Annotated in this window: 51 protein-coding genes and 3 tRNA genes (2 of these 54 cut by a window edge); 25 read left to right on the top strand and 29 right to left on the bottom strand. The window is 66.8% G+C overall.

Going from position 1 to position 57,671, the window contains the following annotated elements:
* The 4 genes from AB0H42_RS22680 to AB0H42_RS22665 form a co-directional block, all read left to right on the top strand.
* Positions 1-454, top strand: the 3' portion of a protein-coding gene (locus AB0H42_RS22680) for a hypothetical protein (RefSeq protein WP_357058735.1). Its footprint begins 404 nt before the window's first position; 454 of the gene's 858 nt are visible here — the last part of the coding sequence; its start codon lies beyond the left edge, outside the window; it ends in the stop codon at positions 452-454.
* A 147-nt stretch (positions 455-601) separates the two neighbouring features.
* Positions 602-1,591: a thioredoxin-disulfide reductase gene (gene trxB / locus AB0H42_RS22675; protein WP_357058733.1), complete on the top strand. Its 990-nt coding sequence runs from the start codon at positions 602-604 to the stop codon at positions 1,589-1,591.
* Positions 1,592-1,632: 41 nt separating this feature from the next.
* Positions 1,633-1,965, top strand: a complete 333-nt coding sequence (gene trxA / locus AB0H42_RS22670) for a thioredoxin (protein WP_030524460.1) — start codon at positions 1,633-1,635, stop codon at positions 1,963-1,965.
* Between the two features lie 175 nt (positions 1,966-2,140).
* Complete coding sequence (locus AB0H42_RS22665; RefSeq protein WP_357058731.1) at positions 2,141-3,334, top strand: N-acetylmuramoyl-L-alanine amidase; 1,194 nt, start codon at positions 2,141-2,143, stop codon at positions 3,332-3,334.
* A 21-nt stretch (positions 3,335-3,355) separates the two neighbouring features.
* On the opposite strand, the gene AB0H42_RS22660 is transcribed toward AB0H42_RS22665, so the two are convergent.
* A complete protein-coding gene (locus tag AB0H42_RS22660) occupies positions 3,356-4,081 on the bottom strand; it encodes a GNAT family N-acetyltransferase (RefSeq protein ID WP_357058768.1) in 726 nt (241 codons plus the stop codon).
* Between AB0H42_RS22660 and AB0H42_RS22655 the strand changes: the two genes are divergently transcribed.
* On the top strand, positions 4,065-4,205 hold the full coding sequence (locus tag AB0H42_RS22655) for a hypothetical protein (RefSeq protein ID WP_162183810.1): 141 nt from the start codon (positions 4,065-4,067) through the stop codon (positions 4,203-4,205). The two genes, AB0H42_RS22660 and AB0H42_RS22655, sit on opposite strands and share 17 nt — an antisense overlap.
* Positions 4,206-4,298: 93 nt before the next feature.
* On the opposite strand, the gene AB0H42_RS22650 is transcribed toward AB0H42_RS22655, so the two are convergent.
* The 8 genes from AB0H42_RS22650 to rpmH all read right to left on the bottom strand — a co-directional run bounded on the left by AB0H42_RS22650 (position 4,299) and on the right by rpmH (position 12,853).
* Positions 4,299-5,315, bottom strand: a complete 1,017-nt coding sequence (locus AB0H42_RS22650; protein ID WP_357058728.1) for a ParB/RepB/Spo0J family partition protein — start codon at positions 5,313-5,315, stop codon at positions 4,299-4,301.
* Positions 5,316-5,372: 57 nt separating this feature from the next.
* Positions 5,373-6,380, bottom strand: a complete 1,008-nt coding sequence (locus tag AB0H42_RS22645) for a ParA family protein (protein ID WP_357058725.1) — start codon at positions 6,378-6,380, stop codon at positions 5,373-5,375.
* A gap of 2,830 nt (positions 6,381-9,210) precedes the next feature.
* Positions 9,211-9,948 (bottom strand): 16S rRNA (guanine(527)-N(7))-methyltransferase RsmG, encoded by a 738-nt coding sequence (gene rsmG / locus AB0H42_RS22640; protein ID WP_357058722.1) that lies wholly within the window; start codon positions 9,946-9,948, stop codon positions 9,211-9,213.
* A 182-nt stretch (positions 9,949-10,130) separates the two neighbouring features.
* Positions 10,131-10,676, bottom strand: a complete 546-nt coding sequence (locus AB0H42_RS22635) for a protein jag (protein ID WP_357058719.1) — start codon at positions 10,674-10,676, stop codon at positions 10,131-10,133.
* Between the two features lie 77 nt (positions 10,677-10,753).
* On the bottom strand, positions 10,754-11,854 hold the full coding sequence (gene yidC, locus AB0H42_RS22630; RefSeq protein WP_357058716.1) for a membrane protein insertase YidC: 1,101 nt from the start codon (positions 11,852-11,854) through the stop codon (positions 10,754-10,756).
* Between the two features lie 4 nt (positions 11,855-11,858).
* On the bottom strand, positions 11,859-12,206 hold the full coding sequence (yidD, locus tag AB0H42_RS22625) for a membrane protein insertion efficiency factor YidD (RefSeq protein WP_357058713.1): 348 nt from the start codon (positions 12,204-12,206) through the stop codon (positions 11,859-11,861).
* Positions 12,203-12,604, bottom strand: coding sequence for a ribonuclease P protein component (rnpA, locus tag AB0H42_RS22620; RefSeq protein ID WP_357058712.1), 402 nt, complete (start codon positions 12,602-12,604; stop codon positions 12,203-12,205). Before rnpA ends, yidD begins: the two co-directional genes overlap by 4 nt.
* 105 nt (positions 12,605-12,709) lie before the next feature.
* Positions 12,710-12,853: a 50S ribosomal protein L34 gene (gene rpmH / locus AB0H42_RS22615; protein ID WP_327148977.1), complete on the bottom strand. Its 144-nt coding sequence runs from the start codon at positions 12,851-12,853 to the stop codon at positions 12,710-12,712.
* A 573-nt stretch (positions 12,854-13,426) separates the two neighbouring features.
* On the opposite strand from rpmH, the gene dnaA reads away from it, so the two are divergent.
* The 9 genes from dnaA (at position 13,427) to AB0H42_RS22570 (ending at position 27,896) form a co-directional block, all read left to right on the top strand.
* Positions 13,427-15,652 (top strand): chromosomal replication initiator protein DnaA, encoded by a 2,226-nt coding sequence (gene dnaA, locus AB0H42_RS22610; RefSeq protein ID WP_357058707.1) that lies wholly within the window; start codon positions 13,427-13,429, stop codon positions 15,650-15,652.
* Between the two features lie 220 nt (positions 15,653-15,872).
* Positions 15,873-16,457, top strand: coding sequence for a putative glycolipid-binding domain-containing protein (locus tag AB0H42_RS22605; protein WP_357058704.1), 585 nt, complete (start codon positions 15,873-15,875; stop codon positions 16,455-16,457).
* Positions 16,458-18,033: 1,576 nt separating this feature from the next.
* Positions 18,034-19,209 carry a DNA polymerase III subunit beta gene (gene dnaN / locus AB0H42_RS22600; protein WP_357058702.1) on the top strand — a complete coding sequence of 392 codons (1,176 nt, stop codon included), beginning with the start codon at positions 18,034-18,036 and terminating at the stop codon, positions 19,207-19,209.
* Positions 19,210-19,393: 184 nt separating this feature from the next.
* On the top strand, positions 19,394-20,608 hold the full coding sequence (gene recF / locus AB0H42_RS22595; RefSeq protein ID WP_357058700.1) for a DNA replication/repair protein RecF: 1,215 nt from the start codon (positions 19,394-19,396) through the stop codon (positions 20,606-20,608).
* A 348-nt stretch (positions 20,609-20,956) separates the two neighbouring features.
* Positions 20,957-21,523, top strand: coding sequence for a DUF721 family protein (locus AB0H42_RS22590; protein ID WP_357058697.1), 567 nt, complete (start codon positions 20,957-20,959; stop codon positions 21,521-21,523).
* Between the two features lie 308 nt (positions 21,524-21,831).
* Positions 21,832-23,877: a DNA topoisomerase (ATP-hydrolyzing) subunit B gene (gene gyrB / locus AB0H42_RS22585; RefSeq protein WP_357058695.1), complete on the top strand. Its 2,046-nt coding sequence runs from the start codon at positions 21,832-21,834 to the stop codon at positions 23,875-23,877.
* Between the two features lie 67 nt (positions 23,878-23,944).
* Positions 23,945-26,446 carry a DNA gyrase subunit A gene (gene gyrA, locus AB0H42_RS22580; protein ID WP_357058693.1) on the top strand — a complete coding sequence of 834 codons (2,502 nt, stop codon included), beginning with the start codon at positions 23,945-23,947 and terminating at the stop codon, positions 26,444-26,446.
* A gap of 39 nt (positions 26,447-26,485) precedes the next feature.
* Complete coding sequence (locus tag AB0H42_RS22575) at positions 26,486-27,640, top strand: DUF3566 domain-containing protein (RefSeq protein WP_357058691.1); 1,155 nt, start codon at positions 26,486-26,488, stop codon at positions 27,638-27,640.
* Positions 27,641-27,822: 182 nt separating this feature from the next.
* Positions 27,823-27,896, top strand: a tRNA-Ile gene (locus tag AB0H42_RS22570).
* Positions 27,897-28,196: 300 nt separating this feature from the next.
* On the opposite strand, the gene AB0H42_RS22565 is transcribed toward AB0H42_RS22570, so the two are convergent.
* Positions 28,197-28,847, bottom strand: coding sequence for a TetR/AcrR family transcriptional regulator (locus tag AB0H42_RS22565; protein ID WP_357058689.1), 651 nt, complete (start codon positions 28,845-28,847; stop codon positions 28,197-28,199).
* A gap of 256 nt (positions 28,848-29,103) precedes the next feature.
* Here AB0H42_RS22565 and AB0H42_RS22560 point away from each other — a divergent pair, with 256 nt between their 5' ends.
* Positions 29,104-30,381, top strand: a complete 1,278-nt coding sequence (locus AB0H42_RS22560; protein ID WP_357058687.1) for an oxygenase MpaB family protein — start codon at positions 29,104-29,106, stop codon at positions 30,379-30,381.
* A gap of 91 nt (positions 30,382-30,472) precedes the next feature.
* Positions 30,473-30,545: transfer RNA gene (locus AB0H42_RS22555), tRNA-Ala, on the top strand.
* 9 nt (positions 30,546-30,554) lie between these two features.
* Here the strand turns inward: AB0H42_RS22555 and AB0H42_RS22550 are convergent.
* Positions 30,555-30,860: a helix-turn-helix domain-containing protein gene (locus AB0H42_RS22550; RefSeq protein ID WP_157119916.1), complete on the bottom strand. Its 306-nt coding sequence runs from the start codon at positions 30,858-30,860 to the stop codon at positions 30,555-30,557.
* Positions 30,861-30,925: 65 nt separating this feature from the next.
* Between AB0H42_RS22550 and AB0H42_RS22545 the strand changes: the two genes are divergently transcribed.
* Positions 30,926-31,918: an NAD(P)-binding domain-containing protein gene (locus AB0H42_RS22545; protein ID WP_357058764.1), complete on the top strand. Its 993-nt coding sequence runs from the start codon at positions 30,926-30,928 to the stop codon at positions 31,916-31,918.
* Between the two features lie 27 nt (positions 31,919-31,945).
* On the opposite strand, the gene AB0H42_RS22540 is transcribed toward AB0H42_RS22545, so the two are convergent.
* Both AB0H42_RS22540 and AB0H42_RS22535 read right to left on the bottom strand, forming a co-directional pair.
* Complete coding sequence (locus AB0H42_RS22540; protein ID WP_357058685.1) at positions 31,946-32,479, bottom strand: helix-turn-helix transcriptional regulator; 534 nt, start codon at positions 32,477-32,479, stop codon at positions 31,946-31,948.
* 156 nt (positions 32,480-32,635) lie between these two features.
* Positions 32,636-33,277 (bottom strand): class I SAM-dependent methyltransferase, encoded by a 642-nt coding sequence (locus tag AB0H42_RS22535; RefSeq protein WP_357058683.1) that lies wholly within the window; start codon positions 33,275-33,277, stop codon positions 32,636-32,638.
* 112 nt (positions 33,278-33,389) lie between these two features.
* Between AB0H42_RS22535 and AB0H42_RS22530 the strand changes: the two genes are divergently transcribed.
* Complete coding sequence (locus AB0H42_RS22530) at positions 33,390-33,689, top strand: cold shock domain-containing protein (RefSeq protein ID WP_357058681.1); 300 nt, start codon at positions 33,390-33,392, stop codon at positions 33,687-33,689.
* On the opposite strand, the gene AB0H42_RS22525 is transcribed toward AB0H42_RS22530, so the two are convergent.
* Both AB0H42_RS22525 and AB0H42_RS22520 read right to left on the bottom strand, forming a co-directional pair.
* Entirely contained in the window at positions 33,686-34,195 is a 510-nt protein-coding gene (locus AB0H42_RS22525; RefSeq protein WP_357058679.1) for a thioesterase family protein, read from the bottom strand. The genes AB0H42_RS22530 and AB0H42_RS22525 overlap by 4 nt on opposite strands.
* A gap of 87 nt (positions 34,196-34,282) precedes the next feature.
* A complete protein-coding gene (locus tag AB0H42_RS22520) occupies positions 34,283-35,188 on the bottom strand; it encodes an oxygenase MpaB family protein (protein ID WP_357058678.1) in 906 nt (301 codons plus the stop codon).
* An 875-nt stretch (positions 35,189-36,063) separates the two neighbouring features.
* Between AB0H42_RS22520 and AB0H42_RS22515 the strand changes: the two genes are divergently transcribed.
* Both AB0H42_RS22515 and AB0H42_RS22510 read left to right on the top strand, forming a co-directional pair.
* Positions 36,064-37,158 carry an ATP-binding cassette domain-containing protein gene (locus tag AB0H42_RS22515; protein WP_357058676.1) on the top strand — a complete coding sequence of 365 codons (1,095 nt, stop codon included), beginning with the start codon at positions 36,064-36,066 and terminating at the stop codon, positions 37,156-37,158.
* 59 nt (positions 37,159-37,217) lie between these two features.
* A complete protein-coding gene (locus tag AB0H42_RS22510; RefSeq protein ID WP_357058763.1) occupies positions 37,218-38,012 on the top strand; it encodes an ABC transporter permease in 795 nt (264 codons plus the stop codon).
* Between the two features lie 7 nt (positions 38,013-38,019).
* Here AB0H42_RS22510 and AB0H42_RS22505 read toward each other — a convergent pair whose 3' ends face one another.
* Entirely contained in the window at positions 38,020-38,226 is a 207-nt protein-coding gene (locus tag AB0H42_RS22505; protein ID WP_357058674.1) for a hypothetical protein, read from the bottom strand.
* A gap of 187 nt (positions 38,227-38,413) precedes the next feature.
* Here AB0H42_RS22505 and AB0H42_RS22500 point away from each other — a divergent pair, with 187 nt between their 5' ends.
* Entirely contained in the window at positions 38,414-39,295 is an 882-nt protein-coding gene (locus AB0H42_RS22500) for a rhomboid family intramembrane serine protease (RefSeq protein WP_357058760.1), read from the top strand.
* A 115-nt stretch (positions 39,296-39,410) separates the two neighbouring features.
* On the opposite strand, the gene AB0H42_RS22495 is transcribed toward AB0H42_RS22500, so the two are convergent.
* Positions 39,411-39,872: a PH domain-containing protein gene (locus tag AB0H42_RS22495; RefSeq protein WP_357058673.1), complete on the bottom strand. Its 462-nt coding sequence runs from the start codon at positions 39,870-39,872 to the stop codon at positions 39,411-39,413.
* A 94-nt stretch (positions 39,873-39,966) separates the two neighbouring features.
* A complete protein-coding gene (crgA, locus tag AB0H42_RS22490) occupies positions 39,967-40,233 on the bottom strand; it encodes a cell division protein CrgA (protein ID WP_030524428.1) in 267 nt (88 codons plus the stop codon).
* 153 nt (positions 40,234-40,386) lie between these two features.
* On the opposite strand from crgA, the gene AB0H42_RS22485 reads away from it, so the two are divergent.
* Positions 40,387-41,028, top strand: coding sequence for an aminodeoxychorismate/anthranilate synthase component II (locus tag AB0H42_RS22485; protein WP_357058671.1), 642 nt, complete (start codon positions 40,387-40,389; stop codon positions 41,026-41,028).
* Between the two features lie 80 nt (positions 41,029-41,108).
* Here AB0H42_RS22485 and pknB read toward each other — a convergent pair whose 3' ends face one another.
* The 7 genes from pknB to AB0H42_RS22450 all read right to left on the bottom strand — a co-directional run bounded on the left by pknB (position 41,109) and on the right by AB0H42_RS22450 (position 51,018).
* On the bottom strand, positions 41,109-43,019 hold the full coding sequence (gene pknB, locus AB0H42_RS22480) for a Stk1 family PASTA domain-containing Ser/Thr kinase (protein WP_357058668.1): 1,911 nt from the start codon (positions 43,017-43,019) through the stop codon (positions 41,109-41,111).
* Positions 43,016-44,509, bottom strand: coding sequence for a serine/threonine-protein kinase (locus AB0H42_RS22475; protein WP_357058665.1), 1,494 nt, complete (start codon positions 44,507-44,509; stop codon positions 43,016-43,018). The genes pknB and AB0H42_RS22475 overlap by 4 nt, the downstream gene beginning before the upstream one ends.
* Positions 44,510-44,546: 37 nt before the next feature.
* Positions 44,547-46,013 (bottom strand): penicillin-binding protein 2, encoded by a 1,467-nt coding sequence (locus tag AB0H42_RS22470; protein ID WP_357058663.1) that lies wholly within the window; start codon positions 46,011-46,013, stop codon positions 44,547-44,549.
* The gene (locus tag AB0H42_RS22465) at positions 46,010-47,488 is read right to left on the bottom strand and encodes an FtsW/RodA/SpoVE family cell cycle protein (protein ID WP_357058661.1); all 1,479 of its coding nucleotides are present in this window, start codon (positions 47,486-47,488) and stop codon (positions 46,010-46,012) included. Before AB0H42_RS22465 ends, AB0H42_RS22470 begins: the two co-directional genes overlap by 4 nt.
* The gene (locus AB0H42_RS22460; RefSeq protein WP_357058660.1) at positions 47,488-48,990 is read right to left on the bottom strand and encodes a PP2C family serine/threonine-protein phosphatase; all 1,503 of its coding nucleotides are present in this window, start codon (positions 48,988-48,990) and stop codon (positions 47,488-47,490) included. Before AB0H42_RS22460 ends, AB0H42_RS22465 begins: the two co-directional genes overlap by 1 nt.
* Positions 48,987-49,454 (bottom strand): FHA domain-containing protein, encoded by a 468-nt coding sequence (locus AB0H42_RS22455; RefSeq protein WP_030524421.1) that lies wholly within the window; start codon positions 49,452-49,454, stop codon positions 48,987-48,989. Before AB0H42_RS22455 ends, AB0H42_RS22460 begins: the two co-directional genes overlap by 4 nt.
* Before the next feature lie 202 nt (positions 49,455-49,656).
* Complete coding sequence (locus AB0H42_RS22450) at positions 49,657-51,018, bottom strand: FhaA domain-containing protein (protein WP_357058657.1); 1,362 nt, start codon at positions 51,016-51,018, stop codon at positions 49,657-49,659.
* Between the two features lie 249 nt (positions 51,019-51,267).
* Here AB0H42_RS22450 and AB0H42_RS22445 point away from each other — a divergent pair.
* Both AB0H42_RS22445 and AB0H42_RS22440 read left to right on the top strand, forming a co-directional pair.
* A tRNA-Leu gene (locus tag AB0H42_RS22445) sits at positions 51,268-51,350 on the top strand.
* 219 nt (positions 51,351-51,569) lie between these two features.
* A complete protein-coding gene (locus AB0H42_RS22440) occupies positions 51,570-52,337 on the top strand; it encodes an SDR family NAD(P)-dependent oxidoreductase (protein ID WP_357058655.1) in 768 nt (255 codons plus the stop codon).
* 837 nt (positions 52,338-53,174) lie between these two features.
* Here the strand turns inward: AB0H42_RS22440 and AB0H42_RS22435 are convergent.
* Positions 53,175-54,164 carry a stage II sporulation protein M gene (locus AB0H42_RS22435; protein ID WP_357058652.1) on the bottom strand — a complete coding sequence of 330 codons (990 nt, stop codon included), beginning with the start codon at positions 54,162-54,164 and terminating at the stop codon, positions 53,175-53,177.
* Between the two features lie 174 nt (positions 54,165-54,338).
* Between AB0H42_RS22435 and AB0H42_RS22430 the strand changes: the two genes are divergently transcribed.
* Positions 54,339-55,139 carry an RDD family protein gene (locus tag AB0H42_RS22430; RefSeq protein ID WP_357058650.1) on the top strand — a complete coding sequence of 267 codons (801 nt, stop codon included), beginning with the start codon at positions 54,339-54,341 and terminating at the stop codon, positions 55,137-55,139.
* Positions 55,140-55,162: 23 nt separating this feature from the next.
* Here AB0H42_RS22430 and AB0H42_RS22425 read toward each other — a convergent pair whose 3' ends face one another.
* The 3 genes in view from AB0H42_RS22425 to AB0H42_RS22415 are tightly spaced (at most 3 nt apart) and all read right to left on the bottom strand, a layout consistent with a single transcriptional unit that may run on beyond the window.
* A complete protein-coding gene (locus AB0H42_RS22425; protein WP_357058647.1) occupies positions 55,163-56,458 on the bottom strand; it encodes a DUF58 domain-containing protein in 1,296 nt (431 codons plus the stop codon).
* A 3-nt stretch (positions 56,459-56,461) separates the two neighbouring features.
* A complete protein-coding gene (locus AB0H42_RS22420; protein WP_357058645.1) occupies positions 56,462-57,466 on the bottom strand; it encodes a MoxR family ATPase in 1,005 nt (334 codons plus the stop codon).
* A protein-coding gene (locus AB0H42_RS22415) for a DUF4129 domain-containing protein (protein WP_357058643.1) crosses the window boundary here: on the bottom strand, positions 57,463-57,671 show its final stretch. Its footprint extends 826 nt past the window's final position; only the last 209 of its 1,035 coding nucleotides appear in the window; the start codon falls outside the window, past its right edge; its stop codon occupies positions 57,463-57,465. Before AB0H42_RS22415 ends, AB0H42_RS22420 begins: the two co-directional genes overlap by 4 nt.

The following is a 57,671-nucleotide window of genomic DNA, read 5'->3' as shown; positions in this document are numbered from 1 at the left end:
CGCGGGTATCGCCGCGCCCATCTCCCTGGACGCCCGGCGCAGGCGGCGTCGACTCGTGGCGGGGCTCGCCGCCGCGGCCGTGCTCGTGGTCGCCATCGGGGCCACGTTCTTCGCCGTCGGAGGTTCCGAGAGGGCCACCACCCCCACGGCGGCCCCACCGCCCTCCGCGAGTACCGAACCGGGCCCAGGGCTCGATACGGCGGTGGCGCTGCGCGCGCTCGGCCGCAACGACGTCGGCGGTCGCCTCGCCGAACCCGCCGCACTCGCCGCCTGCGTAGCGGCCAACGGAATAGATCGCCCGGTGCTGGGGTCGGCCGATATGGATTTCCGCGGCCGCGAAGCGGTCCTCATCCTGGTCGGGGGCCGCAACGGAGCGCAGATCACCGCCCTGGTGGTCGGTCCCGGCTGTGGCCCCGGTAACCCCGATGTCCTCGCCACCACCGATATCGGCTAGGCATCTCCCCGGCCTGCGCTGCGGCGCCCGGGACCGGCGGTCGGCCCGCGTCCGACAAGCACCCGCCGGGCGCGGAGGACCGGGAACAAAGCGCGTCTACCCTGTTGTTGACCGAATCGTCCCCGCTAGCTTTTCTGGAAGGGTCCCATGAGCACGCCAGTTCGCGACCTGATCATCGTCGGCTCCGGACCGGCCGGTTACACCGCCGCCGTGTACGCCGCCCGCGCCGAACTCCAGCCGCTGGTGTTCGAGGGCACCCAATTCGGCGGCGCGCTGATGACCACTACCGAGGTGGAGAACTTCCCCGGTTTCCGCGACGGCATCATGGGCCCCGACCTTATGGAACAGATGCGTGAGCAGGCCAAACGCTTCGGTGCCGATATCCGCACCGAAGATGTGGACGCGATCGACCTGAGCGGCCCGGTGAAGAAGATCACCGTGGGCGGCGATGTGTACGAAGCGCACGCGGTGATCCTCGCCATGGGTTCGGCCGCCCGCTACCTCGATGTCCCCGGCGAGCAGGATCTGCTCGGCCGCGGCGTGAGCGCATGCGCCACCTGTGACGGCTTCTTCTTCAAGGGCCAGGACATCGTAGTGGTCGGCGGCGGCGACTCGGCGATGGAAGAGGCGATCTTCCTCACCAAATTCGCCGCCAGTGTCACCGTGGTGCACCGGCGCGAAGAGTTCCGCGCCTCCCGCATCATGCTCGAACGCGCCAAGGCCAACGAGAAGATTCGCTTCCACCTCAACGCCGAAGTCGTGCGGGTTCACGGCGAGACCAGCGTCACCTCACTGACCCTGCGCGACACCCGCACCGGCGAGACTTCCGAACTCGCCGCCACCGGCCTGTTCGTGGCCATCGGCCATGATCCGCGCAGCGAACTCGTCCGCGGCCAGGTCGAGCTGAACGCCGAGGGATACGTGCAGGTGCGTGAGCCGGGCACCCAGACCACCGTCGAGGGCGTCTTCGCCGCCGGTGACCTGGTCGACCACACCTATATGCAGGCGATCACCGCCGCCGGCACAGGCTGTCGCGCCGCCATCGACGCCGAACGCTGGCTCGCCGAACGCGGCGATATCACCAGCAATACGCTGCGGCACGCCGACCGGCCGGTCGACGTCGCTGTAGCGAACTGACCCGCGGGCGCGTCGCGCCCGGGAGATCAAGGAGAACACCCATGTCCGAAAGCACCAACACGGTCACCGTCACCGACAAGTCGTTCGCCGACGACGTGCTGTTGAGCGAGAAGCCGGTGCTGGTCGATTTCTGGGCCACCTGGTGCGGGCCGTGCAAGATGGTCGCCCCGGTGCTGGAGGAGATCGCGGGTTCGCACGGCGAGAAACTCACGGTGGCCAAACTGGACATCGACGCCAATCCCGAGACCGCCCGTGATTATCAGGTGATGAGCATCCCGACTATGATCCTTTTTGCCGGTGGTAAGCCGGTGAAACAGATCGTCGGAGCCAAGGGCAAGGCTGCTCTCCTGCGGGAACTCGAAGACGTGATCTGACGTCTCGAATACGCCAACAAGCGGCCGTGACGCGGCGACGCGCCGTAGTATGCCCTGACCGAGATTGTCGAATTCCGGTCGGGGTCTGACAGAATCGACCACGCTCCGTCGTGCGAGGGTGTAGGCCGTCGCATGAGTGGGTACCCGGGATTGACGGAAGGAAGGGCCCTCACGCATGCACCGACTTCGTCACGGCGACATCGGTCCAGCCGTAGCAGAGGTTCGGAGCACCCTGGCAAGTCTGGGGTTCCTGCACGCGCACAACAGCGTGGACACCGATAGCGCGGGCGAATACTGGAAAGACACCGAAGCCACCTTCGATTACCAGCTCGATTCCGCGGTGCGTGCATTCCAGCAGCACCGCGGACTGTTGGTCGACGGCGTCGTCGGCCCGGCCACCTACCGCGCGTTGAAAGAGGCGTCGTATCGGCTGGGCGCCCGCACCCTCATCTACCAGCTCTCCGCCCCGCTCTACGGCGACGATGTGGCGACGCTGCAGCGCCGGCTGCAGGATCTCGGGTTCTATGTGCACCGGGTGGATGGGTTCTTCGGTCCGCACACCCACGAGGGGTTGACCTCGTTCCAGCGCGAGATCGGTCTGTCGGCAGACGGTATCTGCGGTCCGGATACGCTCCGTTCGCTGGAATTGCTCGGCGCCCGGGTTACCGGGGGCAATCCGCACCGGATCGCCGAAGAAGAAGTGGTGCACCGGGCCGGGCCGCAGCTCACCGGTAAACGTATCGTCATCGATCCGGGTTTGGGTGGAGACGACCGCGGCCGGGCCGTACCCACCGAATTGGGAGACGTGTACGAATCGGAGGTTTTGTGGGATCTGGCCAGCCGGCTGGAGGGCCGGATGGCGGCCACCGGGATGGAAACCTTTCTGTCCCGCCCGTGGGGGAGCAATCCGACCGATGTGGAGCGCGCGGAAACCTCCAACGCCTTCGACGCGGATTTGATGATCTCGCTGCGATGCGCGTCCAATTCCAGCCCCATGGCCAACGGCGTCGCCGGGTTCTACTTCGGTAATTCGCACGGGTCGGTCTCCATGATCGGCCAGGTCCTGGCCGGGTTCATCCAGCGCGAGGTGGTGGCTCGTACCTCGCTGCAGGATTGCCGTACCCATCCGCGTACCTGGGATCTGCTGCGCCTGACCAAGATGCCGACCGTTCAGGTCGATCTCGGCTATGTCACCAATCAGTACGATGCCTCGGTGCTGGCCAACCCCCGGATGCGCGATGTCATCGCGGAAGCGATTCTGATCTCGGTGAAGCGCCTCTACCTGCTCGGGCAGGACGATCAGCCCACCGGCACATACACTTTCGCCGAACTGCTGGCCGAAGAACTCGCCGCCGCCGACAGCGGATAGCGAGCTCCCCGGCCGGGGGTTCTACAACGTGAGGACCCGGGTCGGCACGGTCATCGACGCAGCGGCCAGCAGCTGGTCGAGAGCGTGCTCGACATCTTCTTTCCAGCCGTGGTCGGAGTCGAGTTCGAGCCGCAACCGTGGGAAGCGATGGTGCGGCGCCACCACTTCGAATCCGACCTCCTCCAGGAAGTCGGATTCGATCATGCAGTTCTGCGGACTGCAGTCCAGGCTGGATCCGCGCGTACCGCGATCGGGTGCGCCGATCCGTTCCATCAGGCGCATGGTCCCGGTGGGCCGGTCGGACAGGGCAGTGCTCGCCGGGGTCCCGCGGATACCGAAGGCTTCCAGTGCGCGCACACCTCGCCGGACCAGGTCGGTGACCACGCCCTGCACCAGACGGTAGGCGATATCGCCGTCCAGGTCGGGATACTCCGTACCGAGGGTGGTGAGCAGTACCGCATCGGGGCTCACGGGGGAGGTGGGGAAGAGTCCGGAACGCGAAACGACCCGGGGCGGCGCGTAGAGGGCACAACCGACAGTTTTGTCGTCGACGGTCGCCAATTGGCCGCAGGAACCCCATTCGAGCATGACCGTCGAGATCCAGGCTTCCTTCTCGAACACCGGATCGCTGAATCCGCACGAGTCCGCGGCCACCGCGGGATCCATTTCCCAGAAAACACAGCGGCGGGCATGAGCCGGTAGCCGGCTGATGCTCTCCAGGGTTAGTCCTGTGACGCTGGTCGACACCGCTCTGCTCAGCCTCCAGCTATCCGATTCGTCTACGCTCACGCCGCATCATAGTTTTCTCGACAGCCAGAATATGCGATCAAGCGAACCCGCCTCATTTCGCGTCACCGTGATCTTCGATTGATTTCCGTAGCCGCGCTCTGACCCCACGACCAGCCACTGTCACAGTGACGTTTCAGCTCCGGGGGGCAGGTTGCGCGGGCGACACGGCGATTTTTCAGTTTTCGAGTGCCGATTGCATCATCAGCTCGACAATCCGTTCCAGATCGTCCACCGATCCGAACTCGACGACGATCTTGCCCTTCCGTTTACCGAGGTTCACCGAAACCTTGGTGTCGAACGATGTCGACAGGCGGTCGGCCACATCCTGTAGTCCAGGGGAGTGGATAGGCGGCCGCTTCGGCACCGGAGGTTTGGGCGGCTCCTCCTCCCGGTTCGCCAGCTTTACCGCTTCCTCGGTGGAACGCACCGAGAGCCCCTCGGCGACGATCCGAGCCGCAAGCACTTCCTGGGCGTCGGCGCCACCCTCGAGACCGAGCAACGCGCGCGCATGCCCGGCGGAAAGCACGCCGGCCGCGACCCGGCGCTGCACCGGGATCGGTAGTTTCAGCAGCCGGATCATATTGGTCACCACCGGCCGGGACCGGCCCAGCCGGGTTGCCAGTTCCTCCTGGGTGACCCCGAACTCTTCGAGCAGCTGCTGATAGGCCGCTGCCTCTTCGAGCGGGTTCAGTTGAACGCGGTGGATATTTTCCAGCAGCGCGTCCCGGAGCATGGCATCGTCGTTGGTTTCACGAACGATGGCCGGGATGGTTTCCAGACCGGCCTGCTGGCACGCCCGCCAGCGCCGCTCGCCCATGATGAGCTGATAGCGGCCACTGCCCGATTCGATTTCCCGCACCACGATCGGCTGCATGAGCCCGAATTCCCGGACCGAGTGGACGAGTTCCGAGAGGGCCTCGTCGTCGAAATACTGACGCGGCTGCTTGGGGTTCGCCTCGATTTTGTCCGGCGCTATCTCTCGATACACCGCGTCACCGGCCGAAGCCAGCTCCGGAACCTCCACAGGTTCCGGCACCTGATGAAGATAGGTGGATGCTGGGCGGGGCCCGGGATCCAGTCCGATCACCGCATTGGCCGCCTCGGTCCCCAGACCCGCCGCGACCGGCGCCGGTCCCGTCGGGATCAATGCCGCCAGACCGCGTCCCAGCCCACCCTTTTTCGACTGACTCACCGGCCTACCCTTTCCCTTGCCCGCGTCCACAACCACGCCCGATCACACTCGATCCATTCACTCCGCGCCATCCGCCGCCGCGGCGTACTTCACCGCACCGCGTGCGGCGAGCTCCCGGCCGGCATCCAGATAGCTCAAGGCACCGCGGGAGCCCGGATCATAATCCAGAACCGTCATCCCGTACCCGGGCGCCTCGGAGACCTTGACACTGCGCGGAATCACCGAGCGCAGCACCACATCGCCGAAGTGGCTGCGCACCTCCTCGGCGACCTGGTCCGCCAGCTTGGTGCGCCCGTCGTACATCGTGAGCACCACAGTCGATACATGAAGGTCGGGGTTGAGATGCGACTGCACCAGGCCGATATTCCGAATCAACTGACCCACACCTTCCAGCGCGTAGTACTCGCACTGGATCGGGATCAGGACCTCGCGCGCCGCGACCATCGCATTGATGGTGAGCAGCCCGAGCGAAGGTGGGCAATCGATCATGACGTAGTCGATGTCGTAGCCGGCGATATTGGCTTCCTGAATGGCCCCCTTGAGCCGAGCTTCACGAGCCACCATGGAGACCAGTTCGATCTCGGCCCCGGCCAGATCGATCGTCGCGGGAATGCAGAGGAGATTATCGCTGTGCGGGCTCTGCTGGATCGCATCCTGAACCTTGATCTCACCGATCAGCAGTTCGTATGTGGACGGGATACCCGAATGATGCTCGACCCCCAGCGCGGTACTGGCGTTGCCCTGCGGATCGAGATCTATTACGAGCACCTTCATCCCATGGTGCGCCAGAGCTGCGGCCAGATTCACCGTCGTCGTGGTCTTACCCACCCCGCCCTTCTGGTTGGCCACGGTGATGATGCGTTGCTCATGCGGTTTCGGCACTGTCACCTTTCCTGGGTGCATTAGCTGGCTCGCGCGGTGCGCTTCGGCAGCAATCGGCGTCTCGGTGGGGGAGATGTGCCCGTACGGCGTACTCCCGAAGGCTTCCGGGCCGATATTGCTGTTATCCAGCATTCCCGGTACGCGTGATGTTTCCCGTGAAACATTCGCTGAACCGTTCGACATAGACCGCTCCTAACGCGAGAACTGCAAGTCACGTGGCCTGACGGACGCCGGCGCCGTGTCGTCGAAACAAGCCGTACTGGTTCGAATCATGCTCCACGACGACAACCTCGGCATCTGCGTGAGGACCGGACAGCTTCGCTGCGATGCCTGATCACGCGAAGCTACCTCCTCCGACGCTGACGCTCAGTCGCCAGTCGACCGAGCGGAGCTTTCGCCGCTGCAACACCAAGATTCCTACGTGGCACCGACGCTCACGCCCGACGCTCATAGCTTGCCAGCCGCAGGCGCGATAAGAAAGCTGAATCGCGGCGACGCGCCCACAACACGCCTAACTTTCCGCATTCCGAGGCAGAACTACCGTCGCCGACGAGTTGGATGGCGATGTTTCACGGGAAACATCGACCACGGACACATCGGCCTCTGGAAGCTCTGCGGGAACCGGGTTCCCGAGAACAGCCACCGCCGCCTTTCATCAACCGCTCACGCCGCCTTCTACATCACCCGCCTCCGGACCTTGCGGGGGCGATCAAGAAGCTACGAACGACCCGTCTCGGCGGTCAGCGCGTCGAGTTAAATCTCTACTGCGAGCCTCGGCAGTGAACCGGGTTGTCACAGTGACGGTTCGGTGGGTAGGGGAGCCCACACCCATGGCCAGTCCACCGAGTGCGCACCTGCGCTCTCTGTGCCCCCTGATCCTCGGCAACCAGGTGTCGGGCGTAGCTCGACCACCGACCCTCCACCACCGAGCCCGCCCCGCCCCGCCTTGCCCGCCCGCCTTGCCCGCCCGCTTTGCCCGCCCGGCATGCCCCGCCCGGCATGGCTCGACCGACGCAGCCGGACCGGCTTATCCCGTCTGGCATCACTCACCAGGTCGGTCCGTCCGGCGTCTCCTCGACCACCGGCACTCGCCAAGGCAGCGTTCGTCGACTCGGCCCGGCGCCTCGCGTGGATGCGGCCTCAGCGTTACCCGCATTCGCGGAGGTACCTGCCGCACCCTGCGCGGATCACTTGCGGCCGGCCGTACTTCGCCAGTGACCCGCTCCGCCCACGACGAACCGCCGCCCATCGGAAACCCGCCCCGGGTCGATAGCGAAGGGAAGTCTCGGGCTGTCACCGGGTTGGCGGCTCACTGAACCGGCGCATCGTCTCGACAAGATCTACAGCCGACACCACACGCTTCGTCGTGGCGCAAATGGCGACCCCGTCACCCCGGTGCACCCGTATAGCGAAATCATTCCGGACCTATCCAAATCACTCCGGACCTATCCGAACGAAGCACCGCACTGAACGGCCGCGTCCACCACCGGGCAGGCATTACGTACCCGGCGTTACGGCTGGACAGGAACTCGGCCGCCGTCGACTCCGCTCTACGAATGGCCGCACAGGCGCACTGTCCGATTCGGTGTACGGCCGACCCGCACAGCACCATCGGCCTGGAGAAACCACCCGCTCGTTTCAGATCACGAAGTCATTTGATCGGGAGATACCGCGCCGACAGCCTGTATCACGACCTATCCCCAATGATCCGCGGCGATATCTCACCCGCACCGAGCACTCACCCCAAGCGTGGCGGCTCGGATCGCCGATCGCGGAGCGCCGGATTCCGGCAGGGCATCCGCGCGACCATTGGATGCCCTGTAGGCGCCGTTCGGCTCCACACCGATCCAACGGTTGAGCATGTTCCCCGCAGCATCCGTAATGGATCGGAGACACTCAGCCGATGCTCCCCGTTCAACCACGGGACCGGCCCACCCCGGCCGCTTCCATCGAACCGCAACCGAACCGGACTGCACGCGTTCCGAGGGTGCATCGCACCGGTCTCGATCTGCTGCGGTTCCTGCGCAATGTGACGCGGATTTCACCGGCGCCCCCAGCGAACCGACCAGCGGCAGCGAACCGACCGCATCCAACGTGTTGACGCCAAGCGGCCCAGTTCGATGCCGACGCATCACCCCACGCCAGCTCGCGAGGCCGAGCCGAACGAAGGGATGCACAAGCCGGACGCGGCAGCAGTGCGCGAGCCGAACGCAGTAGCAGTGCGACCAGAACGGGGGGACAGTCGGCCGCGCGCACTGAAGCGGCCGGGGATCACCCATGGGCTGGACTGCCTGGCGGCGCAGCCGGAGCGAGGCCTGCCGACCCCACTCACCCGACCTTCATATCGCGCGCGGAGAAGCAGAGTCATAACTCGTAAGGTTCGACACGACGATCCCGCAGGTTCGTGTGCATAGAAATCCGCGCATCACCGGACGGAACTCGTCGAATTCCGGTACCGACTCTCTGAGCGGACGAGTCCGCGGGACGAGGAAGTCACCCAAGTGCCGAACCAGCCGAGCCGGCACATCGATCCGTTTCACGTGAAACCCGGCCCCTGCGTTCGCCTATGCCCGGGCAACCCGGCTGCTCGACCGACGGAAGATCCCGGCCGCCCGCCCCACCTCGAGCGATCACATAATCTGGGCCCCACAGCACACAGCCCGGCTTCAGCCGCTGGTCGAGCACCGAACCTCGAGGAAGCCGAAGCGGGCCAATGCGGGCCGCGGGCGAGACGGTCTGCAAAATCTTTCGGTCCCGGCCCGGCAGTTCTCCGTATTAGGCTGCCGGGCGAGCCGGGCCGCGGGTCGACGATCAAACCCACAACAACCCAACCGGGATCAGCGAGCGCGACCGGCAGGACTCATCAAGTGCATCGAAAATACTCCGGGACTCCGGGACTCCGGGACTCCGGGACTCCGGGACTCCGGGACAGAGGATGGCCCATCCCACGGCTGGCGGCAGGCGCATGTTTCCCGTGAAACATTCGCCCGCCAAGACCGCGGCGATTCCGCTCCTACTTTCGGCCGACCCGGCGCTCCGCCCGCACAGCGCGCTTGATCGATTTCTTCGGTGCGCGCTCCGAGCGGCGCAGCCGTTCCGCCGACAGGACCATGGTGGGGGTGGCGACTATCCCGGCGCCGCACTCCAGAACGGAGAAATTCCCGGCACCGGATCGCTCTACCGCGGCCCGGTCGCGCTCCAGCTCCTCGGCCACACTGGATCCTTTGAGGGCGAGCATATGACCGTGCTCCCGGAGCAGCGGAATCGACCATTCGGCCAGCCGTGCCAGGGGAGCGACCGCCCGGGAGGTGACAACATCCGCGCCGCCCGCCTCTCGGATGACACCGGGCTGTTCGGCCCGGCCGCGCACCACGGTGATCGCGAGGTCGGCTGCGTCTATGAATTCCTTCAAGAAGACGGTGCGGCGGAGTAGCGGTTCCACGAGGACGATGCGTAGGTCGGGCCGGGCCAACGCGAGCGGGATTCCGGGTAGGCCCGCGCCGCTGCCGATATCGACCACGGAGGCGCCCTCGCCGATGAGTTCGCCGACGACTGCACAGTTGAGGATGTGTCGCTCCCATAGGCGCGGCACCTCCCGCGGTCCGATCAGTCCGCGCTCCACTCCGGCGGTAGCGAGTGCGGTCCAGTAGTCACGTGCCAACTCCAACCGAGCGCCGAAGACGATCTCCGCTTCGGTCGGCGGCAGCGATTCCGGTGTTCCGGCCTCCGAATCGCCGAGATCTGGTTTCACGTGAAACACCCTTCCGTGTGATCGTGTCGACTCGCCTGTCATGAATATTCTCTTCCGGCCCTCAACCGTAGTTGTCGCGACGCAGCGACGAGGGAGATACATCGGAGACAGGTGAGGCCCGGGTCCACGGACCCGGGCCTCACCCGACCACTCGGCACCCGGCTACCGCACGGGCCGCGGTCTCACTCCGGTACGACAACCACTCGACGGTTCGGCTCGACGCCTTCGCTTTCGCTTGCGACACCCTCGATCGAGGAGACCGCGTCGTGCACGATCTTGCGCTCGAACGGAGTCATTGGGGCGAGTTCCTCGGGAGCGCCGGTCTGCAGAACACGCTGCGCTGCCGCGGCGCCGAGCGCACTCAGGTCGGTACGACGCTTCGCACGCCAGCCCGCCACATCGAGCATGAGCCGACTGCGGATACCGGTCGACTGCTGCACCGCGAGCCGGGTGAGCTCTTGGAGCGCATCGAGCACCTCGCCACTGTGGCCGACCAGTTTCGTCAGATCTTTGCCACCGTCGATACTCACCACCGCGCGGTCGCCTTCGACGTCGAGATCGATATCGCCGTCGAAGTCGAGCACGTCGAGCAGCTGCTCGAGGTAGTCGGCGGCGATCTCACCCTCTTCGATGAGCGCCTCCTCGGCCTCGCTCACCGCGTCGTCGGACTCGGTCTCCACGACGGTCGTGGATACGGTGGCATCTCCACCTTCGGTCTCGAGAGTCATGTGTTTCCTTTATCTGCTCGCCGGACCCCGGCCTGCCCCGGCCGGGATCACGATCACAAGGGGACTGGGGGAATAGCTCAGCGCCGGCGCTTCTGATTCGCCCGGCCGCGGTTACCCGGTCGCTTCTGACCGCTCGACCGCCGCTGGCCCGACTGCTTACCGCCCGACTTGGCGGTCGGCTTCGCCGCTGCCGAACCGTTCGCTTCCGCCTTGCCGGCCTCCGCCGAATCGGAATCCGTCTCGCTGTCGGCTTTCACCGGCTTCTTTCTGGTGTCGACGGGTTTCGCGCCGGGCTTGGGCGCGTTCTCGGCCTGTTTCGCTGCCTTGGCCTGACGCTTGTCTTCTTCTTCTTTGGCCATCCGGCCGAAGACGAGGTGTTGCTGGCCATAGGTCCAGATGTTGTTGGAGACCCAGTAGAGCAGGATGGCGATCGGCAGGAAGGGACCACCGACGAGCACACCGAACGGGAACACCCACAGCGCCAGTTTGTTCATCAGCGCGGCCTGCGGGTTGGCCGCGGCCTCCGCGCTCTGGCGGGCCACCGAGGCCCGCGCATTGAAGTGGGTGGCGATCGCGGCGATGATCATCAGCGGGATGGCGACCGCGGCGATGCTGACCTTGCTCGGGATGCCGCCGTAGTCGGCGAAGGCCAGCAGCTCGTCGGCCGGCGCGGTGATGAACGCCGAGATCGGCGCGCCGAAGATACGGGCGCTCAGGAAGGACTGCACATCGTCGGCGTTGAAGACATAGTTCGGCGTGTGGGCGTTGGTGTACGGGTCCATCCCGAGCTGACCGAATCCGTGACCGGTCCGGTTGAACGAGCGCAGCACATGGAACAGACCGAGGAACACCGGCACCTGGGCCAGGATCGGCAGGCAGCCCATGAGCGGGTTGAAGCCGTGGTCCTTCTGGAGCTTCTGCATCTCCAGCGCCATCTTCTGGCGGTCGTTCTTGTATTTCTTCTGCAGCTCTTTGATCTGCGGCTGCAGTTCCTGCATCTGCTTGGTGGTACGAACCTGTCTCACGAACGGCCTATAGAGCACCAAACGCAGCGTGAAGACGAGGAACACCACGGACAGAGCCCAGGAAAGGCCGTTGTCCGCCCCGAAGGCGAAGCCGAAGACCCGGTGCCAGAACCAGAGGATCCAGGACACCGGATAGTAGATGAAATCGAGCACGGCTCTATGCACTCCCGTCGGTAGTGTCACCGATCACCGCATGCGGTGATCCCTTACAAGCTTCGGTCCGCGGATCGTCGTGGCCGACGTTGCGCCGCCGCTCCGGTACGGGATCCCACCCACCAGGGTGCCAGGGGGCGCATTTGGCCAGTCGCACGGCCGTCAGTCCGACGCCGATCACCAGCCCCCGGGTCCGGAGTGCGGTCACCGCGTACTCACTACAGGTGGGGGTGAAGCGGCACACCGGCATGCGAGTGGGGGAGACGTAGGTCCGGTACAGCTCGATCGAGAAGATCAGAATATTCGCGGGCCACCGGCGGACGGTCGCCGCGTACGCACCCAGCGCGCTCATCGCGACGTACCCCGGCCGGCTGTCACGGCCGATAAGACACCGAGCTTGCGCAACCCGCTACGCAGCTGTCGGCTCAGCTCGCCGCTGTCGGCGGTCGCGGCGCCGGGAAGTGCGCGGATCACGATATCCACCTCGGCGGGGATGTCGGCGGTCAGTTCTGCACAGATATGACGCAGGCGGCGGGCCGTGCGGTGTCGTACGACCGCGTTGCCCACCGCCTTGCTGACGATCAGCCCGAATCGCGGACCGCCGGAACGAACCGGCGCGTCGCGCAATACCGGGTCCCCCTGATCGGCCAGCGCATGGACGACCAGATCGCGATTTCCCGTACGCCTGCCACGCCGTACCGTTCGGGAGAAATCGGCACGGTTGTGCAGCCGGTGCGGCTCAGGAAGCACCCGGAGGCCCGAGGCTCGTCGAAGCCGCCGCTGCGGCGTAGCTACCGGCGGCGTTGGTTACGGGGTTCGGCGGACCCGGCATCGGACACCGAATTCGACGGGGAATCAGGCGGTGAGAGTGCCGCGGCCCTTACGGCGGCGCGCGGTAACGATGGCGCGGCCCGCACGGGTCCGCATCCGGAGACGGAAACCGTGGACGCGCGCCCGACGACGGTTGTTCGGCTGGAACGTCCGCTTGCCCTTGGCCACGGTCAACACTCCTCGAATTGGTGGGCGCCCTGCGGCACCCGAAGCTTTTCGGTGATTCTGGCGATGTCTACCCGGCGCCGCGGTCCTGGCGAACGGTCAGCACAGAACGATCACCACGCCGGGGGGTGACTGTACGAGGGTACTTATCCAGTTCTACCGGGTCAAACTCGCCCCCCATCGTGGCGCTCCACGCGGGCACCCGGCGATCCGCCACCCGGCCCGCGGTGGCGATGATCACCATGCGATCGTGGGGGCGCACAGGGGTGCAGGTGGGGCGCTCATCGCCGACCCGCGCACGGCGCGGGACCGCGGTGGTGGTCCGCCGAGATTCTCCCCATCTGTGGATAATTGTGTGGAAATACCCTGTGAATGGCATATTCGTAGGGCCGAGGGTGCCACGCCGCAGCCGGAAGATCGGGGATTCCGGGCAGCGTCCCCGGGCACCGTATCCACGGGATACGGCAGATCGGTGGTGCGGACGTATGCGGTGTCACTGGGACGAACCAGTACAGTGGACGCACCGCGAGCCCCGGACGTCTGCGCCGAGCAACCGACTCCCGGGGAGGACACTGGATGGACGACGAGCAGAACGTACTGGCCACCGTGTGGCCGGAGGTGGTCGGGGAGTTGACCACCGGTTCGCCCGACGGCGCCATCGGCGCGGTGACCCGAGCTCAGCAGGCGTGGCTGAAACTGGTCAAACCGTTGATGGTCGTCCAGGGCTTCGCGCTGCTCTCGGTCCCCTCCTCGCTCGCTCAGGAAGCCATCGAACGTGACCTGCGCGAACCCATTCTCCGGTCGCTCGGCCGCCGGCTCGGACCGCAGGTGGAAGGTCTCGGGGTCCGAATAGCCGCGCCCCTGCCCACCGGAACCGACAACGGTCCCGCCCGGCACGCCCGGATGACCAGTCGGCCGGAGCCGGCCGCCCGGTCCGACCATTTCGGCAACGGCCGTTCCCGGCCGGCCCCGTCCGCTTTTCCCGCGACCGGCCCGGCCGAGACCTCATGGCCGGCCGAAACCCCGCGCGACACCGAGGGCGGTGAGTACCCGGGCCGCGGATACCAGCCGGAACCCGTATTCCCGCGCCCCGCGGAGGTCCCCGGTGAGCCGCGTTTTCCCGGCCGGGGCTTCTCCCACGAGGCCGAACTGCCGCTGACCGGCGAACTGCCCCGCAATCCCCCACTGCCGCGCACCACCGATCCACTGCCGGGGGAGGCGCCGCGCCGGCCCACCCTGCCCGAGCTACCGCACGGGGGAAGCTTTCCTTCCGGTCCGGCGCGACCCCGCGACACCGAGGACCCGATACGGGATTCCTACCCGGCACCACGGTCCTACCCGCGCGAATACACACCGCCCGCGGACTATCCGCGGGACACCGGATACGAGCGGGATCGGGAATATCCGCCCGCGGAGTATCTCGACCCTTACGCGGGCAGCCGCGGCGATATCGCCGACCCGGTGACCAGCGGCCGGGAGCGTGGTGCGCCATCGGTCCGGGACGGCGGGTCCGACTTGGATCCGATGCTGCCACGACGCGCCGCCCGCCCCGCTCAGGAAACCCTGTTCCCGCCCGACCTCGCTCCCGGTGATCTCGCGCCGCGGGACGGGGTGCGCGATACCGATCGCGACAGTTTGCGCGAGAGTGTCCGCGACCCGGGGGTCGATCCGGAACCCGACGTGCACCTCGAGGACGAGAAGGTGGTGAACGTCCGGGACTCCTGGCCCACCTTCTTCGCGAAATCCTCGGGCGCCGGGGATACGGCGAAACCGTCGGCCAGCCTGAACGCGAAGTACACCTTCGAAACGTTCGTCATCGGCGCGTCCAATCGCTTCGCGCACGCCGCGGCCGTCGCCATCGCCGAAGCTCCGGCCCGCGCCTACAACCCGCTGTTCGTCTGGGGTGCCTCGGGGCTCGGCAAAACTCATCTGCTGCATGCCGCCGGCCACTACGCCCAGCGGCTCTTCCCTGGGATGCGGGTCAAATACGTCTCCACCGAGGAATTCACCAACGACTTCATCAACAGCCTGCGGGACGACCGGAAAGTGGCGTTCAAGCGCCGCTACCGCGAGACCGACATCCTGCTGGTCGACGATATCCAGTTCATCGAGGGTAAAGAGGGGATTCAGGAGGAGTTCTTCCACACCTTCAATACCCTGCACAACGCGAACAAGCAGATCGTGGTGTCCTCGGACCGGCCGCCCAAGCAGCTGGCCACGCTGGAGGAGCGGCTGCGCACCCGCTTCGAGTGGGGCTTGATCACCGATGTGCAGCCGCCCGAACTGGAAACGCGTATCGCCATTCTGCGCAAGAAGGCGCGCATGGACCGCCTCGATGTGCCCCACGATGTCCTGGAACTCATCGCCAGCCGGGTGGAACGCAATATCCGCGAGCTCGAGGGCGCACTGATCCGGGTGACCGCTTTCGCGTCGTTGAATGGGCAGCCGCTGGATCAATCGGTGGCCGAGGTGGTGCTGCGCGATCTCATGCCCGAATCACAAGATGTGGAGATCACCGCGTCCACGATCATGGGCGTCACGGCCGAGTACTTCAATACCTCGATGGACGAGCTGACCGGCCCGGGTAAGGCCCGGCCACTCGCCCAGGCCCGGCAGATCGCGATGTATCTCTGCCGGGAACTCACCGATCTGTCGCTGCCCAAGATCGGTCAGGCGTTCGGGCGCGACCATACGACGGTCATGTACGCCGAGAAGAAAGTCCGCAAGGAGATGTCGGAGCGCCGCCGGGTGTACGACCAGGTCCAGGAACTCACCGCGCGGATCAAACAGCGCTCCCGCTGACCGTCGCGTACACGCCGTCGCCGGCAGCGGTTCTCACGGGGGATCGAGGCGATATCTTCGTCCGGCCAGGTTCGGGTGGTGACCTGTTCGCGCGGCCGGCGGTGCCGTGCGTATCGGCAATCGGCCGCACCGGGTGCCGATGAGGAGAGCCGGGACGACCCGGAACTCCGAGCGTGGAGCCGAACCGGCGGGCGGCCGACGGTTCGGGAGAGGGGCAGGGATGTCGTCGTTCGCCGAGCTACCGGCAACCGCGGCGTGGTCGCATCGGGACGCCCGGTCGGGTTTCGAGGTCGTTCACCTGCGGCAGGATGACGACGGTCATCACATGGACGGCTGCACCACCGCCGTCGAGGACGATCAGGCCTGGTTCGTGCGCTACGAGATCGCGGTGGATTCGGGCTGGGTGACCCGCGCCGCGCGCATCACCGGCCGGTCGCCGACCGGGTGGCATACCGTGCTGATCCAGTCGGACGGTGCCGGGCGGTGGCTGATCGACGGTACAGCGGCGCCGAATCTGGACGGCTGCCTCGACGTGGACCTGGAGTCCTCGGCGATGACCAATATGCTGCCCGTCCACCGCCTCGGGCTACCCGTGGGTGGCCGCGCCGCGGCGCCCGCGGTCTACGTCCGCACGACCGATCTCTCCGTGAACCGCTTGGAGCAGGAGTATCGGCGCACCGCCGACGACGGCAGCCGGCAAAGCTACGAGTACTTCGCGCCCGCATTCGATTTCGCCTGCCGGTTGGTCTACGACGCATCGGGCCTGGTGCTGAGCTATCCGGGAATCGCTACCCGCGTCGCCTGATCAGCCGTTACCGCTCCGGGGTGGGCGCCCTGGCCACGTTGCGCGCGACTTTCGGTTATCGCCGCTTTCGGATCGAGAACGCCCACATCGGGAACATTCGTTTCCGGTCCGTGGGGCCCATGTGCGAGCCGTGACACCCGTGCGGCGGGACTGTCGACTACCCCGTAGGTCCGTGCGAGCGAGCCGGTAATCGGGACCGTCCGGCCATCCGCCGATCTGGTCGCGAACGCCGGGCGGACGACCCATCACGCCCTTGCGGCGGGCCACTCGCCGAGGCCGTGACTTCCGGCTCGCGGGCCGGAACCGGAAGTTGTTCCGCCGCAATCCGCTTGGCGGACCGGACGAATCACCCGTTTTCCCGCTGCCCGGGCCGGAGCCGACGGACGTCGGCGTGTCGGAAGCATCCACAGGTGTGTTGCTAACAGCCGGTGGAGGCTCTGAACTGGGAATTTGTGCTATCCACACCTGTGGATTCCCCAGGTTGTCCACCGGTCCATCCACAGGATCGGAAGGGTGTTGGGGGCAACTTGTCCACATGCTGTTTATCCACAGTTTCCACAGGCGATTTCGTCCACAGCTACTGAACAGCGATGTTCCGGTCAGAGGGCTGGGGACAACCTGTGGATTCCTCGAGGAATCCTCGAGGAATCCACAGGTTGTCCACGGATTCATGCACAGTGTGCACAACTGGCCGGAATCTGGGGACCAAGTTGGGGACGAGCTGTGGACGCGGTGTGGACAACAAAACCTGTCCACAGCCGCCCTCGATTCATCCTCGAGTTATCCCCTGGCCATCCACAAGCGGACACGCAGTGTGACCTGGGGAAACCAGCGGAATCCACAGTTTCCACAGGGCCTATTACTACTCCTGTTCTTCATCTAGAAAATTTCTCTTCAAAACAGGCTGTGTGGACAAGTCTCGAGCGGACCGCGCCACCGCACAGAGCCGGAAGCAGACAGGGACAGCGAGGGAGACGCACGGGAGCGGAGCGATCGCATCCAGGAGCGGCTACCCACTGCCGGACAGATCCTCCGATCTGTGCGAGCCGGAATCGCTCCTTGCCCACTGCGGCGCTCGCATCCCTGTACTCCGGCGTTCGCGCAACGGTCCGGCCCGCACCGCATGCCCCGTCCGAAGATCCGGAACCCCGCAACCGGATGCGGAGTTGTCCACACCGCTACCGTGGGACAACTGTGGATACGGCCACACCCACGGGTGCGCGCGAAGATCGGCCACCCGGCGCCCGGACGTTCCGCAGCGGCCGCATCCGCCGGTTCATCCACAGCTGTACACAGCTGATCGGCCCAGGCGGCGGCGATACGACTCGATCCGCCCGCCCGGCCTGGCCGGGGCACCGCCGGACGACGTATCCTGCACTCGGAGGGGCAGCCGACCGCGTAGCTCGAAACGGGGTACGGTCTGATGTCGGCCGCTTGTGCCAGACTCCTGGGGCGGCCGGTCCGGATTTCCGGCCGCCGCATCGACCGCCGCGCCGGTGGCGGAGTCGGCACAGCGGGATACACGGGGGCAGCACAGCCGTCGATCCACACTGAACGGGAGAGGACACCTCGGGCGATGGACCTTGCAGGCATGAAGTTTCGGGTCGCGCGCGAGGATTTCGCGGAGTCGGTCGCCTGGGTGGCGCGCAGTCTGCCGTCTCGCCCGCCGGTCCCGGTACTCGGCGGAGTCCTGCTGGTCGCGGACGAGGACGGCCTGACCGTCTCCGGGTTCGATTACGAGGTCTCCGCGCAGATGCGGGTCGCCGCCGAGGTCGCCGGTCCCGGGCGCGTCCTGGTCTCGGGCAAATTGCTGGCCGATATCACCAAGGCGCTGTCCAACAAGCCGGTGGACGTTTCCGTGGACGGCACCCGCGTGCTGATCCAGTGCGGGAGCGCCAAGTTCTCGCTGCCGACCATGCCGGTGGAGGACTATCCGCAACTGCCGGAGGTGCCACAGTCGAGCGGGGAACTGGCGGTCGAGGTGTTCGGTGAGGCAGTCGGCCAGGTGGCCGTCGCGGCCGGCCGCGACGACACGCTGCCCATGCTGACCGGTATCCGGGTCGAGATCGAGGGGCCACAGGTGGTCTTGGCGGCGACCGACAGGTTCCGGCTCGCGGTGCGGCACATCCAGTGGCAGCCCGCACGCACCGATATCGAGACCGCGGTGCTCATTCCCGCCCGCACCCTGTCCGATGCCGCCAAGACGCTGGGTGCCTCCGATCGGCCGGTGCAATTGTCGCTGGGGTCCGGAGCGGGCGCCGACGGGCTGCTGGGCATAGTCAACGGTGGTCGGCGGACCACCACCCGGCTGCTGGATGCCGAATTCCCCAAGTTCCGCCAGTTGCTCCCCAAGGAGCACACCTCGATCGCGACGTTGGAGGTCGCCTCGCTCACCGAGGCGATCAAGCGTGTCGCGCTCGTGGCCGAGCGCGGTGCCCAGGTGCGGCTGGAATTCTCCGGTGAAGGCCTGCTGTTGTCGGCGGGCGGTGACGACGCCGGCCGGGCCGAGGAATGGCTCACGGCCGATTTCCGGGGCGAACCGCTGACCATCGCCTTCAACCCCGGCTACCTGATCGATGGTTTGTCCGCGCTGCGTTCCGAGCGGGTCACCTTCGGGTTCACCACGCCCAGCCGCCCGGCTGTGCTGCTGCCCGCCCGCGAGGAGGAACCGGAGCCGCTCGATTCCGGTGCGTATCCGGCGCTGGAGAGCGACTACATCTACCTGTTGATGCCGGTCCGGCTCCCGGGCTGAGCGGGCGTGGGTTCGGTAACGACGAACCGGCGCACCTCCACCCGGTACCGCCGGTGTCGGTGTACCGTGCCTGCGGTGGCGGTCGGTAGCGATACCTCCGCAAACCAGCGCCGCGACCTGCGCTCTCCCCAGTTATCCACAGCTGTGGATAACTGGGCTGTCATTCCCCGGATGGTGTGAGCAGGTGCATATCCGTGCTCTGACCTTGCGTGACTTCCGATCCTGGGAGCACGCTGAGATCGAGTTATCCACAGGCCCTACGGTTTTCCTGGGGGCGAACGGTAACGGTAAGACCAACCTGCTCGAAGCGCTGGGCTACCTGTCCACATTGGGGTCGCACCGGGTCTCCACCGACGCACCACTCGTCCGGGCCGGCGCCGAACGTGCCCGGATCGGCGCGAACGTGGTGCATCTGGGCCGCGAATTGCGGATCGATGTCGAACTCAACCGCGGCGCGGCCAACCGGGCACAGATCAACCGGTCCCCGGTGCGCCGGCCGCGGGAGATCCTGGGCATTCTGCACACCGTGTTGTTCGCTCCCGAGGATCTGGCCCTGGTCCGGGGCGACCCGGGGGAGCGTCGTCGTTTCCTGGACGAGTTGTGCACTGCGCGGCGCCCCGGTCTGGCCGGTGTACGCGCCGATTACGACCGGGTGCTGCGGCAGCGTTCGGCCCTGTTGAAAACGGCGGGCCGGTCCGCGCGGGCAGATCTGGGCACGCTGGATGTCTGGGACGGGCACCTGGCGGCTCATGCGTCGGTCCTGCTTGCGGAGCGGTTGAGCCTGGTCCACGAACTCCATCCACATCTGGCCCGCGCATACGCGGCTCTCGCGCCGGAGTCACGGCCGGCGGCGATCGGGTACCGTAGCGGCGCGCTGCCGGCCGAGCTGCTCGATCCCGGCCGGCCGCCCGAGCCCGGGGACCCGGCCCTGCTGGAGGAGATCCTGCTGCGTGAACTCGTTACGGCGCGGGCGAAGGAGCTCGAGCGAGGTGTCTGCCTGGTCGGTCCGCATCGGGACGAGCTGGAGTTGATGCTCGGCGAAACCCCGGCCAAAGGTTTCGCCAGTCACGGGGAGTCCTGGTCGTTCGCGCTGGCGCTGCGGCTCGCGGCGTTCGAACTGCTCCGAGCGGACGGGGCCGAACCGGTCCTCTTGCTCGACGATGTTTTCGCCGAACTCGACCGGCGTCGCCGCACCGCACTGGCCACCGTGGCGGCGGCCGCCGAGCAGGTGCTGATCACCGCGGCCGTCCCCGAGGACGTGCCCGCCGAGCTGATCGGCACGATGTTGCGGGTGACGACCTCCGGTGATCCGGAGCATCGGATATCCGGTTTCGCGACGGACCGCCCGGTCGCCGATGGTGACCCGCCCGCGGCGGTGGCCGGTGGTTCGCCGGGATGAGGGACACGCGCCCGTCGCCGTCTTGCATGCGCGCCGGGCCGTTCGTAGAGTGAGCCGGTACGCCGGGCCGTTATCCCCCGTCCGGTATTGGAATCCAGTTATCCACAGCCTGTGGATAACTCATTCGACCAGGTCGTCGCCCCGTACCCCGGACGGCTGCCCGGTCCATTCGGTGACAACCGGCACCGGCACCCGAAATACCAGCTCTGAGCTGCGGATTTTCCCGATGGAGCGGCCTTTGTGGCGATCCTGGCGGTGCGGTGTCGAGCGGAAGTTCCCGGATGTGCACAGCCTGAGGAAAAACCGGTCGAACCTGGGGATAACTCGCACCGGTGAGTGGGAGCAGCGATGACCGACCAGCCGGGAACGCCTGGTGCCGCAACGCCCCCGACCGAACCGGAGTTGCGCGGGGTCGACCTGGCCCGCCGGGCGCTGGAGGAGGCTCGGGCGGCGGCGCGCGCCAGCGGTAAATCCGTCGGCCAGGGACGCTCTTCCCCGCGCCGCGGTCTCCGTTCCGGTGCCCGCCGCCGCAGCGGGTGGTCCGGTCCCCGTCCCGACGACCGCGATCCGCAGCCGCTGTCCAAGCTCGCCACCTCGATCGCGCGCAGTCGCGGCTGGTCCACCAAAGTCGCCGAGGGCACAGTGTTCGGGCACTGGTCGGGTGTGGTCGGGGAGGACATCGCCGCCCATGCGAAACCGGTCTCTCTCGAGAACGGGGTATTGAGTGTCGCGGCCGAGTCCACGGCCTGGGCCACACAGTTACGTCTGCTACAGGCGCAGTTGCTCGCGAAGATCAACGCGGCGGTGGGGCCCGGGGTGGTGCGTTCACTGCGGATCTCCGGGCCGACGGCGCCGAGCTGGCGCAAAGGACAACGTCATATCAGGGGCCGCGGACCCCGCGATACCTACGGTTAGAACCCGGTTTCAGGTGGAACGCGACCTCGGGTTCACCGCCCCCGCGCCTCAGTGAACTCTCAGGCCGAATCTGATGCTTCGAAACGCTCGCATCGCGAGGGGACCCGTGCCGGTCCGATTTCTCGCACCCAGGAAGCCGTCAGGGGTGTCGCAGGTGCACTGTAAGTTGGGCCGCGAAGTAGGATGGAACTGTAAATCAGCGGCGATACCTTCGGCGCGTTACGTGCAGCCCTCTGATCGGTCCCGGGCCCACGTGCGCTGTCCCACCGCCGTCCCGGGGATCAGCAAGTAAGGAGAGCTACCGACCAGTGGCTGCCAAAGACTCCAAAGCATCAGGCTCGAGCGCATCGGAAAAGCAGGACTACGGTGCCTCCTCCATCAAGGTCCTGGAAGGCCTCGAGGCGGTGCGGATGCGCCCGGGCATGTACATCGGCTCCACGGGTGAGCGCGGTTTGCACCACCTGATCTGGGAGGTCGTGGACAACTCCGTCGACGAGGCGATGGCCGGCCACGCCACCAGGGTCGAGGTCACTCTCCTGGCCGACGGCGGTGTCCAGGTCGTCGACGACGGCCGTGGTATTCCCGTCGCCATGCACGCCCAGGGCATCCCGACCATCGAGGTCGTCATGACCCAGCTGCACGCCGGCGGCAAGTTCGACTCCGATTCCTATGCCGTGTCCGGCGGTCTGCACGGTGTCGGTATCTCTGTGGTCAACGCGCTGTCCAGCCGGCTCGAAGCCGAGGTGGACACCGACGGTTACCACTGGAGCCAGACCTACAAGGACGCGGTCCCGGGGCAGTTGATCCAGGGCGAGCCGACCAAGGCCACCGGAACCACCATCCGGTTCTGGGCCGATCCCGCGGTCTTCGAGACCACCACCTACAACTTCGAGACCGTATCGCGGCGCCTGCAGGAGATGGCCTTCCTGAACAAGGGCCTGACCATCGTCCTGACCGACGAGCGCGTCAGCGATATCGAGATCACCGACGAGGTGGTCAGCGACACCGCCGAAGCGCCCAAGCACGACGACAACGGCGAGAAGCCCGCGGCCGAGCCCAAGGTGAAGACCCGCACATACCACTACCCGGGCGGTCTGGAAGATTTCGTCCGGCACATCAACCGGACCAAGCAGCCGATCCACAACTCGGTCGTCTCGTTCAACGGCAAGGGTCCCGGGCATGAGCTCGAGATCGCGATGCAGTGGAATTCCGGCTACTCCGAGTCGGTGCACACCTTCGCCAACACCATCAACACCCATGAGGGCGGCACCCACGAAGAGGGCTTCCGCGCGGCGCTGACCACCGTCGTCAACCGGTATGCCAAGGAAAAGAAGCTCCTCAAGGAGAAGGACGGCAACCTCACCGGTGACGATATCCGCGAGGGCCTGGCCGCCATCGTCAGCGTCAAGGTGAGCGAGCCCCAGTTCGAGGGCCAGACCAAGACCAAACTCGGCAACACCGAGGTGAAGTCGTTCGTACAGCGGTCGTGCAATGAGCATCTAGCGCACTGGTTCGAGGCCAACCCGGCGGATGCCAAGACCATCGTCAACAAGGCGGTGTCCTCGGCACAGGCCCGGGTCGCGGCACGGAAGGCCCGTGAGCTGGTCCGGCGCAAGAGCGCGACCGATATCGGTGGCCTTCCGGGCAAGCTGGCCGACTGCCGGTCCAAGGACCCGAGCAAATCCGAGATCTACATCGTCGAGGGCGACTCCGCCGGCGGCTCGGCCAAATCCGGCCGGGACTCCATGTACCAGGCGATCCTGCCGCTGCGCGGAAAGATCATCAACGTCGAGAAGGCGCGTATCGACAAGGTCCTCAAGAACGCCGAGGTCCAGTCGATCATCACCGCTTTCGGCACCGGCATCCACGACGAGTTCGATATCGCCAAACTGCGGTACCACAAGATCGTGCTGATGGCCGACGCCGATGTCGACGGCCAGCACATCTCGACGCTGCTGCTGACGCTGCTGTTCCGCTTCATGCGGCCGCTCATCGAGCACGGTCACGTGTTCCTGGCGCAGCCGCCCCTGTACAAGCTGAAATGGCATCGGATCGAGCCCGAGTTCGCCTACTCCGATCGGGAGCGCGACGGGCTGCTCGAAGCCGGTCTGGCGGCCGGTAAGAAGATCAACAAGGACGACGGTATCCAGCGGTACAAAGGTCTCGGCGAGATGAACCCCAAGGAACTGTGGGAGACCACCATGGACCCCTCGGTCCGGGTGCTCCGTCAAGTGACGCTGGACGACGCGGCCGCCGCGGACGAACTGTTCAGTGTCCTGATGGGCGAGGATGTGGCGGCTCGCCGCAGCTTCATCACCCGTAATGCCAAGGACGTCCGCTTCCTCGACGTATAGGGCGGTCCGCCCGCAGCGCCCACGCGCGCGGTGACCCGCCGTATTCCGTCAGTACCTAGGAGATTGCATGACCGACACCACCCTGCCGCCGGAGAGCGCGGGTGACCGGATCGAGCCGGTCGATATCCAGCAGGAGATGCAGAACAGCTACATCGATTACGCGATGAGCGTGATCGTGGGCCGTGCGCTGCCCGAGGTCCGTGACGGCCTCAAGCCGGTGCACCGCCGGATCCTGTACGCGATGCACGACAACGGCTACCGGCCCGACCGCAGCTACGTGAAGTCCGCCCGGCCGGTCGCCGACACCATGGGCAATTACCACCCGCACGGCGACTCGGCCATCTACGACACCCTGGTCCGCATGGCTCAGCCGTGGGCGATGCGGTACCCGCTGGTCGACGGCCAGGGCAACTTCGGCAGCCGGGGCAACGACGGCGCCGCCGCCATGCGGTACACCGAATGCCGGCTCACCCCGCTGGCCATGGAGTTGTTGCGGGAAATCGACCACGACACGGTCGATTTCATCCCCAACTACGACGGTAAGACCCAGGAACCGGTAGTTCTGCCCAGCCGGGTGCCGAACATGCTGATGAACGGCAGCAACGGCATCGCGGTCGGGATGGCGACCAATATCCCGCCGCACAATCTGAACGAGCTGGCCGCGGCGATCTACTGGATTCTCGACAACCACGAGGCCGACGAGGAAGCCGCCCTCGCCGCCTGTATGGAACGGGTGAAGGGCCCCGACTTCCCGACCTCCGGTCTGATCGTCGGTTCTCAGGGCATCCACGACGCCTACACCACCGGTCGCGGTTCCATCCGGATGCGCGGTGTGGTGGAAATCGAAGAAGATGTCCGCGGGCGCACCACGATCGTCATCACCGAACTGCCCTACCAGGTCAACACCGACAACTTCATCAACGCGATCGCCGAACAGGTCAAGGACGGCCGGATCGCGGGCGTCGCCGATATCCACGACGAATCTTCGGACCGCGTGGGTATGCGCATCGTCGTCACGGTCAAACGCGACGCAATCGCCAAGGTCGTACTGAACAACCTGTACAAGCACACCCAGCTGCAGACCAGCTTCGGTGCGAATATGCTCTCCATCGTCGAGGGCGTACCCCGCACCCTGCGGCTGGATCAGATGCTCCGGCTGTATGTGAACCATCAGCTGGAAGTCATCGTCCGGCGTACCCGCTACCTGCTCCGCAAGGCCGAAGAGCGGGCCCATATCCTGCGCGGTCTGGTCAAGGCGCTGGATCAGCTGGACGAGGTCATCGCGTTGATCCGCCGGTCGGCCAATACCGAGACCGCGCGCACCGGCCTGATGGGACTGCTCGATATCGACGAGATCCAGGCCACCGCGATCCTGGATATGCAGTTGCGGCGCCTCTCGGCGCTGGAGCGGCAGAAGATCGTCGACGAACTGGCCAAGCTCGAGGCCGAGATCGCCGATCTGAAGGACATTCTGGAGAAGCCGGAACGGCAGCGCGCGATCGTCAAGGACGAACTCGCCGAGATCGTGGAGCGCTACGGCGACGAGCGGCGGACCCAGATCATCTCCGCCGACGGCGATGTGGCCGACGAGGATCTGATCGCCCGCGAGGACGTGGTGGTCACCATCACCGAGACCGGGTACGCCAAGCGCACCAAGACCGATCTGTACCGCAGCCAGAAGCGCGGCGGCAAGGGTGTGCAGGGCGCGGGCCTGAAGCAGGACGATATCGTCCGGCACTTCTTCGTGACCTCGACCCACGACTGGTTGTTGTTCTTCACCAACAAGGGCCGCGTGTATCGGGCCAAGGCATACGAATTGCCGGAGGCCAACCGCACCGCGCGCGGGCAGCACGTGGCGAATCTGCTGGCCTTCCAGCCGGACGAGAAGATCGCTCAGGTCATCCGGATCAAGTCCTACGAGGACGCCGCCTACCTGGTGCTGGCCACGCAGAAGGGCCTGGTCAAAAAGTCGCGCCTGGTCGACTTCGACTCCAACCGCAGCGGCGGGATCGTGGCGGTGAACCTGCGCGACAACGACGAATTGGTCGGCGCCGTACTGTGTTCGGCCGAGGACGACCTGCTGCTGGTCTCGGCGCAGGGGCAGTCGATCCGCTTCTCGGCGACCGACGAGGCGCTGCGCCCGATGGGACGCGCCACCTCCGGAGTGCAGGGTATGCGGTTCAATGCCGAGGATGCCCTACTGTCGCTGAATGTGGTCCGCGACGGGACATACCTGCTGGTAGCGACCTCGGGCGGCTACGCCAAGCGAACCGCTATCGAGGAATACACCGCGCAGGGACGTGGCGGAAAAGGCGTATTGACGATCCAGTACGACATCCGGCGTGGCACCCTGGTGGGAGCGCTCATCGTCGATGACGACGACGAGTTGTATGCCATCACCTCCAGTGGAGGCGTTATCCGTACTGCCGCCCGGCAGGTGCGCAAGGCCGGTAGGCAGACCAAGGGCGTGCGATTGATGAACCTCGCCGAGGGCGATACCTTGCTTGCGATCGCACGTAACGCCGACGAGCCCGAGCAGATCGACGGCGGCGGTTCTCCCGAGCAGTAATCCCATATCGGCGGCAAAGAACGGATCCGAGGATTCCCATTGACCACTCCGAAACAGCCGAGCGACGAGCGGCAGCAGACGAACGGCGTGACCGAGCGGGTCGCCCCGTCCCCGATTTCGCCGCGCCCGACTCAACGGCCGGGCGAGGCCGCGGACCACGAACAAGCAGGTGGGCAGCCGGGCGGTAACCCGTCCGGCGGTTCGCCCGCTGCCGGCCCGCAGCCCGAAAAGCAGGAGCAGCAAGGCGAATTCGCGTCCGACTCGCGCAACGCCCCGGCGGACCGGAATTCCGGCCCGCAGGCCGGTGGCGGGCCGGGCGATCAGCAGGGCGGCGCGGGGAATCAGCAGGCCGGCAAGGGCCCCGAGGCGAACCGGTACCAGGAGGGCTGGTCGCAGCTGCCCCAGCGGGAACCGCAGTCGAACCTCTCACGGCCCGGCCATATGCCGGTGGGCGGCGCCCAGCGGTCGGTCGGCCTCCAGGGCGGCGGCCTGCAGGGCGGCGGCCTGCAGGGCGGCGGCCTGCAGGGCGGCGGCGGCCTGCAGGGCGGCGGGGGCCTGCAGGGCGGGGTCACCAATGCCCGCACCACCAGTGACCTGGCGGCCAAGGCGGCACGTAAGGAAGCGGCCATGGCCAAATCCGTTGGCTTGGACGGGCCGACGCGCAGTATCGCGCGTCCGGAGCTGGTGAAGGATATGCCGGATCTTTCCGAGATCCGGCATCCGCTACCCCCGGACCAGCCGCCCAATCAACCGCACAACCCGTACACACCGCCGCCCCCGCCTCCACCCGCGCCGGCGGCGCCGCGCGGGCTGCCGCAGGCGGTGCTCGGTGGAGAACCGTTGCGCGCCACCGTCCAGGTGCGCCGGATCGATCCGTGGTCCACGCTGAAGATCACCCTGGTGATCAGCGTTGCCATGTTCTTCGTCTGGATGATCGCCGTCGCGCTGCTGTACATGGTGCTCGCGGGTATGGGCGTCTGGGAGCGGCTCAACAGCACCTTCACCGATATGGTGTCCCCGGACAGCGGGTCGGTGGGGCTGATCGACGCGGGTACGGTCTTCGGCTACGCCGGGGTGATCGGGCTCATCAATGTCGTCCTGTTCACCGCGCTGGCCACGGTCGGCACGTTCATCTACAACCAGTGCTGCGATATGGTCGGCGGGATCCAGGTCACGCTGGCCGACCCGGACTGAATTCGGACAAAGCTGGAACGGCCGGCGCCCACATGTGGGCGCCGGCCGTTCCGCTTATCGGTCGAGCTTCGACGCTGATGCCCTGACCAGCTGTTTTGGTTGAAATCACGGTTTCCTGTAGTCTCTGTTCTCGGTCGTTGAACTACAGTTCTTGTGCGAAACTGAAGTTTGGTGAACCCCGCGGGTCTATAGCTCAGGCGGTTAGAGCGCTTCGCTGATAACGAAGAGGTCGGAGGTTCAAGTCCTCCTAGACCCACACTTGTACAAGAACCCAGCCCTCGAACCTTTCAAGGTTCGGGGGCTGATTCGTTTCCGGGCCGCCCCCGGGATACCGTCCGGTCCGGAATTGAGCTGTTCCGGTGTCACAGGACTAGGCTCGAGAGCATGAAATACGTTCTCACCATCGGTCTTGTCGCTGCGGTTCTCATCGGTATCAGCAAGCTGCGCCAGCGTGACGACGCCGACCTGTGGCACGAGGTCACCACACGCTGAACTCGTCCCGGGCGATGTTCGCCGTCGTTGCCACCGGACCCGGTGACAGCCGGGTCCGGTGTGATCACGGCCGGGCCAGCAGTTCGATGACCGAGTGCACCTGTTCGTTGGTCGGCGTCGGTAGATTGTCCCGGCCGTGGATCAACCCGAGTCCGATGTAGACCATCGCGCCCGCCCGGAGGCCGGCCTGGTTCTCGTCGAATCCCAGGTCCAGCATCGTCCGGTGGACCGTCTCGAACACCCGCTGGTCGAGGGTGCGTACCGCGTCGGCCACCTTGGGATTGCTGCGCGACCATTCCCGCACCGTGGTCTCCACGATCCAGTGCCGGTGGTCGACGAGCATGGCGGCCATCTTCTCGATCCGTTCCTCAACCGGGATCTCCGCGAAGCCGCCCAGCTCCCGGATCTTCTCGCTCTGTACCGCGCTCCAGCGGTCGGCCATTGCCGCCATGAGCTGTTCGATATCGTCGAAATGCCAGTAGAAGCTGCCCTTGGTGACGCCGAGCTCCTGGCACAACCGCGGGATCCTGATCGCCGCGATGCCTTCGCGGGACAGTAGCTCGAGCGCGCCGTCGACCCAGTCGTCGTAGGACAGCCGAGCGGTCCGCCGACGCCGGGTCTGTTGGGCGCGAGCCTTTTTCGATCGGGATCGTGGTGGCGCCGTCCGGTCGTCGGCGGGTTCGGGGTGCGAAGCCGTGGACGAACCCGCCGTCATCGGTTCGGCAGGTCAGCGCTGAGTCTCATACTCCGATGGTAGGGGAGGTGGCCGACGGCCTCGACGTATTCGCCCATCACGACAAATTGCCGGTCGTGCGCGTGGCCGTGTCTCTACCGGACATGTGCCGAATTGCCCGGCGCGATTTCCGTACCTTCAAGTACAGTATTTCAATACTTTTCGGTATGGATTGGGCCACGCGGCCCGTCCCGGGCCTGCCATCAGGCCCCGGGCGGCCCCGGTGAGGAGAGCAGCGATGTCGATACCAGCGGCGACACCGACCGGGGACGCAACGGACACCCAATGCCCGGCGGCCTTCCGTTACTGGCAGGCCCGGGACACTCCCGCGGTCAGGCGGGTCGAACGGGTTTTCCGGGCGGTGACCGGTTCGGCGCTGTTCCCGACCGATGAGCAGGCGCGGGCGCTGTGCGCGGATATGTTCACCGGCGACCCGGTCGCGGAACGGTTCGTCGCGGAGGTGATGCGCGGGGAGACCGGCCGGGAGCACAGCCGCCGGCTGCTGGACACCGCGCTGCGCGACGGTATCGGCGTGGTTCCCGACGCTCCCACCGCCATGCGCGAGCTGTTCGACGAGTTCGAGACGGTGCCCGACTGGGTCCGTCCGGAGCTGGTCGAACGCGGCGCCGCGGTCTGGCGGCGCTGGGGCACTGTGCTGTTCAGCTTCGCGGGTGCGGAGACGTTGGAGATGTACACCGAATCCGCGGTCGCGACACCGCTTTCGCTGGCCGGTGGTTACGCCGGGGACAGCGCGCTGCGTCGCTTCCTGGAGACCTGCCGGTTCTGGATGGACGTCTCCCAGCCCGGAGCGCTGCTGAGTCCGGGCTCGCCGGGGCGGGCCACCGCCCTGAAGGTGCGGATCATGCACGTCTCGGTCCGTACGGGCGTGCAACGGCATCCGGAATGGGAGATCGAGCAGTGGGGGCTGCCGATCAGCCAGACCTACCAGTTGCTGACGCTGATCGCCGGCAGCACGATCCCGGGACTGGGACTCTGGGCGCTGGGCTACCAGACGACCCCCGCGGAGTTCCGGGCGCTCCTGCATTTCCAGAAGTACATGGGTTACCTCCTGGGTGTCCGGCTCACGTGGCACCCGGAGACCGTGGCCGACACGCTACGGGTGATGGCGATGACGATGGTCGCTCGGGCGTACGACTCCGGTGTGCAGGGCGCCGAACTCATCGAGTCCTATCCCGCGGCGTTCGCCCCCCGCCCGGAGCAGCGGGGCCCGGCCCGGCTGCGGGCGCACTTCAACTATCGGATCAACTCGGCGTACTCGGCCCTGTACATGTTGCCCACCACCCGGCGCCGCTACCGGATGCCGGCGGCCTTCCCGTGGGTGCTCGTCCCCATTGCCAGAATCCCGCTGGTCACCGCCGTGGAATTCCTCCGCCGCGTGCCGCCGCTCGGCCGGGTGCACGAGCGGATCATGCTCTGGCACCGGGAGAACTGGTATCGCGAGCAGATGCAGGGCCGGGAAGCGGAGTTCGAGGCGACCGGCGCCCTGCGGCGCTGATCGCCGCCCCCGGGTATCCTTATTTGACGGTGTACGTGCCGGAACGCTAGTGTTTCGCAGGCGACTCGCGGCTCAGGCCGCACGGCTGCCCGGGGCCTTAGCTCAATTGGCAGAGCACTGCCTTTGCAAGGCAGGGGTTAGGGGTTCGATTCCCCTAGGCTCCACTCCGGCGATCAACAGGCGACTGCGGCCAGATGGCCGCGGTGCCTGTCTCCCCATTCCTCGAGCGGGCGCAGCGCCTCTGCGAGTTCCTCGCCGAGCGGGGTCAGCGAATATTCGACCCGCGGCGGCACCTCCGCGTACACCTCTCGCCGGACCACACCGCCGGCTTCGAGCTGGCGCAGATTCTCGGTCAGCACTTTCTCGCTCACCCCCGTCAACGCCCGGCGGATCTGGCCGAACCGCTGCGGGCTCGCGCCCAGGACCCACATCAGGTGCAGTTTCCACTTACCGCCGACCACATCGATGGCCAACGACATCCCGCACACTTGGTGATCCGCATCACTCACGCCGGCCACCTTCTCCTCCTGACCTCGTTACGGACCTGGCGGTAAGCAACTACATCCGCAGGTGCGTTCTTGTCCGACTCTACCCGCGTGACCAGCATCGGTATCGGCGCCGCAACCAGCTGAACCACAACCGAGAAGGACATCGAATGTCTCAGGAAAAGATCCGGTCCGTCAGTGTCATCGGGCTGGGGCCGATGGGCCGGGCGATGGTGCGGGCATTCCTCGCCGCCGGTATCGAGGTCACCGTCTGGAATCGCAGCGGTGACAAGGCCGAGGCGATGGTGGCCGAGGGCGCGAAACGTGCCGCGACCGTGGCCGAAGCGCTGGAAGCCAATGAGGTGACCGTGCTCAGCCTGACTCACTACGCGGCGATGTACGACGTACTCGGCCCGGTGGCCGGCAGCCTGTCCGGCAAGGTGATCGCCAATCTGTCCTCGGATTCGCCCGACAATGCGCGTAAGGGTGCCGCGTGGGTGCGTGAGCAGGGCGCCGAATTCCTCTCCGGCGGTTTCATGTCCGCGGGCGACAATATCGCGCACCCGGCCTCGTATGTGTTCTACAGCGGACCGCGGGAGGTCTTCGAAGCCCACGCCGAACTGCTGCGGCCGCTGAGCCCGCAGGAATACCTCGGGGTGGACGACGGTCTGGCGCAGGTCTTCTATCAGGCACTGCTGGTCGTCTTCCATCCGTGGATGCTCGCCTTCGACCAGGCGCTCGCCGTGATCGACCGCTCCGGTGTCGATATCGACCAGTTCCTGCCGTACGCCGTGCGGTCCAGCGAGGCATACCCGTTCTTCATGACCGAGTACGCCGCGGCGGCGAAGGCCGGTGGCTGGGGCGATCTCGCCGCCTTCAAGATGATGGACGCCGGAGCGCAGCACATCATCGATGCCAGTACCGAGGTCGGTGTGGATGCCACCCTTTCCCGTGCGGCACAGGGGTTGTGGCGCCGGGCGCGGAGCGCGAGCGAGCGGGCCGGCCGCCCGGTGCCCGTTTTCGAGATGATGCGCGGCGGCGACTCCGCATAGGGCTTCGGCCGGGCTCGGTCTCCGCCGTTACCCGCGGGGGCCGAGCTGCGGTGCCGGATTCGCCAGCCGCGCCTTCTCGGTGATCTCGGCGGCGTACTCCATATGGTCCACGCCTGGAAGCTGTTCCAGGGTCAGGTTTTCGATATCCCAGCGCGGCCGGGCGTCGGCGATGAACCGGATGGCGTCTCGGACGAAGCGCTCGCCGGCCGGTTTACCGATATGTGCCGACGGGGTGTACAGGCGGAGCCAGCCCAGCAGATCGGCTGCCGTGCCGTCGATTCCGGTGGCTTCCACGGACTCGTCGGCCGTGGAGGTATCCGGAAGCAGCAGGCTGGTCGGTGAGACGCCGAGCGCGACCGCCAGCGCGATCAGATCGTCCACGTCCACCCGGCGCTCACCCCGTTCGATCCGGGACAGGCCGAGCACCGGGATCGGCCGTCCGATGGCCTCGAGCCTGCGCGCCAGATCGGCATAGCCGAGGTTCATCCGATTGCGATACCGCAGGACGTTCGCGCGCACAGTATCGCCTGTGGGGCCGAGCGGGTTCTTCTTGATCACCACCTGACCAGGGTGGTCTATCGAAATGATGCAGTCAAATATCGTTTCGATGGAGCCATCGAGGGCGCAGTCGGCGGGCTTTCCGGGGTGAATTGATCAACCTGATATCTATCGAAATGATGTTGTGGAGCATCGTTTGGATAGAAAAGGTGGGTCCTATCAACTCGAGCGGGTCGCCATCAGGTAGGCCTGGGTGGTCCGCTCCCCGTCCTCGGCGCTTCGGTCGAGCCGCAACTCGACGGTGAAACCCGCCGCCGCGAGGGCACCGGCGAGCTCGTCGGTCGAGATGCGATGGAAGTCCAGCGATATGGCATACCCGTAGCCCTCGTCCAGATGCAGGACGTCGGTACCCGACTGGAAGGCCAGCAGCAGTTTGCCGCCGGGACGCAGTACCCGCCGGAACTCGGCGAGCACACCGCCGCGTTCGGCCGCCGGGATGTGGATGAGGGAATACCAGGCCACCACGCCGGCCCGCGAGCTGTCGGGGATATCGAGCGCGGTCATGGATCCCACCTCGAAGTCGATCTCCGGATGGGTGTTCCGCGCCAGTTCCACCATCGCCGGGGACAGGTCGATTCCGTGTACCCGGATCCCTTGCGCTGCCAGATGAGCGGCGATCCGGCCCGGGCCGCATCCGATATCGGCGACCGTACCCGAATCACCGACCGACTCGGCGAACGCGGCCAGTACCGCTCGATCCCAGAACCGCCTGTCCATTTCACCGGCCGCATGCTCGGCGTAGGCGGTGGCGATCGCGTCGTAACCGGCGCGGGTACGAGAGAGGAAACAGGATTCGGTCACCGGAAAGACAGTAGTGTCCGGGGCGAAACCCGACAGCGGTCGTGACGTTCGCGGTGTCGGGGCGTAGCTTTGGTGGTGTCGACCCTGCACAGACGAGGGAGAAGACCTGGTAATGCCTGCTACGGATTTCAGCGGGCCCGGGATCGACGGATCGGACTGGAGACGCGGGCGGGTCTTCTGGTTCGACTCGGAGAAGGGCTTCGGCTACATCAAACCCGACGACGGAACCGATCAGGTGTTCGTCGAGTATCGGTGCATAGAGACCGACGGCTACCGCACCCTGCACGCGGGCCAGCCGGTGCTGTTCGTCAGCACTGCCCGGCCCCGCGGGCACGAGGCGGTGACGGTCCGACCGGAGGCCGGCGCCGGGCTACCCGATACCGCCCCGGGCGGCGGGCAGAGCCGGCATTAGCGCCGGACTCGCATGGCGCCACAGACCGGGGCCGGCCAGTCCACCGCGGTGGGCGCCAGTTCCCGGTCGAGGGCGACCGCGATATCGGAGGCGAACGCCGCGGCCGTACGGCTGCGCAGATCGACGTGGACAGCGATGATCTCGAGGGTGCAACTGAGCTGCCGGGTGGTGTCGTTGACCAGTAGTGCCATGGCGTGTACGACCTTGTCCGAACGGTCGATTCCGCGTACGTGGATCGAAATCTGTTCGCCGATCCGGTTTTCGGAGTAGTACCGGATGTGGTGTTCACCGGTGAAGAACCCGGCACCCCGGGTGGCGCGGTATTCGTCGGTGATCCCGGCCCGTTCGAAGACCCCGGTCGCGGCCGATACACAGACCGCGAAATAGTGCGTGACGTTCATATGGTCGTTCTCGTCGCGGTAGGCCTCCGGGACCGCGATCGGGCCCAGCTCGCGGGGCAGCGTCACCACCTGCTCGTAGCTGGGAATCGAAATCGTCCCGGTCATGATCAGCTCCTCCTCGCCCCCGGCGAAGTGTATCGACACGGAGGACGGCCCCGGATCGGGATCCGGGGCCGTCGTCACCCCCTGGCTTCAAAGCGGCCGCACGTCGATGACCTTGCGCAGCCGCGCCTTGTCGCGTTCGAGCCTGCGGGCCTCGTAGGCGATGGGGAAGTACCGCAGCCGTTCCGGCAGCAACGGCACCAGCCGGGCGAGGAACCAGCCGAGGATCCGCAGTTTGCGCTCGTCGGATTCGCTCCAGGTGAGACCGAGTTTGCGGCGGGCCGCATCCGGCGTGGTGCCCACGGTGACGAAGTACTGCATCCGGCCGAACGGACCGGTCAGCACCCGCCACACCGGGTGCAGCGCCCCCGGCAGCTGGGTGGGCGGGGCGATGGTCCGGATGACCCTCAGGTAGTCCTTCGAGGTCTGGGTGGCCTCCAGATGGTTCTCGACCTGGTCGGCGAAAAATTCCTCGAAATCGGCGTAGGTCGCCGGCAGTTCCTTGGGTGGTACCGAGAAGTTACGCATCAGCTGCAGGGCTTCGCGGTAGTAATCCTCTTTCTCCGCCGCGGTGAGCGGACGTTTCGAGAAGTACTTCGCGTTCTCGGAGAAGGCGAAAGTGCCGGTGTGCAGCACCCAGGCCCATGGGCCGCTGGACAGCGCGGTGTGCCGGACGCCTTTGGCGTCGGTGGTGTTGAGGGTGGCGTGCATCTTGCGTAACCGGTCGGTCTCGCCCAGCGATTCCTCGCCGCCGTAGGTCCACATCATCACCGCCGAGAGGCTGCGCACCGCGCGGCCGATCGGGTCGGTGCGGAAGGTGGAGTGGGCATCGACCACCGCGGAAATGGTGGGTTCCATGGTCTGCAGGAGGAAGGCCGAGCCCGCGGTGAGGGAGAAGGTGATCAGGCCGGTCTCCTCCCAGGTCCGGGTACCGGGACCGAAGGGACGGCGCTCCACCGGAGCGTGCGTGTCGGTGGCTGCGACGGACGCGGTCATGCGGATCTCCCTTGATCTACTGCCTTGATCTGATGAGACGATGATACTGCAAACCTCTCACCATTGCGCCGAAGATTCGCGCGGTAGCCCGATCGGTGGCCGGAGAATGGGGCTCGGCAGCTGTGCGCGTCCGATGTTGGCGGAGCAAGGCGGTACCCGAAGAGGGGGAGCCGGGTCGGGTTGTCCGGTGACGGCAGAACCCGGATATGAGAGCGGGCCTCGGCGAAGGGGGGGAGTTAGCCGAGGCCCGCGTAAGGTCGGCCCGGGGGGGAGGGGCCGACGGAACCGATCCTACGCGATATCGCGAAAATGCGCGCATAAGGGGCCCAAGAGTTTCGAACTTTTTTCGGTGCAGATCACAGTGTCGCGCGAGGTCGGGGCACTATGGGTGAGAGGTTCCGGAACCGTTGCCGCTCAATGGAATTGACCCACCGTACCGGTGTATTCCGCCCAGTGGAACACGGGGTACGGGGGTTCTCGCCGAGCGCTGTCCGGCCGACTTGTCGGACCCCGGTGTCACTATGCCGCTGTGCACTGTGAGCGTGCGCACGGCCACCTCGACTGTCGTGCTCCGGAGCGGGATCGAGTAGCCGCGGAAACCGAATCGAGTAGTGCGCTGCGCGGGATTTCACGACCCGGAGCGACGGATACGAGAGCGATCGCATCCCGTCTCGACTACCCCGAGCGCGGCCGGCCCGGGACGGGACCTTGCGCAGTGCGGGGAGGGGGCCGGAGAACCGGATAAATCGGATGAAAACGTCGGTGGCCGCGACGATACTGCACTGTATCGGCCGGTGGCCGAAGCGCCTGAGGTCGGTGGCCCGCCACCGGCGATATACGACTCGTCCTTGTCGATCACTCAGTTCAGGAGAATCATGCCCGACGCAATAGTCGCCGAGGGTCTCGTCAAACACTACGGCCGCCGAGTGCGCGCACTCGACGGTCTCGATCTGACTGTGCCCGAAGGCACGGTCACCGCGCTGCTGGGACCCAACGGAGCCGGTAAAACCACCACCGTACGAGTGCTCACCACTCTGCTGGTGCCCGATGCCGGCCGGGCGACCGTCGCCGGGATCGACGTACTTGCCCGGCCGCGTGCGCTGCGCTCGCGGATCGGGGCCTCGGGACAGTACGCGGCGGTCGACGAATATCTGACCGGTTTCGAGAACCTGGAGATGGTCGGGCGGCTGTACCACATGGGCACGCGGCGCAGTAAGGAACGCGCGCGCGAGCTACTGGAGAGGTTCCGTCTCAGCGATGCCGCCGATCGCCCGGTCCGCGGCTATTCCGGTGGTATGCGCCGCCGGCTGGACCTGGCCGGGGCGCTGGTGGCCAACCCGCCGGTGCTGTTCCTCGACGAACCCACCACGGGTCTGGACCCGCGGGCTCGGCTGGACCTCTGGGATGTCATCGAGGAACTCGTCGCCGCCGGTACCACCCTGCTGCTGACGACCCAGTACATGGAAGAGGCCGACCGCCTCGCGGATGCCATCGCGGTCATCGACCGGGGCCAGGTGATCGCCCGCGGCACCGCCGACGAATTGAAGAGCATGGTCGGCGGCGACCGGATCGAGTTGACCGTCGATCACGCCGACAACCTGGCCGTGGCCCGGCGAGCGCTCGCGCCGCTGGCCGACGGCGATATCCATGTCGAACCCGGGCTGCGCCGGCTGGTGGTGCCGGTCAGCGACGGATCCCAGGCGCTGGTCGCCGCCATCGGAAAGCTGAGCGACGAGGGTGTGAAGATCCAGGACGTCGGGTTGCGCCGGCCCTCGCTCGACGATGTGTTCCTCACACTCACCGGGCACGAGGCCGAGGAAACGGCCGATGACGCGGGCGGAGACGAGCAGGGCGGAGAGGCCGGTGGCGGTGGGCGACCCGAAGCGCCCCCCGCAGCGGACAGACCCGACGGATCCGGTCCGGCGCGCGAAGTGGAAGCAATCGAGGCGATGGAAGGAAGAAGCAGATGACCGCGCTGGCGACCGTCGGCGGTATCGGGGAGAACCCCACCTTGGTAGAGCGGCTGTCCATGGTGGTCAGCGACAGTCTGACCGTCACCAAGCGCAATGTGATCAAGATAAAGCGAGTGCCCGACGTGCTGATCTTCAGCACCCTCTCGCCGATCATGTTCGTCCTACTGTTCGCCTATATCTTCGGTACCGCCATCAAGATCCCCGGTATGGAGGGCGGCTACCGCGAATTCCTGATCGCGGGCATCTTCGTGCAGACAGTGGTGTTCGGGTCCACGTTCACCGGGCTCAGCCTCGCCGAGGATATGCAGAAGGGCATCATCGATCGGTTCCGCTCGCTGCCCATGGCCCCATCCTCGGTGCTGATCGGGCGCACGGTCAGCGATGTGGTGATCAATGTGGTCAGCCTGGTGGTCATGTCACTGACCGGCCTGGTGGTCGGCTGGCGGATCCGCGGGTCGGTCGTCGACGCGGTCCTGGCCTACGTCCTGCTGCTGCTGTTCGCCTACGCGATCTCGTGGATCATGGCCGTGGTCGGCCTGATCGTGCGTACACCGGAGGTGTTCAACAACGCCAGTTTCATGGTGATCTTCCCGCTCACCTTCCTGGCCAACACCTTCGTGCCGATGGACGAACTGCCGACACCGCTGCGCGTTTTCGCCGAATGGAATCCGGTATCGGCGCTCACTCAGGCATCCCGGGAACTGTTCGGCAATACCGCCCCGCTCACCGCGGAATCCACCGCGTGGTCGATGCGGCACCCGGTGGCGACCACCCTGGTCTGGGTGGGCATCATCCTGGTCTTCTTCGTACCGCTGGCGCTGCGGCAGTACCGCAAGACCGTCAGCCGCTGAGCACAGGTCAGTCCGCGGTGGCTTCGGGATCGTCCGAGGCCACCGCGGCGCCGTTGCGCGTATAGCCGATCCGGGGCGGCGCCGGGGCCGGTTCGGGTTGTTGCGGGCGCTTGCTGCGCACCAGCCACGCGGTACCGCCCGCCGCCGCCACCGCGGCGGCCGCCAGCAACCGATAGCGCGAACGACTGGATGGACGCAGTGGCCTCGAGCTCATGGCTCAACTCTGGCACAGCCCGGCGGATAACGCAGACCGGCAGGTCAGGGCATCGCTGTCGAGCGAGGGTGCGGAACCGGCCAGCTACGGACCGCGGGCTCGCATGGCACGATGGGCTGGTGAGTACGACACGCCCGGCCAGGTGGCGAGCGCGCCGCGAAACAGCTCCGGGAACGAAGCGGAGGCCGTGGTGAATCCCCAGCAGCCCTCGACGCCGGCTCCGGTGTGTGTCCGGCACGCCGACCGCCCGACCGGTCTGTCCTGTACCCGCTGCGGACGTCCGGCGTGCCCGGAATGCCTGCGTCCCGCCTCGGTCGGTCAGCACTGTGTCGATTGTGTGCGCGCCGGTCAGCGCAGCACGCCGCAGGTGCGGACCGTATCGGGTTCGGCCGCCGCCCGCAGTTCGGTCCCGCTCGTCACCTACATCCTGATCGCGCTCAATATCCTGGTCTACGCCGTGACCGCGGCGCAGTCGCGCAGCGTGATGGAGAACGAGCGCGGATCGGCGCTGTTCGTGGATTGGGTCATGTACCCGCCCGCGGTGGCCGGCGGCGACTGGTTCCGCGTGCTCGGTTCCGGGTTCCTGCACTATGGGCTGATCCACCTGTTGCTGAATATGTTCGCGCTGTACATTGTCGGCCGCGATATCGAACTGGTGCTGGGCAGGGCCCGCTACCCGGCCGTATATCTCATCTCGCTGCTCGGCGGCTCGGCCGCGGTGATGCTGCTGGCCCAGGACAGTCTCACGGCCGGGGCCTCGGGCGCGGTGTACGGCTTGTTCGGCGCGATCACGGTCGTGCTGATCCGGTTGCGGCAGAACCCGAACAATATGTTGATCCTGATCGCGATCAACGTGTTCATCAGCTTCTCGCTACCCGGTATCTCGCTGTGGGGTCACCTGGGCGGTCTGGCCGCGGGCACCCTGGCGACGCTCGGCATCATGTTCCTGCCCGCCTGGGTGCGGGTTCGGACGCCGGAGCGGGCCCGGCTGGCCGGGGTGCTCGCGCTGGCCGCCCTGGCGGTGGTGGCCGTGGCGGTGATAGTGCTCGCGGCGGTTTCGCTGCGCTGAGCCGGACGTACAGCGCGGCAGCTCCGGCACGTGAGCTTCGCGGGTCCCGACATGTTCAACGTGAAACATTTGGGCGCGCGAGTTCTCGCGGCCACGGAGGTGACCGCGGGGGCACTCAGCGCGCGGCGTCGCCGCGCAACCGCAGTGCCGTCCGCACCGCGTCGTAGACATCCTCGGGGCTCGTGCCCAGATCCCAGCGGCCGAAGATCAGTAGCCGCTCGGATCCCCGATGGTCCACATCGATCTCCAGCATCGGCGATTTCCGGCCCAGGCGGCGGTAGCCGACCACCCGCGCCCGCAGGATCTGGTCACGGGTGTACTCGGTGACGCCGGTGAGTGTGCGCAGCACCAGCCGCGGGTTCTCGCCGGGCACCACCGAGAGCCGTGGTCGCTGCCGCATGCCGAGTGCGGCGAGTCCCAGCAGTACCAGCGCGGCCACCCCGAGCAAGAATTTGCCGGGCAGCTCGGTCGTCAGTACCGCCGCGACAGCGAGGACCACCCCACCGCCGGCTGCCGCGATCAACGCGGGCAGGGGCGTCGTCCAGGCGAGACGGGGTTCGGTGCGGTCGGGCTGCACGCGGGTATACCTCCATCTGAGGTCGAGGGTTATCCACAGAGTTATCCACAGGTGTGCATTAATCACACCGGTGTAACCCCCGGGCGAGGCGCCGCTAGCGCCAGCGCATCGTCATGATCAGACCCACCACCATCAGCCCGAACCCGATCAGGAAGTTCCAGGCATTGAGGTTGCTCATCCAGCTGATCTGATCGGCCGCGAGGTAATAGACCAGTAACCAGACCAGGCCCGCGAGCATGAAGCCCAGCATGATGGTGACGTACCAGACAGGCGACGGACCGGCTGCCTTCACCTTCACCGGCGTACGGCTGGCGGGGTTGATCGTGTAGTCGGTCTTCTTCCGGACCTTCGACTTGGGCATGATGTCCTCGTGTTCAGCGTGCAGGTCGTGTTCCAAGGCTATCCCACCAGGTAATCGGTGTGATGCCCAGCGGCCGTACGATTCGCGTGCCCGATTGTGGCGCAATCGCAGGCCGGAGCGGATATGGGGCGTGCGAACACGTAATCTTTGGTCATGCGTGTACTGGTCGTCGACAACTACGACAGCTTCGTCTTCAACCTGGTCCAGTATCTGGGCCAGCTCGGCGTCGAGGCAGTGGTCTGGCGTAACGACGATCCGGAGCTGGCGGACCCGACGGCCGTGGTGGGCGATTTCGACGGAATCCTGATCAGCCCCGGCCCCGGCACCCCGGAACGCGCGGGTGCCAGTATCGACCTGGTACGCGCCTGTGCCGACCGGGGCACCCCGCTGCTGGGCGTCTGCCTCGGACATCAGGCCATCGGGGCGGCCTTCGGCGCCACGGTGACCCGAGCCCCTGAACTGCTGCACGGTAAGACCAGTTCGGTGTTCCATATCGGAACCGGAGTCCTGGCCGGGCTGCCCGATCCCTTCACCGCCACCCGCTATCACTCGCTCACCGTGGTGGAAAAGACGCTCCCACCCGAATTCGACGTCATCGGCCGCACCGAGACCGGAATCGTGATGGCCCTGCGCCATCACGAACTGCCGATCCACGGTGTGCAGTTCCATCCGGAATCGGTGCTCACCCAGGGCGGGCACCGGATGCTGGCGAACTGGCTGGAGGTCTGCGGCGAGCGCCCCCAGGAGGGGCTGGTGCAGATGCTGGAAGCAGAGGTCGCCTCTCTGGCCGTCTGATATTCGAAACCGGGCGGCCGATTCACGGCCGCCCGGTTTCGTATCTTCTGCCGAGTCGCCGGGCCGGGCCCGGCAGCGGATCAGGGCGGTCCCAGTGGCATGACGCCGGTATTGACCGTCACCGTCGTCGACGACGGCACGGTGGTCCCGGCCGAGGGCTGCTGGCTGAGAACCTTGCCGGCCTGATCGGAGTTGAGCGTGATCTGCGTGATCTGACGGACCTGGTTCGGGCTGCCCTGCCAGCCGCTTTCGCGCAGCGTGTCCACGACCTCCGCGGTGGTGAGTCCCACCAGGTTCGGCATCGCGATCCGATCGCTCTGCGCCACCTGGACCGTGATCGTGGAACCCTCGTCGGCCGTCGAACCGCCGGCCGGGCTGGTGGAGAGGACCTCGCCGCGCGGCCGAGCCGACTGGACCTGCTCGACCACGATTTTGAAGCCGGCGCCCTCGAGGTTCGGCTGGGCCACATCGATCAGCTGGCCGACCACCTCGGTGACGCGGACCTGCTTGGGACCGGTGCCGATGGTCAGCGTGATCTGACTGCCCGCGTCCATCTCGATACCGGGCGAAGGATCCTGCCCGATCACCTTGTCCTTGTCCTGCGCGCTGGACGGTTCCCGCTTCACGTCCGGGTTGGTCTGGAGGCCGGCGTTGTCGAGTTGCTGTTCGGCATCCTGCTGGGACAGGCCGGTGAGCCGGGGGACCGGCACCTGCTGCGGACCGGTGGACACCTGCACGGTGATGGTGCTGCCCTCGTCGGCGCGCGAGCCACCCAGCGGCTGGGTCGCGATCACATTGCCGGCACTGATCTTGCCGTCGGGTTTCTCCTGGACGGCCACATCGAAGCCGAGCGAATCGAGCTTCTTCTGGGCCTCGGTGGCGGAGGTGTTGGACAGATCCGGGACGGCCACCTGATCGGGTCGGCTACCCGGGCCGAGCAACATCCAGAAGAGCCCGAAGGCCGCCACCACCGCGGCGACCACACCCGCCGCGATATAGGCCGTGCGGCGGGAACGGCCCCCGGAGTCGTGCCCGTAATCGTCGTAGTCGTCGTCCTCGTCGCCGCCGCGATAGCCACGGCCGGAACCGTCCGCGGGGCCGAGCATGGTGGTGCGGTCCTCGTCGGTCATCACCATCGGCGCGCCGGGTTTCTGACCGCCCAGCACCCGAATGAGATCCGCGCGCATTTCCGCCGCACTCTGATAGCGATTGGCCGGATTCTTGGCCATCGCCTCGAGCACCACCGAGTCCAGTTCCCGCGGCACCCCCTCGTAGACGAGCGAGGGCAACCGGGGATCCTCGCGGACGTGCTGGTAGGCGACGGCGACCGGGGAGTCACCGGTGAACGGGGGCTGTCCGGTGAGGATTTCGAACAGCACACAACCGACCGAGTAGACATCGGACCGGGCGTCCACCGTCTCGCCGCGCGCCTGTTCCGGCGACAGATACTGAGCGGTGCCGATCACGGCCGCGGTGGCGGTCATCGGATTGGCGGCGTCGGCGATCGCCCGGGCGATACCGAAATCCATCACCTTCACCGCACCGGCACGGTTGATCATGATGTTGGCGGGCTTCATATCGCGATGCACGATCCCGGCCTTGTGGCTGAAATCGAGTGCCGCGCACACATCGGCGACGACCTCCATCGCGCGCCGGGGCGGCAGCGGTCCCTCGTTGCGCACGATATCGCGCAGCGTGTCACCGTCCACGTACTCCATCACGATGAACGGCAGTGGCCCGCCGTCGATCTCGGCCTCGCCGGTGTCGTAGACCGCCACGATGGCCGGATGGTTCAGCGCCGCGGCGTTCTGCGCCTCACGTTTGAAGCGCAGATAGAAGGTGGGGTCCCGGGCCAGGTCGGCGCGCAACACCTTGATCGCGACATCGCGGTTGAGCCGCAGATCGCGTGCTTTGTGGACTTCGGACATCCCGCCGAACCCGATGATCTCGCCCAGCTCGTAGCGAGAGGAGAGATTCTTCGGGGTCGTCATGGCTGTCCTTGCAAATTAAGGTCCGGCGCGATGTTGCTGACAGGGTTTCCCGGGAAGGGGATATCGATGGTCGGGACCGGCGGGCGGCGACGCGTGGTGGTCTCCTCTTCCTCGCCGGTGGTCTCTTCGCTCGCCGTCGTCTCGGTGGTGCTCGGAGCCGCCGAAGTGGTGGTGGTCGGCGGCTGAGTCGTCGTGGTCGAGGGCTGCGGCGGTGTGGTGGTCGTCGCGGCCGGCGGCGCGGTGGTGGTGGGCTCCACGGGCGGCGTCCATACCGGGGGCTCGGTCACTTCGTAGGTAGTGGTGACCGGTGCCGGAAGCGGGCGGGTGGTGGGTGCGGTGGAGGAGGTGACCGGCGCAGTTCCCGCCGGGTTGGTGTCCCCGCCGAACAGCAGCCACACCACGACACCGCCCAGCAGCAGCGCGCCGATACCGAGCGCGATCATCCACTTCTGGTTCTTGTTGAGGATGCCGCCGGGGTCGCCGCGGTAGTTGTCGTCGCCGGGGTCGTGCGCGCCGCGGTCGTACGTGGTCGCCGGCCCGGCCATGGCGGCGGGAGGCGTGTTGTAGCGGACGGTCGCGGTCTCGTCGTAACCCGGCTGCGAAGCCGCGATCACGCTGGTGGGCCCCGCCACCGGGAGATTGCGGGGCGGGGGCGGGCGGCGGCCCGAGCGCACCGCGGCGACTGCCTCGGCGAATTCACCGCCGTCGGCGTAGCGCTGGGCCGGGTCCTTGGCCAGCGTGATCTCGACCAGTTCGCGCACATTCGGCGGCAGGTCGGTGGGCATCGGCGGCGGCACGTCGCGGACATGTTTCATCGCGACGGTGAGCGCACCGTCTCCGGTGAACGGCCGCTGCCCCGCGAGCGCCTCGTATCCGACGACACCGAGGGAGTACACATCGCTGGCCGCGGTGGCGTCCTCACCGACCGCCTGCTCGGGCGCGATGTACTGCGCGGTGCCCATCACCATGCCGGTTTTGGTGACCGGAGAGGCATCGACCGCCTTGGCGATACCGAAATCGGTGATCTTCACCTGGCCGGTGGGGGTGACCAGGATATTTCCCGGTTTCACATCGCGGTGCACCACGCCGGCCAGGTGCGCGACCTGGAGTGCGCGGCCGGTCTGTTCCAGCAGGTCCAGGCCCTGGGCCACCGACAGCCGGCCGAGCCGGTTCAACACGGTGTTGAGCGGCTCGCCCTGGACCAGTTCCATCACCAGGTAGGCGGTTTCGCCGCCCTGGGGGTCGTAGGTCTCGCCGTAGTCGTAGATACCCGCGATACCGGAATGGTTCAGCTGCGCGGTGGTCTTGGCCTCGGTGCGGAACCGGTGCCGGAAGGTCGGGTCCGCGGAGAACTCCGACTTGAGGACCTTGACCGCGACCCGGCGATCCAGCCGGGTGTCCAGGGCTTCCCAGACCTGGCCCATCCCACCGGTGGCGATCAGCCGCTGCAGCCGGTAGCGGTCCGCGATCAACGCGCCGTTTGTCAGCATCGGGTTCCCCGCAGATTCACTCGCACATCCATCTCGTTCAGCGACCTCGCAAACCTGCGTCCAGCACCGACCGGGCGACCGGCGCGGCGACCGACCCGCCTGTTGCCGCCAGCGCCCGGTCACCGCCGTTCTCCACGATGACCGCGATGGCGATCTTCGGGTTCTCGGCGGGTGCGAAGGCTATGTACCAGGCATGCGGTGGGGTGTTCCGTGGATCGGCGCCGTGTTCGGCCGTACCGGTCTTCGACGCGATCCGATAAGACGTTCCGCCGCTGCCCGCGGTGTTCTCTTCCGAGGCGACCATCAGCTCGGTCAGCGTAGACGCTACATCGGCGCTCACGGCCTGGCCGACCGAGACCGGCTCGGTGGTGGACAGCTCGCTCAAATCCGGGTTCTGCAACTGGTCGACCAGGTAGGGCTCCATCCGGACACCGCCGTTGGCCACGGTAGCGGCGATCACGGCGTTGTCGAGCGGGGTGAGCGCGACATCACGCTGGCCGATACTGCTCTGCGCGAGAGCGGCGTTGTCCGGGATATTGCCCACGGTGCTCTCGGCGACCGGCATCGGGATCCCGCGATGCGGTCCGATACCGAACGCCGCGGCCTCGTCTTCCAGCGCTGCCGCCCCGACATCGACGCCGAGTTCTACGAACGCGGTGTTGCACGACCGCCGGAACGCCTCGTAGAGGGTGGCGGTGGGACCGGATCCGCAGGTCGAGCCGTTGTAGTTCTCCAGGGTCGTGCTCGTGCCCGGCAGAGTGATGTTGGGCGCCGCGGTGAACTGGGACTGCGGATTCGCCTTCCCATTGGACAGCGCGGCCGCCGTGACGACCACCTTGAAGGTGGAACCGGGCGGGTAGGTCTGCGAGATAGCCCGGTTGAGCATCGGCTGGTTCTCGTCGGCGCCGAGATCCTCCCAGGCCTGGGTGCCCTGGGCGCCGTCGTGCCCGGACAGCAGGTTCGGGTCGTAGCTGGGGGTGGACACCATGGTCAGGATCTTGCCGGTGCTGGGTTCGATCGCCACCACCGAGCCGGTGTAGCCCTTACTGGTGAGTTCGTTGTAGGCGACCTGCTGCATCACCGGATCGATGGTGGTGACGACATTGCCGCCGCGCGGGTCCCGACCGGAGACCAGGTCGACCAGCCGGCTGCCGAAGAGCTGGGCGTCCGAACCGTTGAGCACCGGATCCTCGGCCCGTTCCAGTCCGGTGCTGCCGTACTGCATGGAGTAGAAACCGGTGACCGGGGCGTAGGCCTGCGGATCGGTCGGGTAGACGCGCAGATACTTGTAGCGGTCGTCGGTGGACACCGAACTGGCCAGCACGGTGCCGCCGGCCGAGATCTGGCCGCGCTGGCGGGAGTACTCGTCGAGCAGCACCCGTGAGTTGCGGGGGTCGGCGCGATAGTCGTCGGCTTTGATGACCTGCACGTAGGTCGCGTTGAGCAGCAGGGCGACAATCATCACCATGACCGCCATGGCGACGCGGCGTAATGGTGTGTTCAACGCTGCAGACCCCCTTGCCGTCGTGACACCATCACTGTCTGCGCTTCCGCCAGCGGCGCCGGGGCGGGTTCGCGGCGGCGGGCCGGCGCGGGTTCGCGAGCCGCGTCGGAGATCTTGATGAGCAGGGCGACCAGCACATAGTTCGCCAGCAGCGAGGAACCGCCGTAGGAAACGAACGGCGTGGTGAGACCGGTCAGCGGGATCAGCTTGGTCACGCCGCCCACCACTACGAAGACCTGGATGGCGATGGTGAACGAGAGCCCGGCCGCGAGCAGTTTGCCGAAACTGTCCCGGATCGCGAGCGCGGTGCGCATACCGCGCAGCACCAGCACCAGGAACAGGATCAGGATCGCGGTCAGGCCGATGAGACCGAGTTCCTCACCGATGGTCGTCACGATGAAGTCGGTTTTGGCGAACGGCACCTGCGACGGCCGTCCGGCACCCAGGCCGGTACCCGCCAGACCACCGGTCGCCAGGCCGAACAGCGACTGCACGATCTGGTAGCCGGTGTTGTTGTAGTCGTCGAACGGATGCAGCCAGGTCTCCACCCGCACCCGGACGTGCCCGAACAGCTGGTAGGCGAACACGAAACCGAGGGCGAGCAGACCGCCACCGATGAGCAGCCAGCCCACGCGTTCGGTGGCGATGTAGAGCATCACCAGGACCGTGCTGAAGATCAGCAGCGACGTGCCGAGGTCCTTCTCGAACACCAGGACACCGATGCACACGATCCACACGGCCAGGATCGGGCCCATATCGCGGGCCCGCGGAAACTCCATGCCGAGGAAGTGCCGCCCGGCCGCGGTGAACAGCTCCCGTTTCGAGACCAGCACCGAAGCGAAGAAGATGATCAACAGGATTTTCGCGAATTCGCCGGGTTGCAGGCTGAGACCGGGCAGCCGGATCCAGATCTTGGCGCCGTTGACCTCGGACAGCGAACTGGGCAGGATCGCCGGGATCGCGAGTGCCACCAAGCCGGCGAGACCGAGGGTGTAGGCGTATTTGGCCAGCGTGCGGTAGTCGCGCAGCACCAGCAGGATTGTGACGAACAAAATGATGCCCAGTGCGGTCCACAGGATCTGCTGGTTCGCGTCGGGAGAAGGGATCTCCCAAGAGTTGTAGGCGGCGGTCTGCTGATCGGCCAGATCGAGCCGGTGGATCAGCACCAGGCCGATGCCGTTGAGTAGTGCCACGATCGGCAGCAGCAGCGGATCGGTGTAGGGCGCGAAACGGCGTACCGCCAGGTGCGCGACGGCGAAGAGGCCGAGATAGGCCAGGCCGAGCTTGGCGATATCCCAGGTCAGCGATTCTTCCTGGCTCGCTTCCACCAGTGCCAGTGCGGCGGTGGTGATCAGCGCCGCGAATCCGAGCAGCATGAGCTCGGTATTGCGCCGGGTCGTCGGCGACGGCGCCGGAGCGAAACCGCCCGGGGGACTCGGAAAAGCCCCGGCGGACGGTGGTGCCGGTGCGGACATCAGTCCGTCACCCGGCAGTTCTCCCCGGCGATCTGGGGCTGAGCGGTGGTCGTCGGAGCCGGGACGGTGGTGGTCGGGGGCGCGGGCGGCGCGGGGTTCTCCCCGTTGGTGCCGGGCGCGGCCGGCTGGTTGGCCGGGGCGGGCGGAGCAGCGTCGGTAGGCGTCGGCGCGGGCGCCGCCGGAGCGGGGGCGGGGGCCGGGGTGGTGGTGACCACGCCCGGCTGCGCGGCCGAGGCGTTCTTCTTGCACACCGGCAGCAGCTCACGATCGGCCAGCACGGCCATCTGTTCGCGGGCCTTGTCCAGGGTGCCGGGCGGCAGCCCGCGCTCGACCTGGTCACGGCCGGTCTGTTCCAGATCGCTGACCTTCAGAACCCGGCAGCCCTGCGGCAGGGCGGCGCCGCTCTCGACGAGACCGAGCTCGCCTTTGGAGGTGACGCAGCCGACCAGGTTCACGTCGTGGATCGAGTAGCCCAGTATCGACCCGGGCAGGCCCTGCATGACCACGACACTGTCGTTGTCCGCCCCGACGTAGTAGTTGGTCCGGATCATCTTGTAGCCGACGACCAGGCCGACCACCACCGCGAGCACGAGAGCGACCGCCAGCAACAGCCAGCGCAGTTTGTGGGACTTCTTCGGTTGCGGCTCGGGCTCACCGGCGGCCCGGCGCGGGGCGGCGGCCGGCGGACGCATCGCGGCGGCCCGCCCGGCCGCGGTGTTCGGCGGCGGATTGTCCTCGGCTTCGCCGGACGCGGCGCCGGCCACGATCGGATGACTCTGGCCGTAGTCGAGGTCGATGACATCGGCGACGACAACGGTCACATTGTCGGGCCCGCCGCTGCGCAGCGCGAGCTCGATGAGCCGGTCGGCGCATTCGTCGGTACTGCCCTCACGCATGGTGTTGGCGATGGTCTCATCGCTCACCACATCGGACAGACCGTCCGAGCAGAGCAGATAGCGGTCCCCGGCCCGGGCCTCGCGCATCACCAGGGTCGGCTCGATCTCGTTACCGGTGAGCGCGCGCATGATCAGCGAGCGCTGCGGATGAGTATGAGCTTGTTCCGCGGTGATCCGGCCCTCGTCCACCAGCGACTGGACGAACGTGTCGTCGCGGGTGATCTGGGCGAGTTCGCCGTCGCGCAACATATAGGCGCGCGAATCGCCGATATGGACCATGCCGAGTTTCTTGCCGGCGAACAGGATGGCGGTGAGCGTGGTGCCCATGCCGTCGAGTTCGGGCTCTTCCTCGACCTGTTCGGCGATGGCGGCATTACCGGCGTGGGTGGCCCGGTTCAGTTTACCGAGCAGATCCTCGCCGGGTTCGTCGTCATCCAGATGCGCCAGCGCGGCGATCATCAGCTGCGACGCCACTTCGCCGGCCGCATGGCCACCCATGCCGTCGGCAAGGGCCAGCAGGCGGGCGCCGGCGTAGACGGAATCTTCGTTGTTTGCGCGGACGAGGCCGCGGTCGCTGCGCGCTGCGTAGCGGAGAACAAGTGTCACGATCGGAGCTCGATCACTGTCTTGCCGACCCGGACAGGAGTGCCGAGCGGAACGCGGACTGCGGTGGTGACTTTGGCACGATCCAGGTAGGTACCGTTGGTCGAGCCGAGGTCTTCGACGTACCAGTCGTCACCGCGTAGGGACAGCCGGGCATGTCGGGTGGAGGCGTAATCATCGGTGAGCACCAGCGTGGAATCGTCCGCACGGCCGATCAGCACCGGTTGGGTACCAAGCGTTATGCGGGTACCGGCGAGAGAACCTTGAGTCACCACAAGATATTTGGCGCCCTTCTGGCCTCGGCGCATGGACGGCAGCACCGCGGAACCGCGCGGTCCCCGGGTCTGCAGTCGTTTGCCGGAGGCCGCGTAGATATCACTGCGGAGGGTACGCAGGATTGCCCACACGAACAGCCACAGCAGCAGGAGGAACCCGGCTCGGGTCAACTGCAAGATCAATCCCTGCACGGCGCTCCACCTCCTGTTCGACCGTGTGTCGGTGCTGTAGGCGTGGTGCGACCCACCCCACTGCGATGCTCGTCCCGGCGGACCGCTGTGCGGTGCCGCGCGTGTGTTGGCACATCATAGGGCCGTCGGACGATACCGATCACGATTAGGCCGCCCCATTATGCGAGAGCCGCCCCGTGATCCGCACGGCGAGCCTACGGCATCAGACAATACGGATGAGGATCTCGGAGTGCCCGGCACGGATGACATCGCCGTCGGCGAGTTGCCAGTCCTGCACGGGAGACCCGTTCACCAGGGTGCCGTTGGTCGAACCGAGATCGGACAACATTGCGGTCTGGCCGTCCCAGCGAACCTCGATATGGCGCCGGGAGACGCCGGTGTCGGGAAGACGGAAGTGCGCGTCCTGCCCGCGGCCGATGATGTTGCTGCCTTCCCGTAGCTGGTAGGTCCGGCCGCTGCCGTCGTCGAGCGCGAGGGTCGCGGAGAAACCGGGCCCGGCCGCCGGCGCGTATCCGCCCGGTGCGCCGTAACCGGGCTGCTGGGCCTGCGGGGGATAGCCCTGGCCCTGCGGCTGGCCGTAGGCCTGCTGGTCGTACCCCTGGTCGTAGCCGGGTTGCTGGCCGTAGGCCTGCTGCTGGTCGTACCCCTGGTCGTAGCCGGGCTGGGCATAGCCCTGCTGGTCGTACCCGGGCTGCTGGGCATAGCCCTGCTGGTCGTAACCCTGGTCGTAACCCTGCTGGCCCTGGTAACCCTGGTCGTAGCCGGGCTGGCCCTGGTAGCCGGCCTGGTCGTACCCGGGCTGCTGGGCATAGCCCTGCTGGTCGTAACCCTGGTCGTAGCCGGGCTGCTGGCCGTAGCCCTGCTGACCGTAGCCCTGGTCGTAGCCGCCCTGCTGGGCGCCGTAGGCCTGCTGGTCGTAGGCGGCGCCACCCTGCTGGTAGTCGTAGCCGTTCTGATAATCCGGGCCGCCGTTGTAGGCCGCGCCGGGACCGTAGTCCTCGGGGTACGCGCCGTTCTGCGGCCCGCGTCCCGCGGGTCCGGGAGCGTACCCGCGATTACGTGGATCGGACTCCGCGTGCTCACGGCTCGGGTCGTAGCCAGAGTTCTGCGTCATGGGGCCAGCTCCTGGTTGCGGGTTAGCGGGTCGTTGTAGCGGTTCGGGGCGGTGAGCCGGTGCGGCTCCGCGGCCGGCGTCGGGGTCGACGCGACCGCTCGTCCTGAACATTCCGGTGTGCAGCGTAGGGGATGCCTCGAACGCCACGTGTACTTCGCCATAGGTCTGCCAGCCTTGCTCACGGATGTAATCCTGCAGATGTTTGGCGAAAGCACGGGTTGTGAGGTCGTGATCGGCGTCGAGCTGCCGGTGGTCCGACGAGTTGATGGTGATCACATAGCTGTTGGGTGCGAGCAGATGCCCACCACCGACATCTCGGACGTTGTCGGCGGCCTCACGCTGCAGCGCTGCCTCGACCTCCTGGGGAACGACGTTCCCGCCGAAGACTCTGGCGAAGACGTCACCGACGGCGCCCTGCAGGCGACGCTCGAAACGCGAGACGATCCCCATCCGGGCCCTCCCTTCGGTGAGTCTCTCCTCATTCTTTACGACGACACGCGAATACGGCGTGTCGTTCTACGAGCACGTTCTCTGCATGATATCCACGTTCCGCTGTACCTGTAACTACCGGAACCGCGCCGGAGTTCCCTTCCCGGCGGTCCCCGTGCTCCGAGCCCTGGTCGGCGACTGGTTCGAAAAGCCTGTGACCACGCGATTTCGTCTCGTAGACATCTCCGTGCTAGTGTCTGACCGTCGCTCGGGCGAGTGGCGGAATGGCAGACGCGCTGGCTTCAGGTGCCAGTGTCCTTCGGGACGTGGGGGTTCAAGTCCCCCTTCGCCCACCGAGAAGAAGCCGTGGATCCCTCCGGGTCCACGGCTTTGTTCTTTTCTGCCGTCGAGTGCGTACCGCCCCGGCATCATGGTCTGCGAAATCCGGTGTGTGGCGTTGGTCATGCTTGTCCGCCGTGGCTCCGCGGGACGCCTAGAACGTGTTTCAGAAACATGCCGGAAAATCCGCAGAACCCGTTGACTCCCGATTCGAACCTGTTCTAATTCATGCCATGCGGAGATATGAAGGCCGTCGAGTACTGGTGACAGGTGCGGGATCGGGGATCGGCCAGGGCGTGGCCCTGCGACTGCTGGACGAAGGAGCCCGGCTCGTCGCCGCCGATATCAACGAGCCCGGTTTGGCAGCCACGGTGGAGAAGGCCGGCGATGTGGCCGACCGGCTCAGCACCGTGGTGGTGAACATCGCGGATATCGAGTCGGTACGCGCGGCCGCCGAGACGGCGGTGGACACCCTGGGCGGATTGGATGTGCTCGTCAACTGCGCGGGCATCCTGAAGCCGGCCCGTACGCACGAGATGCCGCTCGACGAGTGGAACCGGGTCATCACCGTCAATCTCACGGGCACGTTCCTGGTGACCCAGGCGCTGCTGCCACCCCTGCTGGAATCCGGCCGGGGCGTGGTGATCAATCTGTCGTCGACGTCGGCCTTCCAGTCGGCCCCCTATCTGGCCGCCTACGCGGCCTCCAAGGGTGGCGTGGCCTCTTTCACCCACGCGATCGGTCTGGAGTACGCCAAGCAGGGATTGCGGGCGGTCAATATCGTCCCGGCCGGAATCATGAGCGGGATCACCACCGAATCCATCACCGAACAGCCGGAGGACGCGGACTGGACCCTGTTCGCCCGGCTGACCGGTTGGCTGAACGGTGGTGCGCTGGGCACTCCGGAGGATATCGCCGGCGTCGTGGCGATGGTGGGATCCGATGACGGCCGGTACATCACCGGCACCGAGATCCGGGTCGACGGCGGCGCGCTCATGTGATCTCTCCCGATGTTCCGAGGCCGCAATGGTGCTCGCGCGAGTCGCGATCGCCGCTGCGGCCTTCTTCTTTTCCGGGCCCCGGATGGGGCTGTCCCGGGCGGGTGCTCCGGCCGGCCGGGGCGGACGACCGCGGTTGCCGACTCCGGTGCGAACAGCACGCCGTCCTCCCGGTATGCCTGAATGAGACCGAGATCACACAAGAACTTTTCGATTGCGGCGGCGCTGCTGAGGGTTGCCTCAGTAGGCGGCTCCGGTGACCCAGTTCACGCCCCGGAACCGCCTTGGTTAACTACCGCGAGGTGTTTACCGGGCCGTTGTACGGGGGGTGTGGCAGGTTTGTCCGCGCTAAACAAACTCTAGGTATTTTTCGTTCGTGTCGCCTGTTCGGCAACCGCGTTAATGATGCGCGAACGCGCAGGTCGGCGCGGGAACGGCCGAGTTAACGGCCGTTCGGGGGAACCGCGCGGCGAACCGGTTTCCCGTTATCTGTAACCATGGTTACGGATATGTCTATGACCAGTAAAAACCAAATGTACTTGCAAATGAAAGCACCGCTGTAAGTCCGGCTCGGCCTGCTGAAAGTTAGCTGGACGAGGGTCTGGGTGTGGGTGTCTGAATGTTTGCCGAACTGCGACGCATACCTGTGACCTCAGCCGCAACGGGTTGCGTAGGGATAACGATTGTGTAGAGTCGACGGTAACGCTGGCCGCAGCTAGAGCGGCGACTCGCTGCGGCCAGCGGAATTCAAATGGGGGAATCCACGCAGGTCACTCGGTTCGCGTTGCTGCGACCTCACAATACGTGGGCGATTGCGGTGTGCTCGAGGTTGTCTGCCCGCTACCGCGAAAGTCGCGCTACCGCTACTTCTGTCGCCGGGGTCCCGGCGGGCCGGTCGGCACGGCTACCGGCGAGGAAGATGTAGGCGAGGAAGGCTGCCTCGGCGGCGAATCCGATGGCGATCCGGGCCGGCGTGGGCAAGGCGCTCGGCGTCACGAATCCCTCCAGAAGGCCCGCTACCAGCAAGGTCGGCACCAATCCGAGCGCGATGGCGGCGGTGATGCGGCCCTGCCGGGCGACCGCCTCGGTCCGGCTGAGGCGGCCTGGATCGATCAGCGTCCAGCCGAGTTTCAGCCCCGCTCCGCCCGCGATGAAAATGGCTGTCAGCTCCAGCATTCCGTGCGGCAGCAGGAATCCGAAGAACGAGTCCAGCCGCCCGGCCTCGGCCATCAAGCCCGCCGTAATGCCGATATTCAGGGCGTTCATAAACAGTAGGTAGAGCACGGGCACGATGAATACGCCCAGAAAGAGGGCCAGCGCCGATACCCACGCATTGTTGGTCCAGACCAATGCGGCGAACGCATCGTTGGAATGTTCGGTGTAATAGGTCTCGAAGGCGCCACCGGGAGCGGTCAGCACACCGGTATTGCCCTGCAGGCCCAGCGTCTTCCGGGCCGACGGATCGTTCGCGATCCAGGTCGCGAACCCGGCCGACACACCCAGGAAGACCACCGCGACGGCCAGCCACCAGCCCAGTGCCCGATACACCGCACCGGGGAAACCGTGCGTGACGAACCGGACGATCTCGGTCCCGGTGTTCGGGGCGCTGCCGACGATCCGGCCGCGGGCCCGGGCGATCACCGCGCTGAGTCCGGCCACCAGTTCCGGCTCCGGACTGTGCGTCTGCAACCGGGCCAACTGCTGCGAGGTGCGCCGGTACAGCAGCACCAGTTCGTCGGTTTCCGGGCCGGTGAGGCTGCGTTTGCGCGACAACGTGTCCAGCCGGGCCCACAGGTGCCGGTTCCTCGCGCTGTATGCGTCCACGTCCATCGGTTCGCCTCCCGCTCCCGCCTGTACCGCCGTCGTGTCCGCGCCGGCCACCCGCCGCGGACTGCGCACAACGGCAGCGATGGCCCGTACCCGACGATCCGATGGCGACGGCTGTACCCCCGGGTCACCGACACGGGGCCGGAAACCGCCCGCCGTGGAAGAATGCTATGCGATATGGCCGAATTCACGACGGGCGAAGCCGTGGCGATCGAACTGCCGGTCGCTCGCGTCCCGACCCGTGCGGCCGCGTTCGTACTCGACCTTCTCCTGCAGGCCGGGCTCGCGATCGTGTTGTTCACCGGCGTGCTGCTGCTCGTCCGCGGCGACGATACCGACCCGTGGTTCACGACTCTGACACTCGTTTCGCTGGTCACCGTGCTCGTCGGATATCCGGTCGTGTTCGAGACGCTGTTGCGCGGTGCCACCCCGGGAAAACTCGCGCTCGGGCTGCGGGTGGTCCGCGCCGACGGCGGCCCGATCGATTTCCGGCACGCCCTGACCCGGGGACTCACCGGCGCGATCGTGGATTTCTGGATGCTCGGGCTCTTCGGCGTCATCGCCGTGGTGAGCTCCATGTGCTCACCGCACGCACGCCGGGTGGGGGATGTGCTCGCGGGCACCGTGGTGGTGCATATGCGGCAGCGACTGTCGGTGCCCGCGCTGGCCGTTCCGCCGGTATGGCTGAGCGGCTGGTCCGCCGAATTGGATCTCGCGGCGCTGCCCGAGGATCTGGCCCTGGCCATGCGGCAGTACCTGACCCGGATCAGCTCGCTGACCCCGGCGGCGCAGCACGAACTCGGATACGCACTCGTCCACGCGGTGTGCGCTCGGCTGCGGGTCGCCCCGCCGGCCGGGTACCCGCCGGTGCAGATCCTCGGCAGCGTGATCGCCGAACGTCAGCGTCGTGCGCTCCCGACGCCCCCGCCCCCGGCGGCGTTCGCCTTGCCGCCGGTGTCGTTCGCTCCCGTGCCCTGAGGTCGACAAGGCCGGTGCCGGGGTCAGAGGGCTCCGGATCGCTTGAGTTCCAGGTACTCGTCGGCCAGCGCCGCGGGCAGATCCGCCCCGGCCGCGGCGACCACCGCGATTCCCATCCGGCGCAGCGATTCCTGAAGTACCGCGTGTTCCGCGATTCGCGATTCGGCGGCGGCGGCCCGGTACAACGCCGGCAAGCTGCCGCGGTCGGCGGCTGCCGCGGCGATATCGGGATCGGTGACCGATACGATCAGTACCCGATGCCGCGCGGCCAGGACGGGAAGCACCGGAAGCAGGTTCTCGGTGACCGCCGCGCCGTCCAGGCTGGTGAACCACACGATCAGGCTGCGCCGCCGGGCCCGCTGGACAGCGGCCCGGACCAGACCGTCGGCGTCGGTGTCGACCAGCGCGGGGGTGACGCCGGCCAGGGCGTGCATGAGTTTGGGCTGGATGCCGCGGCCGACACCGGTGGGCACCTCGGCGCGCACCGCCCGGTCGTACGCGAGCAGGCCGACCATATCGCCGCCGGTCGCGGCCAGGCCGCCCAGCAGCAGGGCCGCCTCGATCGCCGTCTCCAGACGGGTGCCCGCACCCACGCGTCCCGCGCTGATCCGGCCGGTGTCCAGGAGCATGAGCACCTGCCGGTTGCGTTCCGGACGCCAGGTCCGGACGAGTACATCGGTGGCTCGCGCGGTGGCCCGCCAGTCGATGGAGCGGACATCGTCGCCCGGTACATATTCGCGGAAGGAGTCGAACTCGGTGCCCTGGCCGCGTACATCGGCCGGATTACGGCCTTCCAGATGATGCAGCCTCTTAACCTTGGCGGCGAGGAGCCGTTCGCTGCGGAACGGGGGCAGCGCGCGGACCCGGGCCGGGACATCGCGGTGGAATTGATGCCCGGCCAGACCCAGCGGCCCCCACAGGCGCAGCGTCACCGGGCCGGCGGCGCGATCGCCGCGCTGGGCGGGAGCGAGGGTGGTACGCAACCGGATCCGGCCGGACGGGGGGACGGTGATCCGGTGTTCGCGCTCGGTGGCGCGGGCACTGTCGGGCCAGTCGTCCCAGAGCAGCCCCCGCACCGTCCGGGCTCCGGTATTTGTCAGCGTCAGCTCGACCTCCGTGTGCGCGCCCAGACGCAGGACCGACAACTCGGGCCGGTGCAGCGTCACCGCCGCGCTCCGCGCGGCCAGCAGGCGGTCGGTCACGGCGAGCGCGATGATCAGCGTACTGGCCATCAAGACCGCGACCCAGGACGGAGCCGGCAGCATGACCGCCGTTGCCGCGACGGCCGCTATGGCGACCAGCCGACCGGTGACGACCACGGCCTACACCGGGACCGGGATCGACAGCAGCAGTGAAGCCATCACCTGTTCGCCGGTGACTCCGTCCAGCTCGGCTTCGGGACGCAGTTGCAGGCGGTGTCGCAGAGCCGCCACGGCAACAGATTTCACCTCGTCGGGCGTGACGAAACCCCGTCCGTTCAGCCAGGCCAGCGCCCGGGCCGCGGACATGAGCGCGGTGGCGCCGCGGGTGGATGCGCCGTGCTGGACCGCCGCCGCGGTGCGGGTGGCGCGGCACAAATCGACGATATAGGCGAGAACCTCCGGGCGGACCGTGATCCCGGCGATCGCCGCGCGAGCGGCGGCGATATGCGCCGGCCCGGCCACCGGCCGTAACCCGGCCGCGGTGAGGTCGCGGGGGTCGAAACCGTCGGCGTGCCGCTGCAGGACACGGAACTCGTCGTCCCGGTCGGGGAGATCAATATCGACCTTGAACAGGAACCGGTCCAGTTGGGCCTCGGGCAGCGGATAGGTGCCCTCCTGCTCGATGGGGTTCTGGGTGGCGACCACGACGAAGGGGTCCGGCAGCGGCCGGGGCGCGCCGTCGACCGAGACCTGGCGCTCCTCCATGGATTCCAGCAGCGCCGACTGCGTCTTCGGTGGGGTGCGATTGATCTCGTCGGCCAGGAGCAGGTTGGTGAACACCGGACCGTCGCGGAAGGTGAATTCGGCCGAATGCGGATCGTAGATCTGTGATCCGGTGACATCGGCCGGCATCAGGTCCGGGGTGAACTGGACCCGGGCGTGCCGTAGATCGAGGGCGGTGGCCAGGGCCCGGACCAGCAGGGTCTTCGCCACACCGGGGACCCCTTCCAGCAGTACGTGGCCGCGGCACAGCAACGCCAGCACCAGATACATGACGGCATTGTCGTTACCCACCACCGCCTTGCCGATCTCGGTGCGCAGCGCCGCGAAGGCGGCAGCCGCCTCGGCGGGGGTGGGGGACGTGGCGCCTCCCGTGCCGGCCTTACTGGTGTCAATGCTGGTCATCCGACCTCCGCTTCGATCCATTCGAGTTGCGCGGCAACGAGTTCGAGGGCCGATGCGTCGGGCACCGGCCCGTACAGGGCCGACCCGACAACGGCCGGGTCGGTGCCGATCCGCGCGGCGACCGCCGCCGCGAGCTCCTCCGGGGAGGTCCCGGTGCCGAGCGCGCGGCGTAATCTGCGCACGGTCGCGGCGCGCAACACACCCG

Origin of the sequence: Nocardia sp. NPDC050799, from assembly GCF_040654015.1 — a bacterium.
Lineage (GTDB): Bacteria > Actinomycetota > Actinomycetes > Mycobacteriales > Mycobacteriaceae > Nocardia.
This window is presented reverse-complemented; position numbering and strand designations above follow the sequence as displayed.

Excerpts from the sequence above, each read along its gene's own strand:
- trxA (WP_030524460.1), top strand. The coding sequence starts at position 1,633 with ATGTCCGAAAGCACCAACACGGTCACCGTCACCGACAAGTCGTTCGCC.
- AB0H42_RS22550 (WP_157119916.1), bottom strand. The coding sequence starts at position 30,860 with ATGTCGTTGGCCATCGATGTGGTCGGCGGTAAGTGGAAACTGCACCTG.
- AB0H42_RS22515 (WP_357058676.1), top strand. The coding sequence starts at position 36,064 with ATGCCCGACGCAATAGTCGCCGAGGGTCTCGTCAAACACTACGGCCGC.
- AB0H42_RS22645 (WP_357058725.1), bottom strand. The coding sequence starts at position 6,380 with ATGTCGAACGGTTCAGCGAATGTTTCACGGGAAACATCACGCGTACCG.
- dnaN (WP_357058702.1), top strand. The coding sequence starts at position 18,034 with ATGGACCTTGCAGGCATGAAGTTTCGGGTCGCGCGCGAGGATTTCGCG.
- gyrA (WP_357058693.1), top strand. The coding sequence starts at position 23,945 with ATGACCGACACCACCCTGCCGCCGGAGAGCGCGGGTGACCGGATCGAG.
- AB0H42_RS22560 (WP_357058687.1), top strand. The coding sequence starts at position 29,104 with ATGTCGATACCAGCGGCGACACCGACCGGGGACGCAACGGACACCCAA.
- AB0H42_RS22510 (WP_357058763.1), top strand. The coding sequence starts at position 37,218 with ATGGTGGTCAGCGACAGTCTGACCGTCACCAAGCGCAATGTGATCAAG.
- AB0H42_RS22505 (WP_357058674.1), bottom strand. The coding sequence starts at position 38,226 with ATGAGCTCGAGGCCACTGCGTCCATCCAGTCGTTCGCGCTATCGGTTG.
- dnaA (WP_357058707.1), top strand. The coding sequence starts at position 13,427 with ATGGACGACGAGCAGAACGTACTGGCCACCGTGTGGCCGGAGGTGGTC.
- AB0H42_RS22605 (WP_357058704.1), top strand. The coding sequence starts at position 15,873 with ATGTCGTCGTTCGCCGAGCTACCGGCAACCGCGGCGTGGTCGCATCGG.
- AB0H42_RS22450 (WP_357058657.1), bottom strand. The coding sequence starts at position 51,018 with ATGGGGATCGTCTCGCGTTTCGAGCGTCGCCTGCAGGGCGCCGTCGGT.
- AB0H42_RS22430 (WP_357058650.1), top strand. The coding sequence starts at position 54,339 with ATGGCCGAATTCACGACGGGCGAAGCCGTGGCGATCGAACTGCCGGTC.
- AB0H42_RS22635 (WP_357058719.1), bottom strand. The coding sequence starts at position 10,676 with ATGACTCTCGAGACCGAAGGTGGAGATGCCACCGTATCCACGACCGTC.
- AB0H42_RS22440 (WP_357058655.1), top strand. The coding sequence starts at position 51,570 with ATGCGGAGATATGAAGGCCGTCGAGTACTGGTGACAGGTGCGGGATCG.
- AB0H42_RS22590 (WP_357058697.1), top strand. The coding sequence starts at position 20,957 with ATGACCGACCAGCCGGGAACGCCTGGTGCCGCAACGCCCCCGACCGAA.
- AB0H42_RS22465 (WP_357058661.1), bottom strand. The coding sequence starts at position 47,488 with ATGTCCGCACCGGCACCACCGTCCGCCGGGGCTTTTCCGAGTCCCCCG.
- trxB (WP_357058733.1), top strand. The coding sequence starts at position 602 with ATGAGCACGCCAGTTCGCGACCTGATCATCGTCGGCTCCGGACCGGCC.
- AB0H42_RS22565 (WP_357058689.1), bottom strand. The coding sequence starts at position 28,847 with ATGACGGCGGGTTCGTCCACGGCTTCGCACCCCGAACCCGCCGACGAC.
- AB0H42_RS22525 (WP_357058679.1), bottom strand. The coding sequence starts at position 34,195 with ATGACCGGGACGATTTCGATTCCCAGCTACGAGCAGGTGGTGACGCTG.
- AB0H42_RS22485 (WP_357058671.1), top strand. The coding sequence starts at position 40,387 with ATGCGTGTACTGGTCGTCGACAACTACGACAGCTTCGTCTTCAACCTG.
- AB0H42_RS22435 (WP_357058652.1), bottom strand. The coding sequence starts at position 54,164 with ATGGACGTGGACGCATACAGCGCGAGGAACCGGCACCTGTGGGCCCGG.
- AB0H42_RS22665 (WP_357058731.1), top strand. The coding sequence starts at position 2,141 with ATGCACCGACTTCGTCACGGCGACATCGGTCCAGCCGTAGCAGAGGTT.
- pknB (WP_357058668.1), bottom strand. The coding sequence starts at position 43,019 with ATGACGACCCCGAAGAATCTCTCCTCTCGCTACGAGCTGGGCGAGATC.
- crgA (WP_030524428.1), bottom strand. The coding sequence starts at position 40,233 with ATGCCCAAGTCGAAGGTCCGGAAGAAGACCGACTACACGATCAACCCC.
- AB0H42_RS22475 (WP_357058665.1), bottom strand. The coding sequence starts at position 44,509 with ATGCTGACAAACGGCGCGTTGATCGCGGACCGCTACCGGCTGCAGCGG.
- AB0H42_RS22520 (WP_357058678.1), bottom strand. The coding sequence starts at position 35,188 with ATGACCGCGTCCGTCGCAGCCACCGACACGCACGCTCCGGTGGAGCGC.
- AB0H42_RS22530 (WP_357058681.1), top strand. The coding sequence starts at position 33,390 with ATGCCTGCTACGGATTTCAGCGGGCCCGGGATCGACGGATCGGACTGG.
- yidD (WP_357058713.1), bottom strand. The coding sequence starts at position 12,206 with ATGAGCGCGCTGGGTGCGTACGCGGCGACCGTCCGCCGGTGGCCCGCG.
- AB0H42_RS22420 (WP_357058645.1), bottom strand. The coding sequence starts at position 57,466 with ATGACCAGCATTGACACCAGTAAGGCCGGCACGGGAGGCGCCACGTCC.